The organism is Priestia sp. FSL H7-0729 (assembly GCF_038005685.1).
Taxonomy (GTDB): domain Bacteria; phylum Bacillota; class Bacilli; order Paenibacillales; family Paenibacillaceae; genus Paenibacillus.
Genome location: NZ_JBBOTQ010000010.1, coordinates 1 through 57,671, shown reverse-complemented (window position 1 = coordinate 57,671; position 57,671 = coordinate 1). Strand labels below are relative to the sequence as shown.

Here is a 57,671-nt window from a genome sequence, read left to right as displayed (position 1 = left end):
GACGGAGTCATGGTTCGAGGTAAACCCACAGCAAGCAGCACACGGGGAGATGCATATGATCCTAGGGAGCGGGAGTGGTATACACTTGCGATGGAGAAACCAGGTACCGCTGTCGTATCAGCTGTATCCGTAAATACGGATGGCGTTGCCGTTGTATTTATCTCCAAAACATTAAAAGACCAGTCCGGTGTTGTTGGTTTGTCTCTGGACCTGACAGATCTACAAGAGCAGGCATCCATTAAGGTGGGTAAAGAAGGCTACGTTATTATTATGGACGCGAACAAAAATTATGTCGTTTCTCCTGTAGTAGAGCCAGGGACACAGGAAACTAGCGGATCGCTGGATAAAATGTATGAGGGTCAAGAAGGTCAATTCGATTACGTATTTAACGATCAGCCGAAGATGATGATTTTCTCAACAAATGAAGCAACGGGTTGGAAAATTGCCGGTACGATGTTCAAGAGTGAAATAACCAGTGCGAGCAAGGACATTCGCATGATTACATTTATAGTGATTCTCGCGGCGACCTTCCTAACCCTTATCTTTATTATCTGGTTTACACGATCCATGCTGCGTCCGATCAAGCGACTGCAGGAATCGGCCAGAGCTGTAAGCAAAGGTGACCTGACCGTGAAAATGGAAACAGGCCGTAAAGATGAAGTCGGTGATCTGGCGAAGTATTTCGAGCGTATGGTGGATAACCTGCGGATGATGATTCTTGGTGTACAGGAAACAACAGAGCAGGTATCTGCTTCTTCTCAAGAATTGTCTGCCAGTGCGGAACAAACGACCAAAGCAATCGAACATTCAACACTGGCTATTCAGGAGCTGGCCGAAGGTGCTGAGCAGCAGGTGAACAGCGTGAAAGACGGATCTGGACAGATGAGCCGAATGGCCGAAGATGTTCGCATGATGTCGGAACGTGTGCAATCGATCACGGCAAATATGCGGAATACATCTGGTGCAGCTTCTTCTGGTAATGAGGCAGCTGGACAGGCTGTGGAGCAGATGAACAGCATTCAGGAAACGGTGGAGCAGCTAGGAACGGTGGTTCAGTCTCTGAATTCCCGTTCGGTAGAGATCGGCAGCATGGTTGATGTCATTGCCTCCATCTCAAAACAGACCAACTTGCTCGCATTGAATGCTTCCATTGAAGCGGCTAGAGCAGGTGATGCAGGGCGTGGGTTTGCTGTCGTAGCGGGAGAAGTACGTAAACTGGCAGAAGAATCCGGTAGCTCGGCAGCACAGATCGGTGAGGTGGTTCACAATATTCGTCAGGATATGGATGCCGCTCTAATCGCCATGAATGCCGCCCAGACTCGGGTGGGAGAAGGGATTCAGGCCGTGAATACGTCCGGACAATCGTTTGCCCAGATTCGGGAGGCGGTGGAAGATGCTGTTCATACACTGGATGACTTGTCTGAAACAACGAAGCAACTGGAGAACGGTGCATCCCACGTTGCGAAGGCGATGAGCGATATTTCGAATGTGACCCAGGAATCAGCTGCAAATACAGAATCTGTGTCTGCATCTTCGCAAGAACAACTGGCATCGGTAGAGGAAATTTCATCATCGTCTGCACATCTGAACAGTATGGCAGAACAATTGCAAGGATTGCTTGGCATGTTCAAGATGGTTGAGGATACGCCGAAGGATAAGGGTAGCGACAAATCCTAGGAAGTAGACCACCATTACTTACCATACTTTTTCGAATAGAAGAAAATAAAGATAGACATTACTTCTGCGGCCCTGTATAAATATATCGTCTGGTTCTTCCGCGCATCATGCGGTGTAATCTTACAATATAATGATTAAATGAACGATAGAATATATCGAGACAGGGTACAGCAGGAGGCACTATGGTATATGTAGCAATATTAATTTTTGTAGTAACGATCACCTTGGTGATCTGGCAACCTCGTGGGTTGGGCATCGGTTGGACTGCCTCGGGTGGTGCATTGCTCGCCCTATTGTGTGGAGTTGTGAGCTTGAATGATGCCTCAGATGTGGCATCCATTGTATGGAATGCAACGCTGGCCTTTGTTGGCATTATTATGATTTCTCTCATTCTCGACGAGACGGGTTTCTTCGAATGGGCTGCCCTTCACATGGCAAGGCTGGCCGGAGGAGACGGTCGCAGACTGTTTTTATACTCCATTTTGCTTGGGGCCGCGGTGTCTGCTTTGTTCGCCAATGATGGCGCAGCGCTCATTCTGACGCCAATTGTACTCGCAATGGTGCGTGCGTTGAAGTTCGATGAGCGTATGGTGTTGGCTTTTGTAATGGCGAGTGGATTTATCGCAGATACCACATCATTGCCGCTGGTCGTCAGCAATCTGGTCAACATTGTGTCTGCTGATTTCTTTGGTATTACCTTTGTGGAATATGCAGTGCGCATGGTTGTGCCGAATCTGTTCTCGATCGTGGCGAGTACAGGAATGTTGTTTTTGTTCTATCGCAAAAGCATACCCCGTCGCTACGATATCTCCGCAGCACGTGATCCGAAGGAAGCGATACGTGATCCACGAATGTTCCGGATTGCCTGGTTCATGCTTGGGCTGTTATTGGTAGCTTATGCATCCAGTGAGTTTTTGCCGATTCCCGTATCGGTTATCGTCGGCTCCGTGGCCTTGCTGTTCGCTGTACTGGCGCGTAAGAGTGAGGCTGTTGACCTCAAACGGGTCATTAAGGAAGCGCCGTGGTCGATTGTGGTGTTTTCGGTGGGCATGTATATCGTCGTCTACGGACTGCGTAATGCAGGATTAACAGATCATCTGAGTCGCTGGCTGGATGCCATAGCAGAGCATGGTCTGCTGGCTGCTTCGCTTGGGATGGGTATCATCGCGGCCGTATTATCATCAGTGATGAACAACCTGCCGACCGTGTTGATTAACCTGTTAGCCATCCAGGGTGCGCACACCGAAGGTATCATTCAAGAGGCATTGATCTATGCCAATGTCATTGGTTCTGATCTGGGTCCCAAAATGACTCCGATTGGGTCTCTTGCTACATTGCTGTGGCTGCATGTGTTATCCCGCAAAGGTGTGAAGATCACATGGGGGTATTATTTCAAAGCAGGCATCATCCTGACCATTCCCACCTTGTTAATTACCCTAGCTGGGTTGGCATTATGGTTATGGATTATAGGTTAGTAAATTAGATTTTACATTAAGTATGAATAAGATAATTCTGTTGTAATGTAAAAGCTGCTCTCGCAGCCGGTGCTACACACTGGCTGTGAGGCAGTTTTTTTATGTTCCTTTGTTTCTTCTATAGAAGAAACAGATTTTCTTTCTCTATCAAAGAATCAACAAAGAATTTAAAGAAGGCCAGCCTATTATAGGGCTGGCCTTCTTTGCATACTTCCCAGGCAGGAGATTGAAATGCCTGAGATCCAACGAGCGCTGACACAGCGGAGGGAACGGAACGATTGTGGAAAAGCGAAGCGTTCGCCTTTATCCGCGGATGTATTCCTTGAAAAAAGTAAATCATATAAATCCGGGGATAACAGCGATTGAAACAACGTCCGTTACCGAAGCGACCACTTCAGCGCAATTTCTCTCAGATAAATTTCAATATGCAGCTGATATTTTTAACATTGCGTTTACAAAACACTGATTTTAAGATGACATACCGAAACTACAATAAGTAAAGAGTTGATGGTGAACAAACAAATTCACAAAACGCCATCACTACATTGGGGGAGGAAAACAAAACATGTTTAAAAAGTTGCCGTTTATTTTGATGACCTTAACGTTCGTACTGGTACTCGCAGCATGCGGATCGAAAAATGACGCTGGTACAGAGGGTGCCGCAAGCAATGGATCAGGAGAAGCTGCTACTGAGCTTAGCGGTAACATTCTGGCAGTCGGATCGACAGCATTGCTACCTCTGGTAGAACAAGCTGGACAGAAATTTATGGCAGTTGATGAATATAAGAACGTAACGGTTCAAGTTCAAGGTGGCGGTAGTGGTACTGGTTTGACACAAGTATCTGACGGACAAGCTACAATCGGTAACTCTGATGTATTTGCAGAAGAGAAACTGGAGGACGAAGCCAAAGTAAAAGAACTGGTTGACCATCAGGTAGCAGTAGTAGCTATGGCTCCAGTTAGCAACAAAGATGCAGGTGTAGAAGATTTGACGAAGCAACAACTGATCGACATTTTCTCCGGTAAAGTAACGAACTGGAAAGATGTTGGTGGCGCGGATAAAGCAATCGTTATTGTAAACCGTCCAAGTAGCTCCGGTACTCGTGCAACGTTCGAGAAGTATGCATTGGGTGAAAAAATGGATGATATCCAAGGTTCGATTCAAGAAGATTCTTCTGGTAACGTAAAAAAATTGGTTTCTGAAACGCCAGGTGCTATTGGTTACCTTGCCCTGTCTTACTTGGATGACAGTTTGCAAGTATTGAAATACGAAGGTGTAGAAGCAACAGTGGAGAACGTAGAAGCAGGAACTTATCCAGTGTGGGCTTACGAGCACATGTATACCAAAGGTGAGCCGGATGCAGCAACAAAAGCGTTCCTGGACTACATCCTGAGTGATGAAATTCAACAAAATGACGTGACAGAACTTGGATACATTCCAATGTCAGGTATGAAAGTAAAACGCGATGCAGCAGGTAATGTGGTTGAGTAATCTTTGAACTTGCGCATACAGCGAAAGAGGCGGACTTAGGTCCCGCCTCTTTACGCGGTTTGCTCTGAAATAATCCCATATTTTGCATTAATTCTACTATAGAAGGATGGTTGTTATGGAACAGACCGAAGGGGGAACGGTAATGAATAACAAGTTGAAACCGCGCCGGCCCTTAAAAGAGAAACATTATTGGGAAGAGTGGACGGGACGGATCTATACGTCGATTTGTGTCGTTTTCCTGATCGTTGTCATGTTTTCCATTGTTTATTTTGTAGCGTCCAAGGGACTGTCCACATTTTTCCAAAATGGAATAAGCATAAGCGAATTCCTTGGTGGAAAGACGTGGAATCCAACTGGAGAACCTGCGTTCTACGGGGCATTGCCGTTCATTACAGGTTCTTTCATTACAACCTTGCTTGCAGCATTGATCGCTAGTCCACTTGGCTTGTGTGCAGCACTCTTCATGACAGAGATTGTACCGGGTAAAGGGAAAAAGATATTGCAACCCGCGATTGAGCTCTTGTCCGGAATTCCGTCCGTTGTGTACGGATTTATCGGTCTGAGTGTCATCGTACCGTTGCTGCGCAGTATCTTTGGTGGAACAGGCGTCGGGATTGCAGCCGGATGTCTTGTTCTCGCGGTAATGATTCTTCCTACGGTAACAAGTATTATGGCAGATGCGTTGTCTGCTTTGCCAAAAGGATTGCGTGAATCCTCGTACGCACTGGGTGCCACTCGCTGGCAAACCATCTACCGTGTCATCATTCCAACGACTTTGCCAGCATTGTTGACAGGTGTCGTTTTGGGTATGGCTCGTGCTTTTGGTGAGGCCCTTGCTGTGCAGATGGTTATCGGTAATGCACCGCATGTTCCAACATCCTTGCTCGAATCAGCTTCAACATTAACAAGTGTAATTACACTCAGCATGGGTAATACCACGATGGGTTCCGTTCATAACAATGCACTGTGGAGTATGGCGCTTGTCCTGTTGGTGATGACATTTGTCTTCGTCATTCTGGTTCGCCTGCTTGAAAGGAGAAACCGGGTATGAAAATGAAGGCAAAGACGGTAGATAAAATAGCAACTTCCGTTATCGTTGTATTGGCCCTGTTCATTGTTATATTATTGCTCGGTCTGCTTGGCTTCATCATGTATAGAGGTATTGGACATATTAGCTGGAACTTCCTGACGAGCGCACCACAGTTGCTCAAAGGCGGCGGCGGGATTGGTCCACAGCTCTTTAACTCGGTATTCTTGCTTATCCTGACATTGCTCGTTACCATTCCACTCGGATGGGGCGGCGGAATTTACATGGCGGAATACGCCAAACCAGGCAAGATTACCAGCTTCATTCGTCTGGTCGTTGAAGTGTTGTCCTCATTCCCATCCATCGTTATCGGTTTGTTTGGTCTCTTGTTGCTAGTCAATCAATTTGGTCTTGGTTTCTCTCTAATCTCGGGTGCCTTGGCTCTGGCGATCTTTAACTTGCCACTAATGGTGCGGACAACGGAGCAAGCCTTCCGGGCCGTTCCTAAGGAACAGAAGGAAGCCGGTCTGGCGCTTGGACTGTCCAAGTGGAAAATTATCACTTCCATTCTACTGCCTGTGGCATTGCCGAGCTTGATTACGGGTACGATCCTGGCATCGGGCCGGATCTTCGGTGAAGCAGCCGCACTGATGTTCACCGCAGGTATGAGTAGTCCACCATTGGACTTTACAGATTGGAATCCGACGAGTCCAAGATCACCGCTCAATCCTTTCCGTCCGGCAGAAACACTTGCTGTTCATATCTGGAAAGTAAATAGTGAAGGCATTGGGCCAGATTCCAAAGAAGTGGCAGCAGGAGCATCCGCTGTGCTTGTCATTCTCGTGCTGGCGTTTAATCTAAGTGCACGCTGGATCGGTCGGGTTGTATTCCGCCGTATGACAGCTTCGAAATAAGGAGGAACCAACATGGCCATACCTTTTGGTACGGAACAGTTAAGCATATATTATGGACATTTCCAGGCAGTGAAGCAGATCAGTCTGGCGTTTCCTGAAGCAAGTGTAACGGCGCTTATTGGCCCGTCTGGTTGCGGTAAATCCACGTTCCTTCGGTCGCTTAACCGGATGAACGACGAGATTGCCGGTTCCCGCACAGAGGGACATATCTGGATGGATGGTAACGATCTGAATGAGCCCGGAACCGATGTAATCAAGCTTCGCCAGAAGATTGGCATGGTGTGGCAGAAGCCGAATCCTTTTCATAAGTCCATCTACAACAATATCGCGTTTGGCCCCCGCTACCGCGGTACGAAGAGTAAGAAGGCACTGGATGAAATTGTGGAGAAAAGCTTGCGCCGTGCCGCGCTCTGGGACGAAGTGAAAGACAGGCTGAATGAGTCAGCTCTGTCCCTCTCAGGTGGACAACAGCAGCGTCTATGTATTGCCCGCGCCCTATCTGTTGATCCGCAGATTCTGCTGCTCGATGAGCCAGCATCTGCTCTTGACCCGGTATCTTCGGGTAAGGTTGAGGAATTGATTACCGAACTTAAAAAGGATCTAAGAATTGTTATCGTTACACATAACATGCAGCAGGCAGCGCGCATCTCGGATTATACAGCTTATTTCTATCTGGGGAACATGATTGAACACGGGGATACAGAGCATATTTTCACCAACCCCGACAATCGTCTGACGCAAGAATACATTATGGGTCGTTTCGGTTAATTGGATCAAGGAGTGTCACATAGAGCAACAGACAGAGAGAGTAAGAAGTAAATAGAGACAAAAGGAAGCACAATACCTGGACGGTTGTTCGGGGTTGTGCTTTTTAATTTGATTTTGGAAGAATTTGCTGTGCGTAGAGCAATCATGCTACGATATTTAGTATAAAGATAGCGTTTACATAACTCCGAAGGAGAGGATGATAATCACTACGGATCAGAGGTCTTACGACCATATGGCAGCTCAGATCATCAAGAACTATAGCATGGAGAAACCTGTCGTTTCCTATATTCGTCACAACGAGAACCTGACGTATCATGTCGTTGATGAAGCGAGCGGGCAGAAGTATCTGCTGCGTATCCATCAAGCCGCATATGCAAGTATGTCAGGCATTCAGCATACGCCTCCTGCACTGGAGGCTGAGATGAACCTGCTTCATGAGTTAAATGCAACGACAGCATTACGCGTACAGCATCCGGTACGTAATGTATCAGGAGATTGGGTCACGTTATGGACAAGTGAAGCAGGTAAAGAAATCTGCTGTACAGTACTGGAGTGGATTGAGGGCAGGGACATCCAACAGGGAGAACGCCTGACAACCGAGCAGATATATGATCTTGGTGCGCAACTGCAGATGCTTCATCAATATGGACGTGTGCAGAATCAGACAGATCGAACTAAGGTACGCCCGGCATATGGCAATGTCCATGAGAATCTGGTCATGTTAGGGCAGCTGGAGGAAGGTGTCCGACTGGGGATTTTTACAACGGAAGACTTCGATCTGCTTCTTGAGACGTTTGAGAACATTAATAAGCAGCTAGCAACGTACCCACAGCATGCGGAGACATGGGGGATCATTCATGGGGATATTACGCGCAACAATCTGCTGATCACGGATCAGGGGATATCCATGATTGATTTTTGTCTACACGGTTATGGTTATTATCTGTTCGATGCTGGAGGGGCAGCGCTTATGTTCAATCGGGAGGAACGTGACCTATTCTTATCCGGTTATACCAAACAGATCGCTCCACTGACGGATCGTGATATCCGATTAATGGAAGGATTCATGTTGATCTTTACACTTGGTTATTATGCTTTTCAGATGGCGAACGAGTCTAGGCACGAATGGATGAAAGACCGCATGCCAAAGTTATGCAGCAAGTATTGCAGACCCTATGTACAGAACGAGCGTATCTTCTACGAACTGTGAATGATAATCCAGGTGCGCAGATCCGGAAGGGCTATGAACAGTGTAGCTCAAAGATTATGGTTGCCTGAATACCCGAACAATTTCGTGATCAATATCATAAATAGTAGTAAGCGCTTTATCATTGAAGGGAAATGAAATAAGTTCATTAGAAGTTCTTTTCATCGCATTAATGTAATGAAAGCTGACAAAATATTCTGGGTTTTATCGATTCGATAGGGATTGAAGGAAATACATCCAAAGAAATCGTTAAGTTTGTTGACACTAATCTTCCGGTCGATTAATCTTAATGAAGAAGAATGAACGATTTCCATTACTGTTCTGACATGAGCTCAGAATAGTTCCATACAGCGGATGATAACGAGCGGGAGAGACCTGGGCAGACCGAGTAAAATCGCATGCTACCAGGCACCGAAGGAGCAAGCTGCTGCGCACCCGGCGCAGTGGTTAATCTCTCAGGTAAATGTACCATCGTTGGACGCAACTCTGGAGAGTGCGCAAACTGCGCCACCCAAGGGGTATATAATCAGTCAGTCCGGTGACTTGTCTGCAATCGCAGGCCGTGCACCCTGTCGTGAGACACTGCTGATTGTGAAACTCTCAGGTATCGAGGACAGAGAGAGGGCCTGGGGCCTTCTTCTGTCCTTTTTTGATGTCATCATTCAGTAATTAAGGAACATTATGGCATGGGATCTGGATGGAAATGACGAATACAATTGGAGGGTTACAAGGTGCGATTTAAAGATGTTTTTTCAATTATTGGTCCGTCGATGACGGGGCCTTCAAGTTCACATACAGCTGGAGCAGCAAGGCTGGGAAGAATCGCTCGTCAGTGGTTAGGTTGTACGCCTGAACGTGCGCGGCTGACGCTCTATGGTTCATTCGCTGACACATATCAGGGACACGGAACAGATCTGGCACTGATCGGCGGTCTGCTGGATTATGTCACAGACGATCCGCGTATTCCAGATGCAGAGCAATACGCAGAGGAAGCGGGAATGGAAGTCGAGTTTTATACAAGCGGCCTGCCTGCTCCTCATCCCAATACGGTCAAAATTGAGTTGTGGCATGGAGGACGTACATGTTCCTTAATCGGTGCTTCTATTGGTGGTGGAAGTGTATCGGTACATGCGATGAATGATTTTCGTGTTCAGATTAGTGGTGAGTTTCCGACACTCGTGCTGCGACATGCAGACAAGGCAGGGGTACTTGCGTCAGTAACGTCCACGATTAGTTCATCCGGGGTTAACATCGGGTATATGCAGGTGGATCGGAAAGCCCGAGATGGCGAAGCGCTTACTGCGATGGAAATGGATGGGGTGCCGAATCCTGAGATGCTCCAACGTCTAAAGGAGCTGGATCATGTACTGGACATTCGTGTCATCGATTTGAAGAGAGGAGTTGATTCGGATGCGATTTAAACATTTACACGAGCTGAATACGATCTGCACAGCGGAATCCAAAACGATTGCTCAGCTGATGATTGAGGAGCAGGTTCAGGAGACCAATACACCGGAAGCGGATGTTGTGAAGCAGATGTCTGAATATTATCAGGTGATGAAGGAAGCGGTCCGTAAAGGGTTAACGGAAGATACCACATCACGCAGTGGATTAACGGGTGGAGACGGTAAAAAAATGGCTGAGTACATTCGCAAGGGTGAGACTTGCTCAGGAGATGCTTCCGCACTTGCCATGGCGTATGCCTTGTGTGTATCTGAAGTGAATGCCTCCATGGGCCGCATTGTGGCAACACCAACAGCCGGTTCCTGCGGCATTATCCCCGGTGTCTTTATTAGCTCACAGGAGCGATTTGGCTGGACGGACGAACATTTGGTGAATGGGTTGTTCTGCGCGGGAGCGATTGGTTATGTTATTGCGAACAATTCATTTATCTCTGGTGCAGAGGGTGGTTGTCAGGCAGAAGTGGGTTCCGCGATTGGCATGGCTGCGGGTGCCATGGTTGAACTGCGTGGAGGTACACCGGAACAGGTCGTTCATGCCGTAGGCTTGGCGCTAAAAAATACACTCGGTCTCATCTGCGATCCGGTTGCAGGTCTCGTTGAAATTCCGTGCATCATCCGTAACGGACTGGGTGCCGTAACTGCACTGGCTGCAGCCGACATGGCCCTGGCCGGAGTGCGTAGTGCCATTCCGTCAGATGAAGTTATTGACGTGATGCTGGAAGTAGGCAGTGCGATGCCGAGCCGTCACCGGGAGACAGCCCAAGGCGGGTTGGCTCAGACACCAACCGGCCGTAAAATGATGCAGAAGCTGGCTAAACCGAAGGCCAAGCGTGCAGAGCCTGAGACGGAGTCGAAGCCAGCGGATGCTGACACAACTACAAGTGGGGCGGATAATGCTCAAGTGCACACGGACCCTCAGGCTTAATCTGAACGGGACCACTGCGATATAATCAGTGACATTATGATATAACCGTGATATAAAAACAAGCGTCCGCGAACCCGAATCCGGGTTCTGCAGGACGCTTGTTTAATACCGCCAGGTGATGTGAAGATGGACTCGCTTATATATGATCTCAGGTGTATGTGTATTATGAATCTAGTCCTGGCTTACAGCCGTGCTCAGTACGGCATATCCATACGCGGGCAATTCAATGGCAAGCACGTCATCTTCCTTGGCGGTACGATGGTTTCCGCCGAACAGCTCGGTCCATTCCTCGTCACCAGCCTCTAGCTCGACAATAGCTGTCTCTTCTGAGCGATTGAACAGAACTAGAATGCGTTCCTGCTCGTTTTGTCGCTCAAATACCAATTGGCTGCCATCCGGGCGAGCCTGAAGGAATCGAACGCTGCCTTCTGCACGCAGGGCCGGATGAGCATGACGCAGGGAGATCAGTTTCTGATAAAAGTTGAATAGCTCACGGTCCTGCTTCGCTTCATCCCATTCCATGCATTTACGGCAGCCCGGATCATGCTCGCCGTCCATGCCAATCTCGTCCCCGTAATAGATGCACGGCGCGCCCATGTAACTGAACTGGAATAACGCAGCCAGCTTCATTTTGCGCTGGTCGCCTTCACACAGCGTGAGCAGCCGTGGGGTATCGTGGCTATCCAGCAGGTTGAATGCGACTTCGCTGGCCTGAAGGGGATAACGGGACAACTGTCGTCCGATGGAGTTCGCGAACTGTTCGGCGTGCATTGTATTTTTCACAAAGAAAGCATTCACGGCATCGGTAAACGGATAGTTCATGGACGCATCGAACTGGTCGCCTTGAAGCCAGGAGGAGGACTCGTTCCATACTTCGCCCAGAATATAGGCATCCGGATTAGCGGCTTTGACTACACGGCGGAAATCACGCCAGAAGGCATCATCCACTTCGTCGGCAACATCTAGCCGCCATCCGTCCGCACCCACTTCCTTGATCCAGTACTCTGCAACCTCCAGCAGATATGCCTTAACCTCGGCATTCTCCGTATTCAACTTAGGCATGTGCGCTTCGAATCCAAAGGTCTCATACGTAGGAATGCCGTCCTTCACGTCGAGCGGGAATCCATGTACATGGAACCAGTCCTTGTATTTGGATTGTTCTCCATTCTTCTGCACATCTACAAACGGCGCAAATGTCTTCCCGGAATGGTTGAACACAGCATCCAGCAGTACACGAATTCCACGTGCGTGGCACAGCTCGACCAGTCGCTTCACGGTATCTGCGTCACCAAAGTGCCGGTCTACCTGAAGGTAGTCTTCGGTATCATATTTATGATTGGTGGTAGCTTCGAAGATGGGTGTAAAGTAGATCGCATTAATACCAAGATCACTGATGTAATCCAGATGGTCGATCACGCCCTGAAGGTCACCGCCGAAGAAATTGAAAGGTGTCGGCTCGCCACCCCACGGTTCCACTTTTTCCGGACTAATATCCGGGTTGCCGTTCGCGAATCGTTCAGGGAAAATCTGATAGAACACGGCATCCTTGACCCATGCAGGGGGAGTGAATACAGCTCCTGCATGAATATAAGGGAACTGGAACATACGCCCTGGATCATCGGGTTCTTCTTCCTGGAAGTCCGTCTCGGTCATCCAGATCTGTTCGTCTCCGTTCTTGAGCAGAAAGGAGTACTTCAGCCGGTGGTAGGGAGGTTTCACCTCGCCTTCGAAGTAATCGAACATGGAGTCAGAGGTGAACTTGGTTAAGGGAACAAGCGCTTTGGTTGCATCCCACGCATATTTGTCCCCAGTCAGGGCATGTACCTCTGTCAGATCATTCTTTTTGGCGCGCAGGCGCAGATGAATTGTATCCTGGTCATAGGCATAGGCCCAATTGCGTTTCGGTTGATGATAGATGGCTTCCAACAGCATAATGAAATTCCTCCCGTCAGGTGTAGGTATACTATGTACTCGGTCGATTTGATGGATATAACATTTCACACGTGAATGGATAAGCTATAATTAGAATGTGTGGTAACGTAAAGGAATTCAACATGGCCTCAACAAGATAACAAGATATGAATCCATGTGTTATAGACAGCTTTTATGATGATGATGCTCAGATATATCATTAACCCAATGGGGGCGGAAAGGAAACGAATATTCGGATGAAAACCAAACTGTTATACATTGAAGATGATACGGAAATTGCAACTTGGGTCAGAGCTGATCTGGAGGAGCGCGGTTATGAGGTGGTATGGCTCGGTAGTGGTGAAGGTGCAGCGGAGGCTGCTGTGGGTTGCTCACTCATTATTCTGGATGTCATGCTGCCCGGGCTGGATGGATTTACGGTGGGTCAGCGATTGAAAAAAGAACATCCCGCCGTGCCCATTGTCATGCTCTCGGCCAGAACGTCCATTGACGACAAGCTGCACGGTCTTGATTTTGCCGATGACTATGTGACCAAACCATTTCACCCTGATGAACTGGCTGCGCGGATTGAGGTCCAACTGCGTAAGGCGGGAACCGCGGTCTCATCGGATACAGCTCTGAAGCTGGATCACCTCTCCATCTATGAGAAGGATAACCGCATTGTTAATGAGGAGACGGGGGATGAAATTGTTTTATCGGGAAAACAGTTCCACATCTTCGCCTACCTGCTACGACATATGGGCATGATTCGAACCAAAGAGCAGATCTATGAAGCTGTCTGGAATGAGCCTTATCTGGATGGAGACAAGACTTTGATGGTACATATTCGACATCTGCGCGAGAAGCTGGAGCTTGACCCGGCTAATCCGGTCATTATTCAGACAGTCCGCGGTGTGGGATATCGCGTGAAGAAGCCATGATCCGGCGGTTCCAAGAACGGAAGACCATGAAGGCAGAACGGAAGGGAGAACGAAGCTTGGATTTTAAGCAGTCTGGGCGGCGAAAGCTACGCTTTGGGCGCTCCTTGATGTCCAGATATATCATCCTGATTCTGGCGGCCGTATTATTCGTGCCTGTCGTTCTTCCGATCATATCCATCATATATGTTGTCGTAGTGAATAATACGAATACGAATCAAGCAGCACCTTATGGTGACGTTACCCGAATCAGCAACCTCTGGTCGCGTGAAGCAAAGAACCTGGATGGTGCTTCAAATGAAGAGGTTAAGGCCCGATTGGAGCAATTACATGGCTCGTATCCCAAATCTTCCATGTATCGTGTGAATGCGAGCGGTGAGACCCTCTTCATTATCGGTGGTGAGGATGTAACCATTCAGAAATCCACATCGCCGGATGGCGGGACAGACACGACATTGAGATGGTCACTGGACACCGGGCAAACGGCAGAGACTCGAATTCCAGCCATATGGAATGTGAACAACACAATACAATTCATGAAAGAAGCTTCCTTTCGCGATCCGTTGACTGTAGTTGCATATATTGGCGGGGCTGAACAGGACAGAGGACAGGGCTTCATGATTATTGAAGTGCCGCGATCACTTCTGCAAATGACACAGAGTAACTGGCCGATGGAGCTCCTGTATCTCGGCATTGTCATGATGATCATCTTCATGATTTTCATCATCATGTCGATTCTCTTCTTCGCACGCATTCGCAAAAGGCTTATTCGTCTACAGACGGCTATGATGACCCCTGGCAAGGAAGGCATCCCGCTTCCGGTTGATATCCGCCGGTCAGACGAAATTGGTCAACTGGAGGAATCATTTAACCAGATGGTGCATCAACTGTCCGACAGCCGCGAGCGTGAACGTGAGGAAGAACAATTGCGCAAACGTCTGATTGCTGGGCTTTCCCACGATCTGCGTACCCCGCTAACAGTGATTCGTGGACATATGCATGCTTTGCACAAGGAAGCGCTGAGCGAGCAAGGTGAACGTTCATTACATCGCATGGAAGCGAAGATGGAGGACCTGAGCGGGCTCATTGACAACATGTTGTCCTACAATTTGCTCACGAGTGGTAAATATACGCTGAAGCTGGAAGAGAAAGATATGCTGCGAATCGTCAGGGAAACGGCGGCGGCCTGGTACCCAGTCTGGGAGAAAGAGCAATTCGACATTGATATCGACCTGCCAGAGGAACCGCTGATCTGGCATATGGATGAACAGGGCATGCGTCGTATCCTTGATAATTTGTTCCAGAACGTGATCCGTCATGCCGCCAGCGGGAAATATATTGGCATCTCAACCCAGGAGATTCAGGGCGAGACGGCCATCGTTATTCAGGATCGGGGTCCGGGAATGCAGCAGGATTCCGACACCAAAGGCACAGGTCTGGGTTTATCCATTGTAGACCTGTTGATTCGTGAAATGGGTCTGCGCAAGCGGGTAGACAGTTCCGATACAGGTGTCCGGACATACATCTACAGTGGTAAGGGAAGTAAGGAAACAAGCAACCGCTGAGATTTCTTTTTTTAAACTAAACTTAAACTGGAGACTACCTTGGCTTTAACCTTGAAAGGTTACGATAGTTCCGAGGTGATCATACAGTGAGTGAAAATATTATTCAAACGGCGAATTTATGGAAAACATACCGGGACCGTGCTGCGGTCCGTGAACTTGATCTGCATATTAAAAAGGGAGATATCTACGGCTTCCTCGGTCCCAACGGTGCCGGCAAAACCACAACGATTCGCATGCTTCTCGGCTTGATTAAACCAACCAAAGGCGTGATCCGTGTCTTTGACAAGGATATCCGCAAGGAACGCATGGATATTCTGCGGCGTGTAGGCTCCCTGGTGGAATACCCTTCTTATTATGGACATCTGAATGCGGTAGAGAATCTGGAAACCTTGCGCCGTATCATCAATGTACCCAAATCAAGAATTGCTGAGGTACTGTCCATTGTGGATCTGACCAAGGATGCCAAACGTTCAGTGAAAGGGTATTCCCTTGGCATGAAGCAACGTCTGGGTATTGCCAGCGCTTTGCTGGGTGAACCGGAGCTGCTGATTCTGGACGAACCAACGAATGGACTTGATCCTGCCGGTATTCAGGAGATTCGGGAATTGATCAAACGCATGCCCTTGGAACATGGCATCACCGTACTCGTCTCCAGCCACTTGCTGAGTGAAGTCGAACAGATGGCAAGTCGTGTCGGTATTATCCGTGAAGGCAAGATGGTGCTTCAGGATACCATCGCGAGTCTGCATAGTCAGACGGGTAGCTCAATCCGGTTAACGGTTTCCGAGCCGGAAGAGGCCATGAAGCTGGCGAGAGAGCAGGGGCAATTTGGTCAGCGACAAGGTTCTGCATTAACGTTCCCTTATATGGATAACCCTTCGGTTGCGCTGCTTGTGCGCCGATTGATTGAACAGGATCATGATGTATATCGTGTTGAGGAACAGCGTCAGTCGCTGGAAGATCTGTTCATGCGGGTCATTGGTGAGGGGGCTTCCATATGACTGGGCGTGCATTATCGTCGGACTGGCTCAAGATTCGGGGGAAGGGAATCTGGTTTCTCGTGTTTCTGGCCCCTATTGGGTTGACAGCGATGCAGGCGCTTAATTTTGGTTTACGGTTGGACTACTTGAAAGAGCAGTATGCGGATAACCTGTGGGGCGGATTGCTCGGCAATGTGGTTGTCTTTGTGCCGTTGTCTCTTATGCTGGGAGCGACCATTCTCAGTTCCATGATCGCTAATGTCGAGCACGAACAAGGGTCGTGGAAACAGTTGTTAGCGATGCCGATTCCAAGACCGGCCGTGTATCTGGCCAAGTTCTTGCTTGCTTGTCTGCTGCTGATGATCTCCTGCTTGCTGCTAACCGCAGGAATGGTAGGTCTGGGTCTGGTCCTCGGATTCCATGCCAGTGAGATTCCTTGGACGCATGCCATCAAACTGGGGCTGTTGCCTTTGGCTGGGGCGCTTCCCGTGTTGTCGTTGGAGCTATGGCTCACAATGGTCAATAAAAATCAGGCGCTTCCCGTCACTCTGGGAATTGTTCTCGCGATAACAGGCATGTTTGCGCTCAGTATCTCACCGTATTTTCCACTTGCTTGGGCACAGATGGCTTGGAATGGACCTAATCCATATCTGTATGCAGGCATGGGGGCGGGTCTGGGGCTCTTGATCCTGTTGTTGGGTATGGTGCACTTTAGCCGAAAGGATGTGGCCTGATATGAGCTTCGCGACAACATATTTTCGCATTATTTCGGCTGAGCGGCTAAAGATGGGCAAATCCCCCGTGTGGCTCCTGATTCTGTTGAGTCCGCTCATTGCGTTGCTCATCGGGCTATTGTCCACTCCATCGGGGAATTGGCAGGTATTGATGGGCACCATGGTCTTCTTGCACGGATTGCTCCTGTTGCCGATGCTGACTGGCGTGTTTACGTCCTTTGTCTGCCGTTTCGAACATGCGGGAGGAGGGTGGAAGCAGATGTTGGTTTTGCCTCTAACACGTTCAGGTGTATATGCTGGCAAACTGACGATTGTACTCATGCTTCTGGCGGGTACACAAGTGTTGTTGCTGATATCCATTCTGCTGGCAGGCATGATCCATGGCATTACAACGGAGATACCCTGGGGATTCCTGGTGGGCAAACTGCTGCTTGGGTTGTTGGCCTGTGTACCTCTTGCCGCCCTGCAGATGTTTGTTTCCCTGGTATGGAGCAGTTTTGCTGCACCGCTCGCACTGAATTTTGCACTGACCGTGCCGAATATTCTCATCGTAAATTCGGCGATATACGGGCCGTATTATCCCTGGGCACAACCGATGATTTTGATGACACCCGTAGACGGCGGAGGTTTCGGAGCCTACAATGTTCCACTGATGACGATGCTGGCGGTCATCGGAGGTAGTGCTGTTATTTTCATTGGAATCGGCATGATGTATTTTGCCAAAAAAGAAATCTGAATAATTAGATATAAGCCTGGTTATTGTAAGATCAAGATCCTCTTTAAGCAAAACATGCAACATTCTGTTGTATGTAAGCTTGAGGGGATTTTTTCTAATGTCTGACCCAACCGTCATGAATGGTCAGCTCGCGAATGATTTTGGCTGGCGCGCCGGCTACAAGTGTATTCTCGGGTACATCTTTGGTCACCGTGCTTCCTGCTGCCACGACGGCATTCCTGCCAATCGTCACGCCGGGCAGAATGAGCGCGCCTGTACCAATCCAGGCATTGTCCTGGATGACAATTCGCTTGGCAGTCTGGCTCCCATCATCCAGTGAATCAATCCGGTGATAAGCACTGTCGAATATGCTTGTTCGAGGACCGATCATGACGTTATTGCCGATGGTAACCTCTATGTTAGCGGCAATCCCCACACCGGCATTAATCATGACGTCATCGCCAATCGTTAATCGTGCCCCTTTAACCACAGTTAGTTGGGTTCCCCAAGGTTTACCTATGATGTTAAGCCGCTTTCCCACCTGCAAATCACCACGTTTATTTAGATATACTTTGCCCCTGATCCGTGGCAGTAGACCCATTGAGGGCTGTATTTTACCAAAAATGGTCAAGCCTCTTAGTTTACCATAAGCAATTTTAACTCTGTTGGGCAGCATGATTCATTCATCCTCTCCGTTGTTGAAAAACGTTTTTTAAAGATTATAGCCTTTTTGATACAAAATGTATCGTTAATTTTACACCGAGGCTTCGTAAGATCTAACGAATCTGAGACGTGTCTGATGTTCTTTAAAATTTTAATTTCCAACTATTACATCACACATCATGTGAATTGAATCATAGAATATAAGCAAAATGAGACAAGAATCTGGTAAAATAAAAAAAGCTGTTTCTAGACTGGCTTACATGGTTATTCGAGGGTAGGCCCATTTCAGCAAGGGATAATGAATCCCTGTTGTTAGATGAAGATATTGGCTGAGAAAAGAGGGGTAAGCCTTGGATATTAATAAAACGGAAACCCTGAAGCGCATTATTTCTGAGGGAAGTTCTTACCAATCACTGTTTTTTAACCACCCGGATGCCATTTATGTGATGGATATTCATGGCAATCATATGGACGCCAATCCGTCTTTTGAGCGGTTATCTGGATATAAAATTGAAGAACTTATGGGTATGAGCCGGGATCGGATCAGCCCGCCTGAAAGTGAAAATTTACGTAAACAGTTCATTACAGAGGTCCTGGCTGGACGTTCAGTCAGTGAATCCATGGCATTCTATCATAAGGATGGATCACTAAAGCAAGCTCAAGTTACCTATATACCAATTACAGCCGACAGTGAAGTCGTTGGAATATACGGCATAGCCAAGGATGTTACCGATATCGTGAAAGTGGAACGTGAGCTTCAAGAGGCGCAGGAGAAATATCAAGTGCTCGCTGAACATGCACAAGATCTGATTACGACTTGTGCTATAGATGGAGAGTTGTTATATGTTTCACCTTCTGTGTACACCTTGCTGGGTTATAAGCCGGAGGAAGTCACAGGAAAGTCCTTCAAGGAATATTGTTATCCGGGAGATTACCCGGACCCTATGGATCTTTCCAAGATCGGCAATGGCTGCAAGATGCGTGTGCTGCACAAGAAGGGACACTATATCTGGATGGAGACCTTGGCGAAGCCTGTGGCCGGAGAGCGTGGCAAGAGTGCCCAGATTGTAAGCATCAGCAGGGATATTACCCAGCATAAGGATGCGGACAGACGTCTTCGAGAAAGTCGTCAGCGATACAGATCGCTGTTCGAACATAATCCGGCAGCTGTGTATTCATTGAATCTGGATGGCAAGTATAGCGCGGTGAACAGCAAACTTGTACAAATGCTGGATATTCCGCGTAATAAGCTGATTGGCAAATCTTTTCTATCCAATCTGGATAAATGCGAAGTGCAATACGGCGAACACTATTTTAAAATGGTGAAGCAAGGCGAACCACAGTATTATGAGACCCGAATCGTCAATTCCAGAGGTCGGAAGATCGAAGTATCGGTTACGAATGTGCCCATTATTGTGGATAAGGAAATGGTAGGCGTCTATGGCATCGTGTCCGATATTACCGAACGTAAGGAATACACGGAACGAATTCAGGAGCTAAGCAAGCAACATGAGCTGATCCTTAACACGGTTACGGAAGGAATATATGGTTTGGATGCGGATGGAATCACCATGTTTATGAACCCGGCAGCAGCTTCGATGTTCGGTTATGAGGCGAAAGAGTTCATTGGCAAGAATTCCCATCCAATTATCCATCACACCCGTGCAGACGGAAGTCATTTTCCAAAAGAAGAGTGCCCGATTCAAATGACTGTGCTGGATGGACAGATACGTTCAATCAAAGAAGATGTGTTCTGGCGTAAAGATGGAAGCAGCTTCCTAGTACAATATCAAGTGACGCCCATTATTGAACAGGCACAGATTCAGGGCGCGGTGGTTGTGTTTAATGACGTGACTGGCGAGCGTGAAATTGTACGTGCCAAAGAGACGGCTGAGCTGGCAGCGCAGGCCAAGTCGGAATTTCTGTCGATGGTCAGCCATGAGATCAGAACACCGATGAACGGGATCGTGGGGATGACAGAATTGTTGATCGGTACCGATTTGTCGGAAGAACAACGTGAATATGCCGAGATTATTCAAGACAGCGGCGATGCACTGCTGAACATTCTTAATGATATTTTGGACTTTAGTAAGCTGGAATCCGGCAAAATGGCCTTGGCTTATGAGCCGTTTGCATTACGTAAGATGCTGGAACAGGTTGCAGAACTGTTTAAACCCCGTGCAGATGAGAAACAGTTGAAAATCAGATATCGTCTCAATCCAAGTATCCCTGAATTTATGGTTGGTGACGCCATACGTATCCGGCAGATTCTGGTGAACTTGGTTGGCAATGCGTTTAAGTTCACGGATCAGGGAAGCATTGATGTTAACGTGGATATCATCAAAGGCAGGAAGCCTGAAGATAGCGTGCTTGATTTCGCTGTGCAAGATACAGGAATTGGCATCCCGGCTGACAAGCTGGATCAGTTATTCCAGTCCTTCTCTCAACTACATCCGGTAATTAACCGCAAATATGGGGGTACAGGGCTGGGACTGGTCATCTCCAAGCGACTCGTGGAGATTATGGGAGGTAGTATCAGTGTCGAGAGTATAGAAGGGGAAGGTTCAACCTTCCGGTTTGCTGTTCCTGCGGCAAGTGTAGATGCTTCAGCCGAACAGACAGCAAGTCAGTTCCATCATGATCGTACACGTCAGAGTGATAAGGTCGCCATGCGTATTCTGGTGGCGGAGGATCATCCAGTGAATCGCAAGATTTTGCGAGAATATCTGGAGAAGCTGGGGTACCAGGCAGATGTGTGTACCAACGGCGTAGAAGCAATTGATGCCATCTCTCAGAATGCTTATGATATTGTCCTGATGGATATTCATATGCCGGTAATGGATGGACTTAAAGCGACAGACCTGTTACACCGCCTAATTCCACGGGATCGCATACCTCCAATCATTGCAGTTACAGGCAACGCCAAACGTGAAGACAAGGAAGCTTGTCTGGAGATTGGTATGCGTGACTTTATTACCAAACCGGTTATGCTTAGTGAGTTGAAGCGGGTGTTACAGCAATGGGGACCAAGGGACGAACCTCAGCTTGCACCGAATTGAATAACGACCTGTTAACGATAACGATGTAGCTGGGAAAAATAAACGCAAACACGCCAATAATCCTCCTCAGATGGAGTGTTATTGGCGTGTTTGCGTTGACAGGCTTTCGAAGATGAGCCGAAGTATACGAAATAGAGTATACGAATGAGTTATGCCAGAGTCAGACGATTGATATTACCGGATAGAATTTCACAGGAGTTATTGAACTTTTGGCGTTCCGTTTCATCCAGATTTAATTCGATAATCTCTTGAATACCATCTCCACCGATAATTGCAGGAACACCAACGCAGACGTTGTGTTGCGCGTACTCCCCGTCGAGAATAGCCGACACGGCGATGATCTTGTGTTCATCATTGAGGATAGAACGGGTAATGTGCGCGAGGGCGTTGCCGATTCCGAATTGAGTAGAGCCTTTACGGGTAAAGATTTCCCAACCGGCATCTTTCGTTTTGCGTGCAATATCGTCCAGATCCAGATGTTTGAAGCGCTCCTTATGCTGATCCAAAATGTGCATAATCGGTTTGCCGCCGATCGTCACATGTGACCAGGCCACGAATTGGGATTCTCCATGCTCCCCGAGAGCATAACCATGCACGCTGCGTGGATCGATGGAGAAGACTTCAGACAGCAGCGTTTTGAGTCGTGAAGAGTCAATGGACGTCCCTGTGCCGATAACATGCTCACGCGGAAGCCCTGATAACTTCCATACCATATAAGTTACTATGTCAACCGGATTGGCAGCGACGACAAAAATCCCGTTAAATCCACTGTTCATGATCGGAACCACGATGTCTTTGGCGATGGACTCTGCTTCCTCCAGAATATCCAGTCGTGTCTGTCCTGGCTTGGGATTCGCCCCTGCGGTTAAGATAATCACATCCATATTGCCACAATCCGCGTACGTGCCTGCATATACTTTGGTGCGGTTATGTGTGAAGTCCATACAATGGGAAAAATCCAGTGCCTGGGCTACTGCACGGTCATACGTCCGGTCAACCATCATAATTTCTCTGCATATGGATTGATTAATCATGGAATACGCACAACTTGAACCGACAAGACCTGCCCCGATCACCGCTACTTTACCTGATTTGCCTAACACTGCCGTTCAGCCCCCAATTAGATTGTATTTTCCGTTACTAACGCGTTCTATGTTAAGTATAGTCCTATATTTTATGCTGAAATGTACTTCTACGTTACATAAGATAACACATGAAAAAGCTGTCCAGCAATGATATCCGCTATCGCGGGAGCGTATTGGAGTAAATGAGTTAACAAAATTGACATGAATTATTCATAATCATAGGATTTGACGGCGTTTGCACCAGTGTCATTCGACATGACAGCATTCATGTCCGTTGTCGGATTGGGGGTTATTTGTGCGGATCATGGACCTGACAAAACTTCTCAGGAATCCGCAGAAACAGAACAAAACCGTCAAAGGGATCTGCCTAGAAGCCGACGAATACATACGGACAAGCAAAAGATAAGCATACTTGATCCATGAGACAGGTTGCCCCGATCCGATGACGGTTCCAAAAAGGAACGCTGAAGCCATAGTGTTTTATCCAAGAATCAATTCCATAACTCACTATAAGGAATTATGAGATTGATTCCCAAAAGACTTCATTCCGGGAGGGAATTAATGATGATTGAAGAAGCAGGAGCAACGACGGAAACGGCCAAGAGCCTGGGCATAGGTGCCAGTACTCTTCGTAAATATGCGGCGGCACTGGAAGAGCAGGGATACCGGTTCGAACGTTCCGCCAACAAATCCAGACTATTCAAGTCTGATGACATCGAGTGCATTGAACGCCTGATGACTGAACTCAGAGAGCATAATCTGCCCTTGGCTGATGCTGTGGTGACTGTATTGGCACCAGAGGCATCTGTAGCTGTAACAGAAATAGATGTAACGATGGTGGGGATCGCGGGTCTGTCAGAGTCCGAATGTGCAGCGACAGTCATGCCACCAACATATCCTGAAGGCGCGGAATCCATCGGAAATCTGAGATCCTATGAGGGTCTGGGACAACTGGTAAGTGAGGTGACATACGGTGCTGTAGAACAGCAGCAGGACGATCGGGTACAGCTGCTGCAACAGCGGGTTGATGAATTGGAGTTGACACTTCAGCACTTGGCAGAGACGCATATGGCTCTGCAGGAACAGATGGAGAAACAACGACTATGGATGAATGAGAAGCTGGAGGAAGAGCGAGATCGTGAACTCGTGACCAATCTGCGAAGCTTTCAGGGGAGAAAACGCAAACCCAAAGGAGTGTCGCTGCGCATGTTGTTTGGCTTGCTGCCCAAGAAGCATAAGGAAGCTTGATCGACAGACCATTGCCCGTCGTGATTTTGCATGATCGGCCTGATATAATAAGCTCCATACAACATGAAGACTGGCAATGAATCACTCGGTATAGAACCAGACCGGGATGAGATCGGAAAGCTGGCGTGGGAGGATCTGTGGAGCTGCGACGAAGTTGGCAAAGATTGCTCGGACTGTGGACGGACCGTGCTCAGCGGAAGGGGACGACCCTTGCCGAGCGATATACAATACAGGAATTGCTGGGCATGGGGAGCTACGGGCTGACATACCTGTGTACAGATGAGCAGACTGGCAGGGAAGTGGCGTTGAAGGAGTCCAAGCCCAGCAAGGGAAGACTCGCGGTGAACCTGCTGGAACGGGAGGCGGACGTGATGAAACGTCTGCATCATCCAGCAATCCCTGATCTATTGGATATGTTCACATCCGGGAGAAGAAGTTATATCGTTACCGAGTATATTCGTGGACAGACCCTGGAAGATTGCATATTTGAGCAAGGTCTTCGATATACGGAGCGGGAATGTCTGGAACTTGCAGGTCAACTGCTGGCTCCGGTGGCTTATGTGCATGAGCAGGGATATATTCATGGAGATGTACGGATTCCCAATGTTATTTTACGTGAAGGGACGGTGCATCTGATTGACTTTGGCCTGGCAAGACGCTTGGGGGAGCCGTTGTTGCCAGAGCTAAAGCGACGTATGCGTGAAGTGCCTGAGCCTGAAGATGAACCGGCTACACCGGATCATGATCTGCAGGATATCGGCCACTTTCTCCTTTTTATGCTGTATTCGGCTTATGAGCCAGAGAAGGGCCGTGAACCCGCCAGCTGGCAGGAGGAACTGAAGCTTACGCCGGAATTGCATCAGATGCTGGAACGACTCCTTGGACTGCGTCCGGGTTATGAAGGCGGAGCGATGGAGTTACGGGCAGAAATGGAACGAGTGTTGGTGAAGGTAAGATGAAACAAGTGAAATAAGCTTTATGGGTGGACCTATATTTGTTATTCGTGACCTCTTCGTATGATATAGGGGTCTTTTTCCTTTTTACTGATACATGCATAACGTACAAAACAGTGGGGTGAATGATATAATGAATAACAATTATACGTTGAAGGAGGCGATTCATCATATGCTTAAGAAACTGGAAGGCGATCATGCCGAATTATTCAAAACGTGGTTTCATAGCAAAAAAGATACCATAGTGGATATTGAAGGAAAGCATTATTTAATCAAGCCGCTGGAAAACGTCGTTCAGGAAGAAATAGAAAGTGATCACGAACTCAAAACTTTAATTATGCAAGCTAAAAAGGATATTTCTTCGGGTAGGGTCTACTCTACAGATGATATCATTGACGCAATTGAAAAAGGGGATTTATAGATGTTGATCCAGTGGACACCTTCCGCAAGATAGGCTCTCGCTCAAATTGGGAGTGTTCGTTTCACTCAGGAAGAAACAAAGCTCTATAAGATTGAACTAGTTCGGAGAATTGAGATGAAGGTAGCTGTCATGGCGGAATCCATGCCAGCTCAGGAACCATCCTGGCAAGGGACGTACCGGATATTAGTTGACAAATTTAAAGTGTATTACTCGTTCTCGATGGATAAGCGAATCTGCTACATTGAGGCACTGCGACATCAAAATCAGCAAAATTGATACATACTCATAAAGAAACAATAAGGGGTGTTCTGTTAGCCGTGTGTATGGCTAACGAACACCCCTTTGTTTTTGTTACATCATTGATATATGGTCGCGTACACTGAGCTGACCGATGATTACTCTTTAGTATTAGGAGTGGAAGCCGCTTAGCTGGAGCTGTATTTTCTGCTTTTGTAATAACCGGAACCACTGCGGTTATCCCGGTATTTCACATCCGAGGAAGAATAGCGCTTGTAGGAACGCTTGCCGGAGGAACTGCTGTGACGTTTATACGAGCGCCTGTCCGAGGAGCTGTAACGTTTACGGTGAGATGAAGATTTGGAATCGAGTAGTTTGCCGATAATTTTTTTGAACATGAGCTTTCACCCTTTCGACTTCAACTGTTTTAACCATATACGTGGCCAGATTAGAAGGGGTTTCGAGTTTTTTATGGATAATTGTATTCATTGGACAAGAGCTTGGCGTATAATAGGATGTTGCTGATTACACGGAATTTTTTATTTTGAGCGTTTAGCGTTACAATAGAGGACAGGATAAGATTTTAACGGACAAGGAGTAGTTGTTATGATTACGTTGAAGACCAAAGAACAGATTGAATATATGAAAAAAGCCGGAGAAATTCTCGCCGCGTGCCATAGAGAAATTGCAAAAATGATTCGTCCGGGCATCACGACACAGGAGATCGACCAGTTTGCAGAGGCGTTTATGAAGAAAAATGGCGCTACGCCGGAACAAAAGGGGTACAACGGATACCAATATGCGACATGTGCGTCGGTTAATGATGTAATCTGTCACGGTTTTCCGGGAAAATATGCATTGAAAGACGGCGATATCGTTACCATCGACATGGTGGTTAATCTGAATGGCTGGTTGGCCGACTCGGCCTGGTCTTATGCCGTAGGTGAAGTGACTCCAGAAGCGCAACATTTGCTGGATGTAACCAAAAACTCTCTGTACAAAGGCATTGAACTTGCCGTAGTGGGCAACCGAATTGGAGATATCTCTCATGCCATTCAAGTCTATGCAGAGGGTGAAGGTCTGTCGGTTGTACGTGAGTTTATTGGACATGGCATTGGTGAGAAGATGCATGAGGAACCACAAGTGCCTCACTATGGTCCGCCACATCGGGGCCCACGTCTGAAGGAAGGCATGGTTATTACGATCGAACCGATGCTGAACATCGGCACGTACCGCAGCAAGCTGGATTCGGATGGATGGACTGCGCGTACTATGGATGGAAGTCTGTCTGCCCAGTATGAACATACGATTGCGATCACAGCAGACGGTCCTGTGATTTTGACAGCACAATAATAGCTAAGGGCAGCTACCATGTGACGATATTTGCATATTTCAAGGCGGCCCACGTTTGTGATCCGCCTGTTTCGGTTTAAACTAATAAGAAGTGATAACATAGAGCCAGTGGTGAGTGATCTCAGCTGACAAGGGTTAACCTTGCGTCCACTTGGCAACAAGGAGGTAATTTTGGTGTCTATAAATAAACAGATCGTACTTGCGTCTCGTCCCGAAGGTGCCCCATCCAGAGAAAATTTCAAATTCATTGATGCACCTCTTCCTGAACCGGAAGCTGGGCAAGTCCTGGTACGTACATTATATTTGTCGGTCGATCCGTACATGCGGGGCCGCATGAAAGATACAAAATCCTATGCTGCACCCTACGCGTTGAATGAAGTGATTAAGGGTGGGGCCATTGGGCAGGTGGTGGAATCTTCGGAACCCAATCTGCGCAAAGGAGATCTCGTATCCGGCATGTGGGGCTGGCAGCAATATGCTGCAGTGAATACGACGGATCTTTCGCTGATTGATACTGAAGAGGCACCAATCACGGCATACCTGGGTGCGCTGGGCCTGACGGGTCTGACGGCTTATTTTGGTATGGAAGACATCGGCAAACCGAAGGACGGCGAAACGGTCGTTGTATCGGGAGCAGCCGGAGCGGTAGGCATGATCGCAGGTCAGATTGGTAAAATCGTAGGAGCGCGCGTGGTCGGCATTGCAGGCTCCGATGAGAAATGCGTTTATTTGAAAGAAAAACTGGGCTTCGACGTGGTGTTGAACTACAAGAAGGAGCAGGATATGTCAGCGGCCATTGAACGGGCTTGCCCGGATGGCGTGGACGTCTACTTCGACAATGTGGGCGGCGACATCTCGGATGCAGTCTTGCGTCACATCAATCGGAATGCACGTATTCCGTTATGCGGTCAGATATCGTCTTATAATCTGGAGAAACCGGATATCGGGATGCGGCCACAGACGTTGCTCTTAACCAATACAGCATTAATGAAAGGTTTCCTGTTGGGTGACTACACCAAATCCTTCAAGGAAGGCCGCGCCAAGTTGGCGAAATGGATCAAGGAAGGTCATCTCCAGTATGAAGAAAACATTGTGGACGGGTTTGAACAGACGCCGGAAGCATTCATGGGCCTATTCTCTGGAGATAATCTGGGCAAGCAGTTGGTTAAGGTTGCAGATCCTGAATAGATGATATCGCATGGTTTTACATTTAATAAGTAGATGTAAACGAAAAGACACGTTCTTCACATCGATGGTGTGGCAGAACGTGTCTTTTTATCTGTAAATCTGTGCAGGTGCTTAGGGTGACTAGTGTTCGGCAACCAGCACTTCTTTGTAGTGTTTGTACATATATACACGCCAGCGTACAATCATGCCGAAGGCCAATAGGAAGAATAGTCCGCCCGTTTGCGGAATGCTTACATATCGCTGGATGACTTCATGCAGAATTAAACGTACGGCTAGCAATCCGAGCAGAATGAAAGCAAAGCTGCGGGAGCGCGTGGCGAAAATCTCTTCGCCTACTCGTTCAAACCGTGTACTGCGAATGAGGGGATAGGAGAAAAGGAACCAGCCCACCAAAAACGCAATGAATGCCCAGAGTAAAGGAACATGTGTTGCCGGTACAACAAACATGAGAAATCCTGTACTCATGCCCAGCGGTGGAATAAGGATTTTGCGAATGGTCACCGGTCTGTGACTGGCTTTCATGCGGATGAAGATGGCAAGCAGTGCCATGACGAGCATGCCCACGGTTGCTCCAATTTGCAGGTAGTACGGACTGATTTGAGCCACGTAGAACTCCCTCTTTCTGGAATAATATATTATCCGTAGATCCGGAACTCAGTGTGAATTGCCGGAATTTTCAGTTCCTATTATATCACAATCGCATATAACCGATAGAAAGCTTAGTGTATCATATACCCGATATGTATTCACAGGGTGTATTTGAAAATTTTGTATTATTGTGCCCGTTGTAAGGCCGTTTATTCGATTAAGGGGAAAAGTGACGACAACACGGATACAGGAATTACATGCAGAAGGTTGAACTGGTGATGCGGTTACAGAAACGTATGAAGCTAATCGGGGAACGTGGCCGTATTATATATATTCACGATTCGATCTGCAGGGTGGAAGTACCCGGTTATGGCGTGAGTTGTTAAGATAGCTAATTTTATTTTGATCGAATTGTTGGTGCCTGTGTTGGAACTGGGAGCGATCGTGTGTTATCCGCGAGTGCAGTGATGTTCGAGATATGGTGTTCACGCTAAGCATACACTTCCAGAGAGGTGACGCATCTGCTATTGTATGCATGTACGGAGATGTTCTGGTTCAGACCACTGAACAATATATTCCGTATGTTTGGCCTTGTGCAGGCTATCGGATTGAAGAAGGAAGAAGAGAAGAACATTAGGATTGGATCAGGGTAATCTGCTGGGAAGACTGTGTATACCTTGGAACAGAGCAAGGAGGAAGACGCTTCATGAAAAAAAGTTACAGGCCAGTTACGATGTGGACGCTGGCTTGTTTTACAGTGGTATCGGTGGTGCTGGTTGTCCCCTGGATTATGTGGCAATCCCAGGCCCCTGTTCCGCTGAACATTATGATTATAGACAAGAGCAAACCGGACTTGTCCTATCAGGGGCACAAGGGACTGGTCTGGCTTCTGAATCAGCAGAAGATTGTACAGCACACCGGGGAACATTACTCGTATGAAGAGGATTATTACGGCTATGATATTCAGAACGGGCTTCCACGGTTGAAGCAACTGCTGCCGGATGAGGTGACAGACACGGATCTGATCTATCTGACGGCGAATCGGAGCAGTCTGTCTGCACAGGAGAATAAACGGAAACAAGACGGAATCTATGAAGGACTCACGATATATGATGTGCAGAAGATTCGCGAAGCTGCATATAAAGGGGTAACGGTTGTCGCCGAATACAGCGCAATGGCCAATACGGCTTCGAAGATGACTAGGGAGCAGCTGTATCCCATCCTGGGAGTGAACAGCAGTGGTTGGCAAGGGAAGTCGGTATCTAACCTGCAAAGCTTGGAAGAAGTCCCCCGGTGGGTTCGGGCAAATTATGAGCAGCGGGAGAAGAAGAAATGGCCTTATGCCGGAGCTGGTATTCTGCTAGTTCATATAGATGGGCAGGTCATCGTGCTGGAAAAAGGCCCGGATGTGAAGACAGAGGATGTACAGGTTGCATTCACACCAGAAGGCAGGGATTGGAGCGGCATAACCACGGATATTCATTACGGTGGATGGTTTGATATCATTCTGCCGCAACAGCGGGATTCCATATTGGCTTGGTACAAGACTGATATGACGAAGATAGGCGAGCAGAAGCTGGAGCATGCTGGAGTACCAACGGAATTTGCTGCACTTGTCCGCTACGACGATTATAATCGATCGTATTACATGGCAGGGTCATTCGGAGAGATGAAGCATTATTCCTTCTGGCGCCGAATCCGGGGATGGGAGGTCGTCCGGTCCAAGCTTACGCCAGATCAGAAAGATATTCCTGACATGTTCTACTGGAAGGTGTACGTGCCAGTGATGAAGCATATTTTGGAGGAAGTGCAGGATAGTCGGCAGCAATGGCCGTAGGGTGGTTGTAAAGAAAAACGTTCGGATGGGGAACAGACGGCGAGAGGCCGTTCTAGCCGGCTGAGGAACGGGAGATGTACATATTAGAGAAGTGCGTAGATGTGAGGGGTAAAAGTGTGGTTGGAGCGCGATGCATATCAGGCAGAATCTTGATTGATATGTACGATGCGATTTGGGTAGCTCGAAGGGAAGACCCTTACCACCATGAAGAATTGGGTTTGTCGCTGGATCGGTGAAAAGAATCATCCCACTGCGGGCGGCGTGGCGTGAACATGATCTGAAGTATCGTACGCAGCACGTTCTAACGAACCCAGCACATCTTATTCGGCCCAATGGAGTACGTTGGCAAATGTAACGAATCACAGACACGTTAATTGCGCAAATATGCTTATTTTGCCTGTCCAACTGTCAGTTTTCTGCGAAATAGGATGTGTGAGATTCGTTAGCTTTTGTTAGTCCCTCTATTCGCCGTTTTAGAGTGTCCTCGGTTCGTTAGACTTCAGTCAGAGGGCACCGATCATGTTAAGACGCAACCGTGGCACCCTTTTTTTCTTCTGTGTTAAAAGTAATGGGCGTAACTATACCATTATTACTGTTAAATCTAGGGGCTGTCCCGTACACAGCAATGCAAAAAGGACTGCAGCGGATCTGCAGTCCTTTTTCATGATGCAACTTGTGTTTACTAGTCCCGGTGAAGATGCCGTAGTCCGTGGAGAAAGGCGGATACGGTCAGACGCAGACTTTCGTCAGGGTCAAAGTCCATGCCGAAGCCGCCTTGTGCCTCAATGGAGGCAAATCCATGGCAGAGGCTGCGCAAACCACGAACGGCGTGTAATGCTTCCGCTTCGGTTAGCGGGTAGGGCTGCAAGCTGTGCAGCAGCAACTCCAGCGTGGCTGTGCTGGCCGCGGCGAGCTGTGGCTCCTCGCGGTCCGGAGCATGGAATGAGGCTTCGTAGAGCCCGGGGTGCTCGCGGACGAAGCCAATGTATGCCGCGGCGATGGCCTGAATGGCATCATCGCCAGTGCGGTCAGCGATAGCCGCGGTTAATGCGCGGCTGAGCTGTTGCACGGACATCAGCGCCATTTCCTGGCGAAGCCCGGGAAGTCCGCTGATGTGGTTGTAGAGCGACGGCGAGCGCACATCCAGACGCTGGGCGAGTGCGGCCAGTGTCAGCGCCTGAAAGCCGTCGCTGTCAGCAAGCTGGGCGGCGGCGCTGAGCAGAGCGCCGCGATCCAGCCCTTGCCGCGGGCTCATCGTTGCCCCCCGGCAAGATCGAACCGCTGCTGAGCATCAGCGGTTGCCGCGCGCATGGCGGCCGCGGGCTGGCGCAGCATCCGTCCGTGGCCTACAGCCAGCACGGACGGTTCCAGCTCCGCCAGGCGCTTCGCGCTGGCCAGAGCCGCTTCGCGGTTCCACGTCGCCAGCGCGGGGAACGGGAAGAGTGGGCGCACGCGGCCGGATACGGCAAGGCCGCCTTGCAGCTGGTACGCGTCGCCAGCGATGAGCGCGCGGCTGCGCGTATCCATGAAGGACATATGCCCCGGCGTATGGCCCGGTGTGGCAATGGCTACGAGCGATCCAATCGAGTCACCGTCATCCAGCAAGTGGTCTGGCTGGGTACGCACCGCTTTGGGCTTGGGCACGCCGCCGCGTACCGGGGTCTGTGGCTCATCTGGAAGCAGTGAGGTATCTCCCGCCAATAGCGGTGCATCTCGTCTGGAGATGAAGACCTCAGCTTGGGGCAGTGCTTCTGTGAGGTAATCCAATGCGCCAATATGGTCGCTATGCGCGTGTGTCAGAATGATCTTGGTAATCGGCTTCCCAAGGGGTTGGGCAGTTGCCAAAATCCCTTTAAGACTGAAGGGGATTCCGGCATCAATAAGGATTAATCCATCTTCCTCTTCAACGAGGTATACGTTCACAGGGAAGAGTCTTGGAAAAAATGTAACTTGAACGACATCAAATTCTCGAGTGATGCGCATCAATAAACCCTCCTTAAAACTAATGATATTAGTATAATAACTAATGACATTAGTTTTAGCAATACCCAGTTTTCACTTTGTTCCAATAAAAAAAATTTAAATAATGATGCACTTTACAAAAAAAGCGTTTTCAAAATGAAGATTACCGATTATAATAATCACGTAAGCCCTTTCATATGTCTATCTTATTGGAGCCCTTCGCGTAGCGAAAGGCTCACTTTTTTGTTCTTTTTGAATTAAATGCAGACAGGATGTTAATCTTCGATTGATCTTGTTGATGAGCTGTAAGTATTGGTATAACAGGAAAAAACACATGTGATCCCCATCCTGATTGAAAGTTGACAAACATAACTGTTATTCATATAATGACAGTTATACTTACCTTGGGTGAAGTTCATCGGTGTTGTAAGCCGGGAAGGGAGTAAGTAATGAACAGCGAATTTACCATAGCGGTACATTGTCTTGTTTTTCTGTCGATGAGAGATGAGTGTATGGCCAATAGTGAAGATTTGTCCCAGAGTGTGGGTACACACCCGGCCAGAGTTCGTAAGGTGCTTAGTGTTCTGCGCAAGCATGGTTACCTGACAACGAAGGAAGGTGCTCATGGTGGATACTTGCTTAGCCGTCCAAGTGAAGAGATTAAGCTTGGCGAATTGTACAGACTGGTAGCTGGCGGTTCACTCGGTCCAAGCTGGTGTTCAGGGGAGTCCGGTTCATCGTGCGTAGTATCTTCCAATATGCAGGATGTGATGGGGAACATTTATAACGGAGGCGAAGAGGCGCTCAGCGCTTATTTTGACTGTATTTCCATCCAGGATGTGAAAGAACGTATAGGTCGTGGAGATGCATGTGACTTAGCATTAGACGGATTGTCTGTAAAAGAGAAGTCCTGACAGATTCCATAATTAAAGGTCTTTTGAGATATGGCCTTGGTTTAGTCAGGCATGGTGGTAAGATTCATGTGGTCGACTGGTTATGGTGTGGGCTTATGCTCCGGTGAAAGATCCATCGATGGTTGTAAAGCGATTCCGGGCATAACGTGAACACAGATGAGGAGAGATCGTCTGCGCTGATGTTATTTTCGGAAGGCAAATACTCGGTAGAGTAGACTTCAAGATCCTTTGCGAAAGTAGAAGAAGAACACAAACAAAAATAGATTTTGGGGAGTGGAACACATGTCAGGCATTGAAAAAAATGAAACACTTCGCGTCATTAGTGAACGCCATGCTGTCAAAAAGTACGAAAAAGGGTTTGAATTGCCTGAAGCTGATCTCAATGCGATTTTGACAGCAGCTGCGGAAGCACCATCTTCATGGAACCTGCAACACTGGAGATTCCTCGTGATTGAATCCGAAGCAGACAAAGCGAAATTGCTGCCAGTTGCTTACGGTCAAACTCAGATCGTGGAAAGTTCAGTTACGATTGCTGTTCTCGGAGATTTGGAAGCGAACCGTAATACCGTAATCTACGATCAAGCTGTTGAAGCAGGCGCACTGACTGCTGAGGTTCGTGACGCATTGGTTGGACAGATCAACGGTGCTTACCAAAGTCCGCAAATCGCTCGTGATGAAGCGATCCGCAATGCATCCTTTGCTTCCCAAAATATTATGCTTGCTGCACGCTCCCTAGGTTATGATACCTGTCCAATCGGTGGATATAATCCACAAAAACTGATCGAGACCTTCAACATTCCTGCACGATTTGTGCCAACGTTGTTGATCACTGTAGGTAAAGCGGCACAGCCAGCTCGCCCGTCAGGACGTTTGCCATTGTCTGAGGTTGTTGTTAAAGGTTCTTTCTAAGTTAGAAAGTTAAACCTGATGATTACATCAGTGATATAGGTATAATACAAACAGCCGTACTTTCCTGCTGAGGGAAGGTGCGGCTGTTTGGTATATGGAGGTTCTGTGGTGAAGTCCACTCACGGGCGCTCCAATCGAGCAGATTCACCACTCAAGTGAGTTCGCAGCCTCCACGATGAGATAATTACTTCTCAGGGGTTTCCGGGATTTGTGGTGCATGGAACGATTCCATGTACTCGATTGCGTTATACATCATAACAGCTGATTCGGCACGGGTAATCGGTTGTTTGGGATTGAAGTTTCCTTCAGCATCCAGTTCATTGATCTTGAGAACGAGTGAACGTTGGATGGCACCTTGATACTCTGGCGTAAGTTCCTGTTCGTCGGTAATGTCCACGGGTTTGATATTAATCATCGGCAGACCGCCTCTGGACTCGATACCTTGCATCAGGAACAATGTGAATTGTTCACGAGTGAGCGGTTTGGACGGATCAATATCCTGTGACATCTGAATGCCATTATATTGAGCGCGGATAAATGCATCACTGTACCATACGCCATCTTTTACATTGGCGAAGTGGTCACTTGGCACTGGCATTTTGATAAAACGAATCGTGTCCAGATTAAGATTCAGTCCGTCCGCAATCAGTTGAATACCCTGAGCGGTATTTAACTCCAGTTCAGGTTTAAACAAGCTGTCGCTCACACCTTTGATGAATCCATCCTGATGGAGAGATTCGATTTTGTCTGCTCCTGCGATACCTTGAATATCTGTGAATTGGGCCTGCGCTGCGTTGATCGGGCCTGCACTTAGAGACAGCGTGAGCAGGGCTCCCGCAGTTAATGTCGCAAGTATATTTTTTTTCATGATGGTTCGCCTCACTTTTCCAGGGATGATCCCTTTATATAAAAGTTATTTGCCCCTATAGACGACCCTTCTGTTCAAAAGGTTGCTGCAATTTTCCAATCGAATTGAAGACGATAATTCTAAAACTTATTAGTGAAGCACTGTGAATGCATATCTTCTAACCTTTGGATTGATTTCGATAATCCGTGGGTGAACGTCCCATCATTTTGCTGAACAGACGTGAAAAGTAGTATGGGTCCTTGAATCCAAGCTCGGAACTGATCTGCTTCACGGTCCAATCGGTAAAATCCAGATAGCGGCAGGAATGCTGGATCTTGAGCCGCAGGAAATAATCGATGGGCGAATGCCCGGTAGCTTGCTTGAACAACTGAGAATAATGGGGGACAGACAGCCGCGCATGTGCCGCCAATTCCTTGAGGGTGATTCCGTTCTCCAAGTGCTCCAGCATATATTGAACGGATTGTTCAGCCGCACGTTTGCTGCTTACAATTCCACTATCCGTTCCGGTCGTCTCCGGTCCATAAGCGAGCATACCAAGCATATAACCGATAATCTGGGAGGCATATGTCATCGTCTGCATGGAGTAACCTGTCTCTAACGCGCCGTAACATTCATGGAACAGCTCAAGCCATTTTTGAGCCTTGGCCGGTGGCATGGTCGTAATATGATGGGTTAACAATGGTTCTATGTAGGATAAAGTGTGTTCCCCCCGCAGATGAATCCAGAAAATACTCCATGGTTCGGCTGTGTTGGCACCATATACATGAGGGATATGTGCAGGCAATATGACAAGGTTCCCAGGGCGGACATCATATGTTTTGCTGCCATCCATCGTATACCAGCCTGTACCTTGGGCACAGTACATCAGAATGTGTGATTCACAACCATCGGGACGGTCACGGTAATGATGCTCTGCTTCGTGAAAGTAACCGATATCGGTAACATATAACCCGGACGTGACTGGATAAGCTGCAGCTTCTTGCAACAGCGGGTCCGGAAGCACTATGAGTTTTTGCATACGAAATCCGTCAGATTTACGCTGTAGGGGTGGTCTGTTGTTAGGTCTCATACTTTGTATTATGGTGAGAGGGGTTAAGGGAGTCAATAACGGATATGAGAGCGCTCACCAGGGATGTAATCGATTTAGAGAGCCAAGTTACAGGAAGTGAAGCAGTTGCCCGTGAATTGGGTAAGTACATATCAGTGGGTAGAATCAGAATAGTGAATATATAGGATAAGGGAGAGATTTAGTCATGGAACCAGTCACAACGCAGGAAACGCTTTTCTATACAGGTACGTATGCGTCAGCGGAAGAACCAGGAATATTCTTGTGTGCGTTGAATGCGGATACAGGAGAGCTGCGGATCGTGAATCACATGGAGGGCGTGAATAATCCGTCTTATCTGGCGTTATGCCCGGATGGCAACTGTCTATATGTGGCGAGTGAGACGGATGAGGGAGAGGTGTTGGTGTATCGGAGAGATGCGGCAACGAGTGAACTGCACCTGATGGATCGAAAGCAGACCAGAGGTGCTTCTCCATGTTATGTGTCTGTCTCCAAGGATGGTCAGTGGGTGTTCTCATCCAACTATAGCAGTGGCAGTGTCAATGTATTTCCGGTAGGCGATCAGGGGACGCTTGGTGAGATGAGTGCGTGGGTAGAGCACACGGGTAGTGGAATCAACGAAGAACGCCAAGAAGGGCCGCATGCTCACTCCATTCAGCCAGATCCGTCTGGACAATATGCTGTCGTGTGTGACCTCGGTCTGGATCAGATCATTGTGTACCGGTTGGAAGAGGGACGTCTGGTTACCCATCGTGAGATGGATCAGCCACCAGGCGCAGGGCCAAGGCATCTTGTGTTCCACCCCAACTCGAAGTGGGCATATGTAATCAACGAATTGAACAACACGGTTACGGCATTCCTATACGATGAGCGCAGAGGGGAGTTTACTACGGTGCAGCATATTTCCACACTGCCAGAAGGACATAAAGGTGAGGGAACCGCTGCAGACATTCGTTTATCACCATGTGGACGTTTCCTGTATGCATCCAATCGTGGAGATGACAGCATTGTACTCTACCATATTGACCAGGAGAGTGGGGAGTTGGAAGCCGTAGAGTGGACGTCCACGATTGGGCAGACACCACGTAACTTTAATATTTTGCCAGGTGGAATTCTAGTCGTGGCGAATCAGGACAGCAATAATCTCGTAGGTTTCCAGATCAGCGAAGAAGACGGACGTCTGACGCATAACGGGTTCAAGCTGGAACTGCCTCGTCCGGTATGTATTGCGCCTGTAGTATAAGTTGTAATCCGGTGAAGTGAGAAGTGCAGATGCAATAGTACATCTTAATAATTGGTCTACAAGCTGTGAAATCATGGGGAAACACATGGTTTTACAGCTTATTTTAATTTTTTTATGCAATTAACTTGAAAATAGTGGCAATTATCACATTTTTTTATTGACCATCGTTCGAACGTTCATTATGATCAGAATATATAGTGAATAAACCTAAAATCTGGATGTTGCACGAAGGGTGGTGCTTTCCTTGGAACCTGCAAATTCAATTCGGGAGCAATTAACCCAATTTATCGAAAAAAACAGCATGACGCTCTCCCGATTCTCGGAAGTATCTGGCATCAATACAGGCACAATCAGTCGTATCTTACATGGGAATCGTCCCATATCGGTGAGTCAGTTGATTGCGATCTCATCAGGAATGGGCGTGGTAGCGGATCATTTTTTTGCCGACTATGTGGAAGAATGTTTCGCTTATTCCGTCTCGATGCGGCGGATCAGACCGTTTATTCTCCGAAGTGCGGAGTTGAATCGGCTGGACTGCATTGAACAGATTCTTTATCGGCTACTGGACGACCTGGATTATGCGACAGAATTATATGAGATGGCGGAACAATTGTTTGAACGAGATCAACGGTCTGCGGCGGCATTGTTATATAAGAGTGTGAGTGAAGTTGAGAAATATCAGCATTCCGAACGGCTTGCGATGTGTCAATATCGGTTGTTTTTAATTGGACAAGGAGAGAACCTGGAAGAAAATCTAAAGGCGGCTATCTTGTTCGAGCCCTATGTTGACCGGTTGGATGAGGGATATCAACTGGAAGCCTTCAAAGATCTGATTCATGTTTTTGGTTCGGTAAATAAATGGAGCGAAGTTAAAGATATCGCTGACAAGATGTTACAGTTAGCCAAAATTCAATATGATTCAATTAACATTGTGGATCGACGAAATCAGGAGTGTAAACAAACAGTGCGACCACTTTACTTTTATATACTATATGCTTGGTTAATTCAGTCGACGGTATTTGAGGAGCAGGGAGACTATACCAAAGCATTAGAACTTGTGGGGTTGTATGCAAGTGGAAAGAGTTGGGTTCGGGAGGACGATGAAGAATCTCGACGTGTGCTGAATCAATTCGAAGAATGGGCATTGGCTAATAAGTATCTCTATCAGATGTTATCTGGGGATCAGAAGGTTGTTAAAGAATACGCAAATTACATCACGCAATACCCTGAGGAGATATTTTTGGCAATACGTTATATCATTCAGGCAGCGAATAAGTTTAACTGGAATATTGATGATATTATAGAGCGTTTCTCGGATTACATTGTCTTACGTACATACATGACAGAATTTGGACAATACAACTCTTCAATGATGGATCAAAATTATGCAAAACTTTTAGGGGAATTGGCGCTATACTATTTAAATCACAATCGCGATATTGCAATAAATCGAATTTTAGAAGGATTAAACTTCTCTATCCAAAAGAATAATGATCTCAATTTCATTAAATATGTCATAGTTTTTCTTGAAAAATGCTTTAGTAGTGAAAAATCTGTAGACAAAGAAAAGCTTCAATTGCTAATTAATGAGCTACAGCGAATTAATACTTGATATCAATATTCTAGTTCTGAATTTATCTAATATCGATTCTCTTATATCGTGAAGAAGCCTTCTAGTTAAATAACTAGGAGGTTTTTTTATTGTTACCTCGTATTAAATTTTCATTTTGTGCCTCATTAAACAAAATGAAAAATTTGTCATAGGATACTAAAATAGTATTAAAGGAGGTGATTGTACAATGAATTCAGACGGTTTGGAAATGCATGGGTTCATACCCATAAGTCTAAAGATGTAATATGTTAATTTTACTTATCAGTTTGGCTAGGAAGATATCGCTCCACTTGAATTCATTTTTAGTAACTCAGAAAAATCATAAATGGAGGTATAGAACCCTGATGTGGAAAAAAACAAAAAAAGTGATTGTAAGTCTACTAACCGTATCAACTCTTTTCTCAATTAGCGCACCATTTGCAGCTTACGCATCATCATCAGAAATTATAGAGAAAAAAGCGCAGGCCACTGCCCCTAATTCAAACGTAATAACAGTTGTAGAACCGGTGACTGAAATCCAAGGGGTAAAAGTTAAAGCGGTTCAGTTAGCGATAAAGGCACTTGAGAGTGTAATTGATAATCCAGTAACAAGATGGGCTTTAGAAGCTATTTTTGATGAGGATACTGTAAAAACTGTAATAAAAAATAAAAACAAAATTTTCTCAGTACTTGATGAATATTTATATGCAGTAGACTTGACTACTCGGGAGATTGCAGCAGGTGCGAGAAGTGCAATACAACAACAAATTAAGGGTGCTCCCGGTCAAATCGTTGGACAAGTTGTTGAGTGGTTAATATACTATGGTAGTCAGTTATTATTATAGTTTCATTTAAGTTGATTCTATGGATGTGAGGTATCAGGATGACTAAACAAAAAGTTGAACAACTTGAGAAGAGAATTGAAATATTGTTAGACTGGAAAGACCGATTAACAGAATTGGTAGGAGATTCTCTTTCGCCATATGAGAAATGGTGCATCGAAAAAGAATTAAGTAGAGAAGATCAACATTTTATAACCAATCTGTGTCTCCTATTCAGTATCCAACTTCACCCGGACCAAGAGCATCCTGATGTTCAGAAAGTTAAACATAACGTAATGACTTTATTCGATATCAAAGAGATCGAAATGAATTTCCTTTGCTTCGAACAATTTATAAGTGATTATCAATTAAAAGAAAATCCAATTTTTTCTTGGGACGCAAGAGAGTTACTTGAAAAATTAAACGAGAGTGGCAGAAGTGTTCAACTAAAAGAGGTGCTACTGAATTAAGATATGTTCCTTGCTTATAGATAGAAAAGATACAATATATATATTATCTGATTGCAGGGATATAAGTACACTGTAATATATTTCACAAAGTCGAAGGAGAAATCCTTCGGCTTTTTTATGTACATATCATTTAATTACTAAATTAGACCTATAGATGGAATTATATGTTTAATTTAAAATGAATATATTAAAGCGCTTACACTAAAGATGGCGCTACAAGGGCAGCGGGCTTACCACTACAATTGGGGAGGCAATTGTTTATGGGGAATCGATCATCATTGTGGAAGCGCATATTACGTACAGCGGGAGTATCACTACTGAGTTCCGCATTATTGGTCACTTCGCTTGGCTTGAGCAACACACAAGTAACACATGCAGCGGGAGCAAGGCAGATGGAATATCTGGATCGCGGTGTGGTGGCTGTGAAGACCGGGACAGGAGTGTTTGTCAGTTGGCGGCTTCTGGGAACAGAAGGATCGAATGTATCGTTTAACGTCTATCGGGATGGAACCAAGGTGAACGCTACACCCATAACAAACAGCACGAACCTTCAGGATGCAAGCGGGACAAGCAGTTCCAAATATACGGTTCGCGCTGTAGTCAGTGGAACGGAGCAGGCTGCTTCAACAGCAGTGAGCGTATGGGGCAACAACTATCTATCTGTACCGCTCAGTGTACCCGCTGGTGGGACAACGCCCGATGGAGTAGCCTACACTTACAGTGCCAACGATGCCAGTGCAGGTGACCTGGATGGTGATGGTGAGTATGAATTGATCGTGAAGTGGGACCCTTCCAACTCCAAGGATAACTCCCAGAGCGGTTATACCGGGGAAGTGTTTATCGACGCCTATAAATTAAACGGAACACGCCTGTGGCGAATTGGTCTGGGCAAAAATATCCGTGCCGGCGCTCACTACACCCAGTTCATGGTGTACGATCTCGACGGTGACGGCAAAGCCGAGGTTGCGATGAAAACAGCCGATGGCTCCAAGGACGGCACTGGCGTGGTCATCGGGGATGCAAGCAAGGATTACCGCAATTCCAGCGGTTATGTATTATCTGGCCCCGAATTTCTGACGGTTTTCAATGGGCAGACTGGCAAAGCGCTCTCCACGGTGAACTACGAACCAGCTCGTGGCAATGTGTCCGACTGGGGAGACAACTACGGCAACCGGGTGGACCGATTCCTTGCTGCCATTGCTTACCTGGATGGGGAGCGGCCAAGTCTGGTTATGGCTCGCGGGTATTATACGCGCAGTGTACTCGTGGCGTATAACTGGCGGAATGGACAGCTGACCAAACAGTGGACATTTGATTCCAACACATCGGGTAACTCAGGTTATGCCGGGCAGGGCAATCACAATCTGAGTGTGGCGGATGTAGACGGGGATGGGAAAGATGAGATTGTCTATGGCGCCATGGCGGTGGATGATAACGGCAAAGACTTATATACGACAGGGCTTCATCATGGCGATGCCATGCATCTGAGTGACCTCGACCCGGACCGCCCTGGACTTGAGGTGTTTCAGGTTCATGAGACACCGTCCAATGCCGGAGTGGAGTTCCGGGATGCAGGTACAGGCCAATTAATCTGGGGTGTCAAAACAACGAAGGACATTGGACGCGGCATGGCGGCAGATATTGATCCTAGATATAAAGGCGCCGAAGTATGGGCAGATGGCAGCCTGTACACAGCCAAAGGGCAGAAAATCGGGACAACCTTGCCTTCCTCCACAAATTTTGGAATCTGGTGGGATGGCGACCTGCTCCGCGAACTGCTGGACAGCAACCGAATCGACAAGTGGAATTATACCAATAGCACAACGATGAACCTGCTCACCGCATCCGGCGTTTCTTCCAACAACGGAACCAAGTCTACGCCGAATCTCCAGGCCGATCTGTTCGGGGACTGGAGAGAGGAAGTCGTGTGGCGGACGAATGACAGTTCGGCGCTGCGGATCTATACCACAACAGCAGTTACCGACAAACGCATCTACACGCTGATGCATGATCCGGTATACCGTCTTGGCGTCGCTTGGCAAAATGTAGCCTACAATCAGCCGCCACACACCGGATTTTATCTGGGCGAAGGCATGAACACACCGCCGGTACCGAATATCCGGTATGCGGGCAGATGAGGAATGGACCAGGCATGGCAGTGCAATTCCGTACATGTTTACAATAGCCAGCGAAGCATGGGATTCGCTGAAGGGAACAACGGACGGTGGTTCGTTGTTCCTCTTTTTTTGCCAATGGTGCAGAAATCCGGTAAAAATCGGAAAAAACGTTTGACAGGTATATAGACTGCCTTTATTATACGTATATAACTTACTAAACAGGTAGGAATAATAAACCATGCAACCTGAACAGAATAACGTTCTCACCGTATAGACGGAGGAACACCGCAGCGCATCCTTTCCGGGTGGAGCATGCACGGCCCAGGGCCGGCATGACTTTATGGGGAGAAGTGCGCGGGGGTTCCTCCGTCTTCTTGTTTTTTACGGGGCGTTCGATCCTGTTCAGCCGGCCTGAGGTAGTCATGCAGATTGATATCGGGGGAGTGTTTTTGATGAAAAAGAGAATTCACAAGGGTATTCTGGTTGGTCTGGCACTGGTGTTAACAGGGGTACTGGCAGCATGCGGGTCGGATAGCGGCGGGTCCAGTGCAGCAGGAACATCAGGGGGAGCGGAAGGTGGCAAGGAAGGGACTAAGGCTATCGAACTGCTGAATGTTTCCTACGATCCAACACGGGAGCTCTATGAACAATATAACAAAGCGTTTGCGGCGCATTGGTTGAAAGAGAAAGGTCAGGAAGTGACGATCAAGCAATCTCACGGGGGATCGGGCAAACAGAGCCGTTCTGTGATTGACGGACTGGATGCAGACGTGGTGACGCTGGCATTGGGATACGATATTGATGCGATTGAAGATAAAGGCTTGATTAACGAAGGTTGGCAGGACAAATACGAGCATAACAGCTCTCCGTATACCTCTACGATTGTATTCCTTGTACGTAAGGGTAATCCAAAAGGCATTAAGGACTGGGATGATCTGATCAAAGGGGATACGCAAGTCATCACCCCGAATCCCAAAACGTCCGGCGGGGCGCGTTGGAATTACTTGGCGGCATGGGGATATGCCCTTAAACATAATAACAATGATGAGGAGAAAGCGAAGGAATTCGTTGGCGAATTGTTCAAGCATGCGCCTGTGCTGGATTCGGGTGCTCGTGGATCTACGACGACATTTGTTGAACGTGGCATTGGGGATGTGCTACTTGCCTGGGAGAATGAAGCTTTCTTATCGGTAAAAGAGCTGGGTCCGGACAAATTCGACATTGTCGTACCTTCGGTTAGTATCTTGGCTGAACCGCCCGTTGCAATTGTGGACAAAAATGCAGACAAAAAAGGAAGCCGCGACGTAGCGGATGCCTATCTGAAATATTTGTATAGTGAAGAAGGACAGACGATTGCCGCTGAAAATTATTACCGCCCAACGCTGGACAGCGTGGAGGAAAAATTCAAAGATCAGTTCCCTTCACTTGAACTGTTCACGTTAAAAGATGTATTCGGCACATGGCGGGATACTCAGGCCAAACATTTCAATGATGGTGGTATCTTCGACCAGATCTATGTTCCGGGCAGCTAAGGTTGCTCTATTCAATGAACACCCGATCAATCGCGCTGTGAGCGGCCAACCAGCCTCACCGGCTGAAGGCAGAGAGGATGAACGTGCATGAGCAAGGTGATGGTGACGCAAAGACGCACATTGCCGGGATTCGGATTAACGATGGGTTACAGTGTGCTTTACCTGAGCCTGGTTGTACTTATTCCACTGGCTGCGCTGTTGTTTAACTCAACAGGGCTGACGTGGGCAACCATGATTGAGGTTGCGACCAATCCCAGGGTGCTGGCATCCTTCCAGGTCAGCTTTCTGACCGCAGGTGCAGCGGCACTGATTGATCTCGTGCTGGGATTACTCCTGGCATGGGTACTTGTTCGGTATGAGTTTCCTGGCAAAAGGCTGTTTGATGCGGTCATTGATTTGCCTTTTGCCTTGCCGACGGCGGTAGCAGGGGTTGCTCTTACGGCGATCTATGCCGGCAATGGCTGGATTGGACAGTTTGTAGAGCCTTTGGGTATTAAGCTCGCTTACTCCCAGGCTGGAATTACGCTGGCGCTGATGTTTATCGGTATTCCATTCGTGGTTCGTACAGTGCAGCCAGTGTTGGAGGAGCTGGAGGCTGAGGTGGAAGAAGCGGCTGCCACACTGGGAGCAGGAAGATGGCGGATATTCCGTACCATTCTGCTGCCGGATCTGATTCCGCCGCTGCTGACCGGGTTCGCTCTGGCCTTTGCCCGGGGCATTGGCGAATATGGCTCCGTTGTATTTATCTCAGGTAATATGCCGATGAAAACGGAGATTGCCCCCTTGCTCATCATGGCCAAGCTGGAGCAGTTCGATTATGCAGGTGCTACAGCTGTAGCTTTGCTGCTACTTTTAGTCTCTTTCATCCTGCTGCTGATCATTAATTCCTTGCAGCGTTGGAGCCGGAAGGCGGGCAGAGCATGACGATGAAGCATGATGAGATATGGATACAACCAGATGTCACTCACCCAAACCAAAGGAGGTGCAGCATATGTCGGGTTCCATCCCACTGAGCCCTGTTCCACCCGTGAAGACCGGCCGCGGAACAAACCGTGCAACAACGGAAGCTCCATGGGTCAAATGGTTGTTAATCGGATTGGCAAGCCTTGTGCTCATATGGCTGCTCATTTTGCCACTGGTCATTGTGCTCATGGAGGCGTTGAAGCAGGGCTGGGGTGTGTACATCGCGGCTCTTACCGAGCCGGATGCCATGTCTGCACTGAAACTCACATTATTGGTTGCGGCGATTACCGTGCCACTGAATACGATATTTGGTGTGGCCGCTGCCTGGGTCATTACCAAATTCCAGTTCAAGGGCAAGGGACTCATGATCACCCTGATTGATCTTCCCTTTTCGATCTCGCCTGTGGTGGGCGGATTGATCTTTGTATTGGTCTTTGGTTCGAATGGGTGGTTTGGGCCGTGGCTGTCCGAGCATGACATCAAAATCATCTTTGCGCTGCCAGGCATCGTTATTGCGACGCTGTTTATTACGTTCCCCTTTGTAGCCAGGGAGTTGATTCCACTCATGGAGGACCAGGGAACCCGGGAAGAGGAAGCGGCGGTTACGCTGGGTGCTTCCGGGTGGCGAATCTTCTGGAGTGTAACCTTGCCCAACATCAAATGGGGGCTGCTGTACGGTGTTATTCTATGTAATGCCCGTGCTATGGGCGAGTTCGGAGCGGTATCTGTGGTGTCGGGACATATCCGTGGGGAGACGAATACGCTGCCGCTACATGTGGAGATTTTGTACAACGAATATCAATTCTCGGCTTCATTTGCTGTAGCTTCCTTGCTCCTGATTCTGGCTCTCGCCACGTTGCTTCTCAAGAGCTGGCTTGGACACAAAGCCGTTTCGGAAAAGTGATACAAAGCGGATTAATTTCATAATATGAGAAGTAGAAAATACAGATTGACAGCTACTGGAAGCCCTGCTAATGTATAAACCAAGTATATAGGTTGGATAAGAATGATTTATAAATCAGATGGATAACAGTGGATTTAGGAATATGGCGGGCAGTAGCCCGAGAAGAGGAGGCGGCTCTATGGCTAAGCCGTTAAAAGTGGATGAGGTATGGTTGGACCGAATTGCCGGACAGCTGAATGACATGGAGTTCGGTTCATTGCATATCGTGGTGCACGAAGGTCAGATTGTGCAGATGGAGCGAACCGAACGCAAGCGTTTTGAGAACACACCCTCAGGCAACGCCTCCAAATCTGGAAGCACGGCACGAAGCAATTCAGCCCGTTCACTCCGCGGATCGAATGCGAGTGCGAAGGGATAGAGAGTGACGTGGCGTCAGGGAAGCAAGGAGGAGTGTAGAGGAATACACATGTATAATCCGGCAACGGCTAGCAAGTGTATGATTTCAAACGGTCCCACCTATTGCGTGCGACTTGTTCCCTTATGCTCCTTATACCAATCATTCGCTTCAAGCAGCACCTGTTGTCCACCTGCATTCATGAATTCTTCCACAAAGGTATCGAAATGTCCTACAGGCTGATCGCCAGTGATAATAGAGATGTACGCTCTGTCTCTCATGCGAATCAACTCCGATGAATATTGAATCAGGGCAGGGGTTGCAACCTCCAGGCGATTATAGATACCATTCTCCGTCAACCCTGCAGATGCAGCCCACTGTTCACGTTTATCCGAGGCTGCACCTGGAACCATCATGCCAATACTTGAGCCGATCATATTCATATAATTCTCCATTCGGTTATATGGAGGAAGTAAGTGGAATGAATTTGAAGCATCAGCGTTCCAATCCCAGTGCTTTCCTGGAAAGCCATACTCCATTTTGATCTGCTCAGCAGGATCGGGGTTGGCACTTACATAATCGAGTATCTGCAAAATTTTCTCCAATTTTCCCGGCTCTTTCGCAGCTCCAGCACCTATAGCAATAAAATTCATCAGCAGATTGTTCCCTTTTGAACCGCTACGTCCATCCGGACCAATAACAGGAGAACCAAATACGACCTCTGCGTTTGTGTTCTTCTGTAGTAGCTCATTGACATTGAACGAAGGTTCCACCGGAGTTTCTTGACCATTTTCATCGAGGACACTGTAATCTCCCGCTTGATTCCAATGATAATAGTTGCCCATCGAAGTCATCCCAATTTTTCCATTGATAAAAGTATGGGATAGATGTTTATAGCCGCCTTTGTTTTCACCGGTTATGAACTCAGGGTCGATGATCCCGTCCCGATACCATTTTTGCATATAAGTCAGGGCCTTTTTCATCTCAGGCTCCAAAGCGCCGATCACGAGTTGGTTGTTTTTTTCATTAAAATACAGCTGCTCGGTGAAAACGGACTGTCCAAAAGCGCCAAAAACCACATTTAAACCCTCTCTGGACAGGCCATACGTATCCGGTTTACCATTACCGTCCGGGTCATCTTTGGCAAAAGCATACATAACCGTTTCAAATTCATCCAATGTCTTCGGAACGTCCAGACCAAGCTTCTTAAGCCAGTCCTCTCGGTATACGACAGGAGTTCGATAGATGTTGGTCTGGTTGATGGCCGGTATTCCATATAAGGAACCGTTTATTTTTCCATACGCTAAGTAACGTGAATCATAATTGCGAATTCGCTGTACGATATTTGGCGCATATTGTTCAAGTATTTCCGGGGAGATCTCCGCCAAGACTCCTTGCATCTGGTACTTAAGCAGATCATGCGGTTGTCTGATTCGGAACAGATCGGGTATATTCCCTTGAGCAAGCTCCAGATCCAGCAGTTCCTCGTACCGCTTGTTCTCAAGGTTCCACACCTCCAGATCGACATCAAACCGATCCTCAATATAGGCAATCATCTCTGCATCCTCAGGAACAGGGATATTTTGATGCATGGTCCAGGATATCGTATACTCTGGAGCCGTATCCTTCTCAGGGCTTGCCAGATGGTCCTGCTGTTGCACTTTTGCCCCGTCCCCGTTTAGAAAGGTACAACCGCTCATCAATCCTATAAGAATAGATGTAACAATCAATAGACATAACTTTCTTGAAAGGTTGATGTTCATAGCAACTCCTTTACTGACCCTATATAGATCCCTGTTCCATTAGACTGCGCATAAAGTTTTTTGGTGTACAGCCGTGAATTTCCTTGAACTTCTTGATGAAATAGGCAGGGGTACGGTAACCGACTGTATTTGCGACCTGCTCAACCGTAATTTCGCGTTGCGTCATCAGTTCTCTTGCGCGTTCCATCCTCTGGTTCGTAACATACTCCGAATAGACAATCCCGGTTTCTTCCTTGAAGAGTTTACTGAGATATTTAGGGCTGATGAACACTTGCTCTGAGACGTGATCCAGCGTGAGATCGCCCGATAAGTTCTCTTGGATATAGATTTTGACAGCCGAGATGGTATCCACGCTCCGTACCTCGCTTCGCTTCTCCATATGCATCACAAATTCGGTCACGAGATGAATCATCCATTCCGAATAGCGGTTGATATTGTAGAACAATGAGAATTGCTTGTACAGACTCAATGTGTGGGCCTCGGTGGGCTGCCAACGTACCTGATGAATACATTCAGAGTATATGGAGACCGTTTTAAGTAATATGATCCGACTGTATTCGGATGAATACATGCCTTCTTTTATCTGGGAGACCAGCTCTTGAATAGCCTGGACTGTGCCGTGCACATCCCGAGTCTGCAGTTTCTTCTCAAAATTTACGAGGTATGAGTCCGGAATTTCCAAGCTGCTGGTTTCCCTGTTCAGCAGATCCAGATCCTGAATGGCAGACTGATCGGGAAAGAAATAGCTGTATCGAATCAAGGTATTCGCCTGATGATAGCTTGTGTATACCTCCGTGAAGTGCTCTACCCATCCGCCCAGTGATAGCACGAAATCCAGATCGAATCTGGTTTTTGCTTCCGTATGAATGAAATCTACAATGAGATCAGAGAGAGGTTCTTCGGATTGATTGGTACAGATGATTACTGCTATTTTGTGATCCTGCAATTCCTCTGCCAGCAGCTGAGTTCCTTCCATCTCTGCCATCTCCAGTTGTTGGATCATCGTGTACAACGTATGCTGCAACTGTCTTGGCTGCAGATCCTTCCACTTCTCATTGACTGGGTCAATGACGATGCAGCGGAAGCGAGTATACGCCATTGAAATATGAACAGATTGCAGTTGTTCGGTAAGCTCCTCTGGGGTAAACCGGTTATTTAACATGTTCAGCATGATACTATGCTTAATCATCTTATGATTGGCCTGGAGTGTCTCTTCAAGGCTATCGACTTTATTGGACAGACTGTTAATGGTTGTATCGATGAAACGATATTCGTCCTGTTTTAAGCTGGTAGGGCTATCCATCCGGCTCTTGATGTTATTCAGGATTCGTTTGAGAGGACTATAATTGGCCCTGGTGAAGAGGGACGACATCGCTATACCAACCGCAACAGCCAATAAGCCGAGAAGAACCGAAATCTCCTTCAAGCTATCCAACTTATAATAGAAGCTTTCATTGGGCGTGGTTGTGTAGATTCTCCATGCATTTCCTTTAAATTGATCTTGGGTTACGACATGAGAGTCATAGTTAAATACAGGCGTGAAGCCCTCCTCTGAAGAAGGATAGGAGAGGAGTGACTGCGTCAGATTTTCCTCCGTGAAAGTGCCTATCAACGTTTTGTCCGCGGCAGAGATGACGGTTCCATCCTGATCGATAATTAATGTATTCGCATAGTCGGCAGGGAGCATGTTTTTAATAATCTGACTAATCGCTGACTCTTTGATGTCAATCGCAATCAGGGCTTTACTGTCTTGTCCAGACGATTGAAAAGGATAACTGTGGACATAGGAAATTAGAGGACTCCTGTTGCTCTGTTCCCGTGATTCGATATACGCATCCTGAGGCACCATGCGAGTTTTCATCCATAAGGAACTTTCTGGAGTCTCTTTCATCGCAGCAATCCAATCCGTCGTGTGATCCACACTCGAAGGCGTGTCCTCATAGAGCAATAGTCCATATACAGATGAGACGATGAAGTTATTCTTCGTATCGTACACATGAATCGCTTCAATGAGATCGGAATAATTCTGCACCATATTTTTGAGGGACTGTTCGATGTCCAGAATTTTGCTATGGTTTCCTTGTAAGCTATCTAAATTGATATTTGCAGCGTTACCGAGTGCCAGGGACAGGTAGACCTGATTCACCTTCTGGATAACGGAGCTCTCAATAGTATTGACCGTGCTTTTCAGCGACAATTGATTATTGATTCGGATCTCTTTGCTGTATTGATGGGAGAAGAAGAGATAGAAAATAGAGCCGAAAAGAAGCGCAATGACAAGAACAACAGCGAGGTAGGAAAGAACCATCTTGGATCTCACAGACTGAAATGGCTTACGCATTCTTTATCTCCCTTCATTCCTTATTTCTAAACAACTTCATCATTATATAGCAGGCCAAGGACGAGAAATCATGTTGACCGAAATTTAACAAACTCCCCCTTCACATTTTACATTCATTTAATAAAGCGTTTACATAAAAGGATATCATAATTAACGAAAGTAGTATCTCCTCTATTTTTTTAGGGCAGAAATCATCGGAACGTACGATTTTGATATAAAACGGAATATGTTCTATAGATGCGAAACGCTCTCTAATGCTACAGTAACGGCAGATCAGACATCTGTATAGAGACTTTCTTACTCATTTGCAGATGCAGGAGCAAAAAAATAATTTACCATAATGGGAGCGTGTATTTGCAAGCCATGAGAAAACCACTTAAAAAGTCACTGGCATTACTTCTAATGTTGTCTATGGTAGGTCCGACATTTGCAGAGAAGAGTTTTGCAGCCGATCAGAAGATTCAGTTCTCTGATATTAAGGGACACTGGGCGGAAGCGAATATTCAAGCATGGGGTGATGAAGGATTAATTCGAGGTTACCTGGATCATTCATTTAAACCAAATACGTATATTACCAGAGCAGAATTTATGAATTTGGTAAACGGTGCTTTTGGATATTCGGGACAAGCTCAAATTACCTTCAGCGATGTGTCTGAGAGTGCATGGTATTACGAAGCCATTTCTATTGCAAATGCGAATGGATATATAGATGGGTACACCGATGGCACCATGAAGCCGCAAGATCCGATTACCCGTCAAGAAGCAGCTAAAGTGATCGCTGGCATTTTGAATTTGGAGTCAAATGAAACAGCAGCGAATGTATTTAACGATTCATCGTCTATTGCGGCATGGAGCAAGGGAGCAGTAGGTGGAGCGGCAGCAGCGAAAATTATCGCTGGTTATGCAGACGGAAGCTTCAAACCACTTAATTCCATTACTCGTGCCGAAGCAGTGTCTGCGCTCGTTAAGGCGGTGGAAACAGATGCGACTACAGCTGCCAAACCAGCTAAGCCAAAAGGAACGGCAGCTGTACTGAATGTTAATCCTCCAGCAGATGAAGCTCGGTTGTCCGCCGTGAAGGACGGAGCCAATGCTGGAGACGACACTTTGAAAAATATTGCGGAAACCAATCCATTTATTGATATCTTGGACGGTTTTGATCAAGTATGGTCCATGAACCAAGCGGATTGGAGAGATGGCACAGCGGCAACTAAAATTGGAGCTGACGGAAAGAATGCAAAGTATGGAGATGGACCGTCCCCATATTATGATGGCTTTAAGAATGATCCAACCGTAGCTGTTGCTGATCAGAAAACATATGCAAATGAAGAGATCCGAAACAAAGCGACTTGGGAAGCCAATATCAAATATGTAGAAAAGGTCACGCAAAACCGCACGGGTGAAGAGGCTTTGGCAGCCTACTATGATGACCAAAGGGATAAGATCTATAGCGTGATGGAGGGCTTTGGTCCGTTGGCTAACACGTATGTAGATATCATCAAGCCAAAGACAAACGTTGAACGAACGGTGGACGATATGAATAAGGTGTTGACCGAAGAAACTGTGGAAGATGAAAGCCAAGGTATTGGCGATTGGGAGGAAAAGACGGAACTTGCAGACTTGGTCCATTTAGTTGATCTGGTTCGATTCAAAATTCCTGCTTCATCTAATCCCTCTAAATATTTCTACTCTTCCCCAAGACCATGGAGAATGAATTCCAATGGAGAAGTGAAAGAAGTTGTTGACAGCAAAGGACTGCCTGTATGGGAAACCTTGGGCGAAGGTGAGAAAAAAGAAGTACCCCTGGCTTCAGGCGGCACCAAATCAACAGGAGAAAAACATTACCAGCAATACGAAACCAACGTTAAGCTTATTCCTGCGTTAACTTATGTCAAACGAATCGCTGAGGATGGAAGAGGAAAAGATGGCGGATTTCCGAGCGGACATACCAGCGCAGCTTACTTATCCGTATTTCCTTTGGCATACGCTACGCCAGAACGATTCGCTGAATTGTTAACGAGAGCAGCTCAGTTGGGCGAGAATCGGGTCGTAACGGGGATGCACTCACCGCTGGATGTTATAGGAGGAAGAATACAATCCACAGCCATGGCTGCATATGCACTTAATAAGGCTGAGAACAAAGATGTGTTAGAGAAAGGCTATGAGAATGCAGGAGAAGTATTTGGAGCTGCAGCCAAGGAAAAAAATATGAGTCTGTATGAATATGCACACACGGTAACAGAGGAGTATAATTTTAAAAGTGCATACGATGAGAATAAATGGGAAGATCACGACGCCAATAAAGCCTTCTATAGAGAGAAGATGACTTACGGTCTGCCACAAACAGGAACCAAAGGTTTGGCTCCCGTTGTACCACAAGGAGCAGAAGCCTTGCTAGAAACACGTCAACCGTATTTAACAGATGAGCAACGCAGACAAGTATTGTATACAACATCCATTGACTCTGGATATCCTGTACTGGATGAATCCAAGGGCTGGGGTAGAATTGATCTGGTCACGGCTGCGGATGGATACGGTGCTTTCTTGAACAATGTAACTGTGGATATGGACGCTTCCAAAGGACGGTTTAATGCAGAAGACTGGTGGAGAAATGATATCACCGGTAGTGGAATGCTCACGAAAAAGGGAACAGGAACCCTTACATTGACAGGGAAAAATAGCTACACTGGCGGAACCTTGCTGCAAGCAGGAACGCTGGTAGCTGAATCTTCAACTGCTTTTGGTACAGGTGATCTGTATGTAGAAAATGGAACAGTGGTTGTGAATGTCGATGGAGCATTAACCATGAATAGAAACTTCACCATGGATAACGGTACGCTGGAATTGGTTGTAGATGGTGAGAACAGTCAACTGAATGTCGGCAGAAAGCTCTACATTGATGGAGGAAGTCTCAAACTAGACTTATCCAATCATAAAATTGAAGGTTCCAAAGATATTACGTTAATCACCGCTAATGGAATTACAGGTGAATTCGACAGTGTAACCGCAGATGGTTATGATGTTACGGTCACGTACGTAAAAGGTCGTATCATTGCACATGTTGTAGCCAAATAAATGGAGTAATTAAAGTAATTATCCATTATATAAAGTGAACTAAAGCATGTTACACATGCGACTTCGATGACATAACCTTCTGATCGTTCTTCGCAAACAAGATTAGTATATAGAAAAGGGCTGAAACTACATTGTAGTTTCAGCCCTTTTTGCGTATAGTCTTGCATGATTTAGAGTGTGTCTCCAACCTACTGACAGCCGAGGTGTGCATGAAACGAGCCCAGAGTAAGGAACTTGCTGCATACGGCATGTATGAGCAAGCGACCAGAACGTCGCAAAGGCGAGCATTCTGTTTTCCTCTACTACTAATAAAAATTTTCGTCTCGTACGGGAGGGAACCAATGTTGTTCGCTCATTCGCGCTTGGAACTGAGCATGGAGTGAGTGCTAACGAATCTTAGGCATCTTATTCAAGGATTTGAAGCGCCTGTAGAAATCTAAGGAATCTGAGACACGTTATATCGCGATGTACGGCGTTTTACAGCATTTTTGTAGAGCGATTTTGGAAAATAACGTGTCTGATGTTCTTTACAATGTTGAAAGAGGACGTAGAGGCCAAATAAGTCGTCCTGAGTTCCTTAGAGAATGGTCCGGTTGTTCAATAGGGTCAGCCAGACGGATCTCAAGACTTTATGCATGCTGACAATTGTCATCGTATAACTGCTTTCGTTTGAAGACACGCCTTGTACTCCCTGATCGGTGAAAATCCAGTCGAGGGAGGACGAGTCTCGTATCATCGTGGTGGACTTCTAAGATCGATGCTATGAAAGAAGCCAATGCGTCAGTTATTCGTCGGTATGGGTACCAGATGCACGACGGGTATTCCCTTCTAGCTCCGTAGAAACCAGCTTCGTTGGTTCCAACTCCGTATGTCCTGCGTAGGGGCGATCACTGCGAGAGCGTGTCCCATTCAACGCGAAACCTGATATGAATATTATTAACTGTAATCCCAGGGCATAGGGGGCGGCAACAAGTCCAATCAGATGGAGCAAGGAGCATAGTGCGATCAGTAAAGAGAGCATTTTGGTTACTGTACGTGGTCTATCCCGGCGTGGGCTGGCCCAGAGCAAATAACCATATATGATAGTGATCATAAGGGAAACCGCACGAATCCAAGGCAGGATATTGTCCCATGAGTCAACAGGCACGTCCAGCATCCGCTGACGAAATACCAGATCTGTAATCAGAAATCCTGTGGCTGCCAATGCGGCTGGTTCGGCTACAGGTCGGAGGATGGTCCAGACCGCTATGCCCCAATGATCTGCATGCGTATCCCGACTGAGTTCATCCGATAATACGGTGCATTCCCGTTCCAGTGCTCTATGCATCAGACCGATTCTGGCAGGATCATGTTCCTTAATACAGTCACGGATCTGGTCCTGTAGCTGAGGAGAAAGGTAAGATGCGGCTTTACAGGCTAACATTGCCGTGATCAGATCGTTGTGTTCATGTTCCGAGCTTTCATAATTCCGTTTTTCCTGGATGGTAAGTTGTCCCAAGAGGGTTGTACTTATGTATAATGTATCTCGTATCCTTCGCATTCGCCTTTCGTGGCTTCGGCGAACTTCAGTGGCAGACCATATGTATATCCCTAGAAGCAGACCCACGACGCCCAGCACCACAGCCATAGCACCTGGGCGCGATGTTAGATCTTCAATCCAACGTTGAAACACACTTGTTCCTCCTTTGCTCTAACTTCACGTATCATGAACACGCTTCACGTAAGCTTTCTCTCACTATTACACAGGAAGTAGATGAATTCAAGCAGAAAGGGGCACAATTCATGGATCAAGTGCATATTGAACACACACCACCCGCAGCATTGGAGTATCTTGCCCTGCGGCAGATCGCGGGTCTTAGTCCAATGAGCAGGGAAGGGGCGGAGATTGGACTACCGAATAGTCTGTTTGTCGTATGTCTGCGTGAAGAGGATATGTTGGTAGGTATGGGGCGAGTGATTGGAGATGGCGGTTGCTTCTTTCAGGTCGTTGACATTGCCGTACACCCGGATGTTCAGGGAATGGGTTATGGAAAGCTGATCATGAGCGAGATTATGAATTATCTGCGTGACGTTGTGCCTGCTCGCGGTTTGGTCAGTCTGCTGGCGGATGTTCCGGCTGATCGTCTGTATGCTCAATTTGGATTTGAATATACCAGCCCAAAATCGGAGGGCATGTGGTGGAGGCAGGGAGAAGAAGGGCCGACTGCCTAGCGGAATGAAAACTGAATTTTGATGCGAGACTACACTTCATATGATTATGAAATCATGTCCGTATAGCCGCATTAGCGGCTTTTTTTCATGAACCGTATTGCTTGATGGGGAGGAGAGGGGCTGCTTCTGAATGGCGGTGTTTCCTTCGATCATGCAGTGAAGAATGTTTTTCTACATATAAGCTGTAAGAGATAGGTTTACAAGTGCTCACATCCGGTTTAAGATGGCGTGAGCCGTTTAAGGTATATAACAATAGGATTAAGTATTAAAATAACGGTAAGTTAATGAAATAATATCTACAGAAAAGAGGGAATTCATATGAAAGTAGCCATTTTTGGAGCAACCGGAGCGATTGGCAAAACGATACTGTGGGAGCTGATGGATCGTGGGCATGAAGTGACTGCGGTGGTGCGCGATCCGTCGAAGATTGAGATGGTGCATGAGCGTTTGCGTGTAGAACAGGGGGATCTGCTTAACCCGGATCAGGTGGCTGATTTTGCAGCAGGTCAGGAAGTGGTTGTGAGTGCATATGGGCCGAAGTTCGGCGGAGAAGAAGAGATGCTGGAAGTGACGCGTTCGTTGATCGAGGGTGTGCGCCGGGCAAAAGCTGGACGTCTGGTAGTGGTTGGTGGAGCGGGAAGTTTGCTCACTGATTCTGGTGAGATGCTGATGGATACGCCGGGATTCCCGGAAGAAGTTAAACCACTGGCGAAAGCCCATGCAGAAGCTTATGACCTGATTGAAGCATCGGGTATTCATTGGACGTACATGAGCCCTGCTGCGACAATCACAACTGGTCGTCGGACAGGACAGTTTCGGGTTGGCATGAACCGGGTGATCACGGACGATATTGGGGAAAGCTCGATTTCGGTTGGTGATTTTGCAGCGGCTTTGGTAGATGAACTGGACGATCCGCAGTTTATTCAAGCGCGGTTTACGGTAGGTTACTAAGCGTAAATAGGTTGGGGATGGATGAATTTGAAGGCCTTGTACAAGAGATCGATAGAGTTTTCAATGATGCATGGCTTTGGCTCGGATTGTGATCACTGGATGAGGTAAGGGGAAATATAGCGGTACACATATAGGATGTAGCGTTTAGGTGCGAAGTTGCTACTTTTAAGTATGAGATGAGCTTGTCACGGGGAGGGATGAACGTTGTTTATCGTAACCGCTGAACAGATGAGGGCTGTGGACGAGTATACCATTCATAAGTTGGGTATTCCTGTTGCCAGTCTGATGGAGAATGCAGGTCGCGCCATAGCCGAGGAAGTTATCAAGTTGTGCTGGGAAGAGCAGGCAGAAAGCTCGCTTGCAGTTCAGTGGAAGCTTGGCTATAGCAGCAAGGGCTGTAGCAGCGAAGACGATGCGCGGCGGGCACACACCGGGCCCGGCGATCGGCAAGGTTATGGTGGCGACATCATCGCCGATCCGGCGCTGGTGATGGAGCGCCCGGGAGATCAGCAGTGGTACATGCTGATCGGCAAGGGCAACAATGGCGGCGATGGCTTGGTGGCCGCACGCCATTTGGTTGAAGCGGGGCTTGGCGTGACACTGGTCTACGCCGATGCCCCTGATGCACTGCGGGGCGAAGCCGCAGTGCAACGGGATGCCGCTGCGCAGCTCGGCATCCCTGCCCTTGTCCACGGGCGCGAAGCCGTGGACTTCAGCCGGTGCACAGGCATCGTGGATGCGCTGCTGGGCACCGGCTCGCGGGGTGCGCCGCGGGGGGCTTACGCGGCGCTGATTGAGGCGGCGAACGACAGCGGTAAGCCGGTCGTGTCCGCCGATGTGCCGAGCGGGCTGGACGCCGACACCGGAGAGGTGTACGAGCCCAGCATTCAGGCCCGGGTGACCGTATGCCTCGCGCTGCTCAAGCGCGGGCTGGTGCAGTACCCGGGCGCATCTGCCGCGGGGCGCATTGTGGTGCGCGCCATCGGCATTCCTGCGCGGCTTGCGCCAGAGCATGGCCCTGCGGTCCGTCTGCTGACGGACGAGGTGCTGCGCGGTGCGCTGCGCGTGGACACAGGCCGCCTCCGGGCACCGGACGGCCACAAGGGCACCTACGGCCACGTGTTGCTGGCCGCAGGAAGTCTGCCGATGAGCG

At 47.5% G+C, this 57,671-nt stretch carries 49 protein-coding genes and 2 riboswitches (1 of these 51 running past the window's edge); of the genes, 37 read left to right on the top strand and 12 right to left on the bottom strand.

Annotation, left to right across the window (positions count from 1 at the left end; all coding sequences use genetic code 11):
• The 9 genes from MHH93_RS20595 to sdaAA all read left to right on the top strand — a co-directional run.
• A protein-coding gene (locus MHH93_RS20595) for a methyl-accepting chemotaxis protein (protein ID WP_500055549.1) crosses the window boundary here: on the top strand, window positions 1–1,677 show its 3' portion. 420 nt of this gene lie to the left of the window's left edge; 1,677 of the gene's 2,097 nt are visible here — the last part of the coding sequence; its start codon lies off the left edge, out of view; the stop codon is at window positions 1,675–1,677.
• A gap of 182 nt (window positions 1,678–1,859) precedes the next feature.
• A complete protein-coding gene (locus tag MHH93_RS20590) occupies window positions 1,860–3,152 on the top strand; it encodes an arsenic transporter (RefSeq protein ID WP_500055548.1) in 1,293 nt (430 codons plus the stop codon).
• Between the two features lie 565 nt (window positions 3,153–3,717).
• Window positions 3,718–4,644 carry a phosphate ABC transporter substrate-binding protein gene (locus tag MHH93_RS20585; RefSeq protein WP_500055547.1) on the top strand — a complete coding sequence of 309 codons (927 nt, stop codon included), beginning with the start codon at window positions 3,718–3,720 and terminating at the stop codon, window positions 4,642–4,644.
• A 115-nt stretch (window positions 4,645–4,759) separates the two neighbouring features.
• The gene (gene pstC / locus MHH93_RS20580; protein WP_017690972.1) at window positions 4,760–5,695 is read left to right on the top strand and encodes a phosphate ABC transporter permease subunit PstC; all 936 of its coding nucleotides are present in this window, start codon (window positions 4,760–4,762) and stop codon (window positions 5,693–5,695) included.
• A gap of 2 nt (window positions 5,696–5,697) precedes the next feature.
• On the top strand, window positions 5,698–6,585 hold the full coding sequence (pstA, locus tag MHH93_RS20575) for a phosphate ABC transporter permease PstA (RefSeq protein ID WP_500055640.1): 888 nt from the start codon (window positions 5,698–5,700) through the stop codon (window positions 6,583–6,585).
• 12 nt (window positions 6,586–6,597) lie between these two features.
• Entirely contained in the window at window positions 6,598–7,353 is a 756-nt protein-coding gene (gene pstB / locus MHH93_RS20570) for a phosphate ABC transporter ATP-binding protein PstB (protein ID WP_500055546.1), read from the top strand.
• A gap of 196 nt (window positions 7,354–7,549) precedes the next feature.
• Window positions 7,550–8,563, top strand: a complete 1,014-nt coding sequence (locus MHH93_RS20565; protein WP_500055545.1) for a phosphotransferase enzyme family protein — start codon at window positions 7,550–7,552, stop codon at window positions 8,561–8,563.
• Between the two features lie 352 nt (window positions 8,564–8,915).
• Window positions 8,916–9,040: riboswitch (glycine riboswitch) on the top strand.
• A gap of 4 nt (window positions 9,041–9,044) precedes the next feature.
• Window positions 9,045–9,179, top strand: a riboswitch (glycine riboswitch).
• Between the two features lie 112 nt (window positions 9,180–9,291).
• Complete coding sequence (gene sdaAB / locus MHH93_RS20560; RefSeq protein ID WP_500055544.1) at window positions 9,292–9,981, top strand: L-serine ammonia-lyase, iron-sulfur-dependent subunit beta; 690 nt, start codon at window positions 9,292–9,294, stop codon at window positions 9,979–9,981.
• Window positions 9,971–10,948 carry an L-serine ammonia-lyase, iron-sulfur-dependent, subunit alpha gene (sdaAA, locus tag MHH93_RS20555; protein WP_500055543.1) on the top strand — a complete coding sequence of 326 codons (978 nt, stop codon included), beginning with the start codon at window positions 9,971–9,973 and terminating at the stop codon, window positions 10,946–10,948. The genes sdaAB and sdaAA overlap by 11 nt, the downstream gene beginning before the upstream one ends.
• Before the next feature lie 171 nt (window positions 10,949–11,119).
• On the opposite strand, the gene MHH93_RS20550 is transcribed toward sdaAA, so the two are convergent.
• The gene (locus tag MHH93_RS20550; RefSeq protein ID WP_500055542.1) at window positions 11,120–12,880 is read right to left on the bottom strand and encodes an alpha-glycosidase; all 1,761 of its coding nucleotides are present in this window, start codon (window positions 12,878–12,880) and stop codon (window positions 11,120–11,122) included.
• 236 nt (window positions 12,881–13,116) lie between these two features.
• On the opposite strand from MHH93_RS20550, the gene MHH93_RS20545 reads away from it, so the two are divergent.
• The 5 genes from MHH93_RS20545 to MHH93_RS20525 all read left to right on the top strand — a co-directional run bounded on the left by MHH93_RS20545 (window position 13,117) and on the right by MHH93_RS20525 (window position 17,812).
• Window positions 13,117–13,800, top strand: a complete 684-nt coding sequence (locus MHH93_RS20545; protein ID WP_105601503.1) for a response regulator transcription factor — start codon at window positions 13,117–13,119, stop codon at window positions 13,798–13,800.
• A 56-nt stretch (window positions 13,801–13,856) separates the two neighbouring features.
• On the top strand, window positions 13,857–15,362 hold the full coding sequence (locus tag MHH93_RS20540) for a histidine kinase dimerization/phospho-acceptor domain-containing protein (RefSeq protein ID WP_500055541.1): 1,506 nt from the start codon (window positions 13,857–13,859) through the stop codon (window positions 15,360–15,362).
• 86 nt (window positions 15,363–15,448) lie between these two features.
• Window positions 15,449–16,363, top strand: a complete 915-nt coding sequence (locus tag MHH93_RS20535; protein ID WP_440391762.1) for an ABC transporter ATP-binding protein — start codon at window positions 15,449–15,451, stop codon at window positions 16,361–16,363.
• Window positions 16,360–17,076 (top strand): ABC transporter permease, encoded by a 717-nt coding sequence (locus MHH93_RS20530; RefSeq protein ID WP_500055540.1) that lies wholly within the window; start codon window positions 16,360–16,362, stop codon window positions 17,074–17,076. Before MHH93_RS20535 ends, MHH93_RS20530 begins: the two co-directional genes overlap by 4 nt.
• 1 nt (window position 17,077) lies before the next feature.
• Complete coding sequence (locus tag MHH93_RS20525) at window positions 17,078–17,812, top strand: ABC transporter permease (protein WP_500055539.1); 735 nt, start codon at window positions 17,078–17,080, stop codon at window positions 17,810–17,812.
• Between the two features lie 94 nt (window positions 17,813–17,906).
• Here MHH93_RS20525 and MHH93_RS20520 read toward each other — a convergent pair whose 3' ends face one another.
• Window positions 17,907–18,467, bottom strand: coding sequence for an acyltransferase (locus tag MHH93_RS20520; protein WP_500055538.1), 561 nt, complete (start codon window positions 18,465–18,467; stop codon window positions 17,907–17,909).
• Between the two features lie 337 nt (window positions 18,468–18,804).
• On the opposite strand from MHH93_RS20520, the gene MHH93_RS20515 reads away from it, so the two are divergent.
• Window positions 18,805–21,513 (top strand): PAS domain-containing hybrid sensor histidine kinase/response regulator, encoded by a 2,709-nt coding sequence (locus MHH93_RS20515; protein WP_500055537.1) that lies wholly within the window; start codon window positions 18,805–18,807, stop codon window positions 21,511–21,513.
• 149 nt (window positions 21,514–21,662) lie between these two features.
• Here MHH93_RS20515 and MHH93_RS20510 read toward each other — a convergent pair whose 3' ends face one another.
• Window positions 21,663–22,616, bottom strand: a complete 954-nt coding sequence (locus MHH93_RS20510) for an L-lactate dehydrogenase (protein WP_500055536.1) — start codon at window positions 22,614–22,616, stop codon at window positions 21,663–21,665.
• Between the two features lie 543 nt (window positions 22,617–23,159).
• On the opposite strand from MHH93_RS20510, the gene MHH93_RS20505 reads away from it, so the two are divergent.
• The 4 genes from MHH93_RS20505 to MHH93_RS20490 all read left to right on the top strand — a co-directional run bounded on the left by MHH93_RS20505 (window position 23,160) and on the right by MHH93_RS20490 (window position 25,496).
• Entirely contained in the window at window positions 23,160–23,846 is a 687-nt protein-coding gene (locus MHH93_RS20505) for a hypothetical protein (RefSeq protein WP_500055535.1), read from the top strand.
• A gap of 137 nt (window positions 23,847–23,983) precedes the next feature.
• Window positions 23,984–24,805 carry a serine/threonine protein kinase gene (locus tag MHH93_RS20500; RefSeq protein WP_500055534.1) on the top strand — a complete coding sequence of 274 codons (822 nt, stop codon included), beginning with the start codon at window positions 23,984–23,986 and terminating at the stop codon, window positions 24,803–24,805.
• Window positions 24,806–24,971: 166 nt separating this feature from the next.
• On the top strand, window positions 24,972–25,220 hold the full coding sequence (locus tag MHH93_RS20495; RefSeq protein WP_500055533.1) for a hypothetical protein: 249 nt from the start codon (window positions 24,972–24,974) through the stop codon (window positions 25,218–25,220).
• Window positions 25,221–25,334: 114 nt separating this feature from the next.
• Window positions 25,335–25,496, top strand: coding sequence for a hypothetical protein (locus MHH93_RS20490; protein ID WP_500055532.1), 162 nt, complete (start codon window positions 25,335–25,337; stop codon window positions 25,494–25,496).
• Between the two features lie 149 nt (window positions 25,497–25,645).
• Here MHH93_RS20490 and MHH93_RS20485 read toward each other — a convergent pair whose 3' ends face one another.
• A complete protein-coding gene (locus tag MHH93_RS20485) occupies window positions 25,646–25,855 on the bottom strand; it encodes a hypothetical protein (RefSeq protein WP_500055531.1) in 210 nt (69 codons plus the stop codon).
• 208 nt (window positions 25,856–26,063) lie between these two features.
• On the opposite strand from MHH93_RS20485, the gene map reads away from it, so the two are divergent.
• A complete protein-coding gene (gene map, locus MHH93_RS20480; RefSeq protein WP_339304469.1) occupies window positions 26,064–26,810 on the top strand; it encodes a type I methionyl aminopeptidase in 747 nt (248 codons plus the stop codon).
• Between the two features lie 174 nt (window positions 26,811–26,984).
• Entirely contained in the window at window positions 26,985–27,998 is a 1,014-nt protein-coding gene (locus MHH93_RS20475) for an NADP-dependent oxidoreductase (protein ID WP_500055530.1), read from the top strand.
• A gap of 120 nt (window positions 27,999–28,118) precedes the next feature.
• Here MHH93_RS20475 and MHH93_RS20470 read toward each other — a convergent pair whose 3' ends face one another.
• The gene (locus tag MHH93_RS20470; RefSeq protein ID WP_179088578.1) at window positions 28,119–28,604 is read right to left on the bottom strand and encodes a CcdC family protein; all 486 of its coding nucleotides are present in this window, start codon (window positions 28,602–28,604) and stop codon (window positions 28,119–28,121) included.
• 688 nt (window positions 28,605–29,292) lie between these two features.
• On the opposite strand from MHH93_RS20470, the gene MHH93_RS20465 reads away from it, so the two are divergent.
• Window positions 29,293–30,423 (top strand): hypothetical protein, encoded by a 1,131-nt coding sequence (locus MHH93_RS20465; RefSeq protein ID WP_500055529.1) that lies wholly within the window; start codon window positions 29,293–29,295, stop codon window positions 30,421–30,423.
• Window positions 30,424–31,105: 682 nt separating this feature from the next.
• On the opposite strand, the gene MHH93_RS20460 is transcribed toward MHH93_RS20465, so the two are convergent.
• Both MHH93_RS20460 and MHH93_RS20455 read right to left on the bottom strand, forming a co-directional pair.
• Window positions 31,106–31,678 (bottom strand): TetR/AcrR family transcriptional regulator, encoded by a 573-nt coding sequence (locus tag MHH93_RS20460; RefSeq protein WP_500055528.1) that lies wholly within the window; start codon window positions 31,676–31,678, stop codon window positions 31,106–31,108.
• Window positions 31,675–32,406 (bottom strand): MBL fold metallo-hydrolase, encoded by a 732-nt coding sequence (locus MHH93_RS20455; protein ID WP_500055527.1) that lies wholly within the window; start codon window positions 32,404–32,406, stop codon window positions 31,675–31,677. The genes MHH93_RS20460 and MHH93_RS20455 overlap by 4 nt, the downstream gene beginning before the upstream one ends.
• A 428-nt stretch (window positions 32,407–32,834) precedes the next feature.
• On the opposite strand from MHH93_RS20455, the gene MHH93_RS20450 reads away from it, so the two are divergent.
• Window positions 32,835–33,299 (top strand): Rrf2 family transcriptional regulator, encoded by a 465-nt coding sequence (locus MHH93_RS20450; RefSeq protein WP_500055526.1) that lies wholly within the window; start codon window positions 32,835–32,837, stop codon window positions 33,297–33,299.
• A gap of 282 nt (window positions 33,300–33,581) precedes the next feature.
• Window positions 33,582–34,208 (top strand): nitroreductase family protein, encoded by a 627-nt coding sequence (locus MHH93_RS20445; protein ID WP_500055525.1) that lies wholly within the window; start codon window positions 33,582–33,584, stop codon window positions 34,206–34,208.
• Window positions 34,209–34,392: 184 nt separating this feature from the next.
• On the opposite strand, the gene MHH93_RS20440 is transcribed toward MHH93_RS20445, so the two are convergent.
• Both MHH93_RS20440 and MHH93_RS20435 read right to left on the bottom strand, forming a co-directional pair.
• Window positions 34,393–35,076 carry an S-layer homology domain-containing protein gene (locus MHH93_RS20440; RefSeq protein ID WP_500055524.1) on the bottom strand — a complete coding sequence of 228 codons (684 nt, stop codon included), beginning with the start codon at window positions 35,074–35,076 and terminating at the stop codon, window positions 34,393–34,395.
• A gap of 157 nt (window positions 35,077–35,233) precedes the next feature.
• Entirely contained in the window at window positions 35,234–36,094 is an 861-nt protein-coding gene (locus MHH93_RS20435; protein ID WP_500055523.1) for an AraC family transcriptional regulator, read from the bottom strand.
• Window positions 36,095–36,329: 235 nt separating this feature from the next.
• Here MHH93_RS20435 and MHH93_RS20430 point away from each other — a divergent pair, with 235 nt between their 5' ends.
• The 9 genes from MHH93_RS20430 (at window position 36,330) to MHH93_RS20390 (ending at window position 46,201) form a co-directional block, all read left to right on the top strand.
• The gene (locus MHH93_RS20430) at window positions 36,330–37,385 is read left to right on the top strand and encodes a lactonase family protein (protein ID WP_500055522.1); all 1,056 of its coding nucleotides are present in this window, start codon (window positions 36,330–36,332) and stop codon (window positions 37,383–37,385) included.
• A 244-nt stretch (window positions 37,386–37,629) separates the two neighbouring features.
• A complete protein-coding gene (locus tag MHH93_RS20425; RefSeq protein WP_500055521.1) occupies window positions 37,630–38,997 on the top strand; it encodes a helix-turn-helix domain-containing protein in 1,368 nt (455 codons plus the stop codon).
• Between the two features lie 344 nt (window positions 38,998–39,341).
• A complete protein-coding gene (locus tag MHH93_RS20420) occupies window positions 39,342–39,821 on the top strand; it encodes a YqxI family protein (protein ID WP_440391741.1) in 480 nt (159 codons plus the stop codon).
• A gap of 38 nt (window positions 39,822–39,859) precedes the next feature.
• A complete protein-coding gene (locus MHH93_RS20415; RefSeq protein ID WP_440391740.1) occupies window positions 39,860–40,267 on the top strand; it encodes a hypothetical protein in 408 nt (135 codons plus the stop codon).
• Between the two features lie 260 nt (window positions 40,268–40,527).
• The gene (locus MHH93_RS20410; RefSeq protein ID WP_500055519.1) at window positions 40,528–42,405 is read left to right on the top strand and encodes a rhamnogalacturonan lyase; all 1,878 of its coding nucleotides are present in this window, start codon (window positions 40,528–40,530) and stop codon (window positions 42,403–42,405) included.
• Window positions 42,406–42,836: 431 nt separating this feature from the next.
• Window positions 42,837–43,916, top strand: coding sequence for a sulfate ABC transporter substrate-binding protein (locus MHH93_RS20405; protein ID WP_500055518.1), 1,080 nt, complete (start codon window positions 42,837–42,839; stop codon window positions 43,914–43,916).
• 87 nt (window positions 43,917–44,003) lie between these two features.
• Window positions 44,004–44,840 carry a sulfate ABC transporter permease subunit CysT gene (gene cysT / locus MHH93_RS20400; RefSeq protein ID WP_091018517.1) on the top strand — a complete coding sequence of 279 codons (837 nt, stop codon included), beginning with the start codon at window positions 44,004–44,006 and terminating at the stop codon, window positions 44,838–44,840.
• A 67-nt stretch (window positions 44,841–44,907) separates the two neighbouring features.
• Window positions 44,908–45,783, top strand: coding sequence for a sulfate ABC transporter permease subunit CysW (cysW, locus tag MHH93_RS20395; RefSeq protein ID WP_500055515.1), 876 nt, complete (start codon window positions 44,908–44,910; stop codon window positions 45,781–45,783).
• Between the two features lie 178 nt (window positions 45,784–45,961).
• The gene (locus tag MHH93_RS20390; RefSeq protein ID WP_500055513.1) at window positions 45,962–46,201 is read left to right on the top strand and encodes a YezD family protein; all 240 of its coding nucleotides are present in this window, start codon (window positions 45,962–45,964) and stop codon (window positions 46,199–46,201) included.
• Window positions 46,202–46,299: 98 nt separating this feature from the next.
• Here MHH93_RS20390 and MHH93_RS20385 read toward each other — a convergent pair whose 3' ends face one another.
• Both MHH93_RS20385 and MHH93_RS20380 read right to left on the bottom strand, forming a co-directional pair.
• Window positions 46,300–47,838, bottom strand: coding sequence for an extracellular solute-binding protein (locus MHH93_RS20385; protein WP_500055512.1), 1,539 nt, complete (start codon window positions 47,836–47,838; stop codon window positions 46,300–46,302).
• A gap of 121 nt (window positions 47,839–47,959) precedes the next feature.
• Window positions 47,960–50,281 carry an AraC family transcriptional regulator gene (locus MHH93_RS20380; protein ID WP_500055510.1) on the bottom strand — a complete coding sequence of 774 codons (2,322 nt, stop codon included), beginning with the start codon at window positions 50,279–50,281 and terminating at the stop codon, window positions 47,960–47,962.
• Between the two features lie 363 nt (window positions 50,282–50,644).
• Here MHH93_RS20380 and MHH93_RS20375 point away from each other — a divergent pair, with 363 nt between their 5' ends.
• Window positions 50,645–53,356: an S-layer homology domain-containing protein gene (locus tag MHH93_RS20375; RefSeq protein ID WP_500055639.1), complete on the top strand. Its 2,712-nt coding sequence runs from the start codon at window positions 50,645–50,647 to the stop codon at window positions 53,354–53,356.
• Between the two features lie 784 nt (window positions 53,357–54,140).
• Here the strand turns inward: MHH93_RS20375 and MHH93_RS20370 are convergent.
• Window positions 54,141–55,028: a hypothetical protein gene (locus MHH93_RS20370; protein ID WP_500055509.1), complete on the bottom strand. Its 888-nt coding sequence runs from the start codon at window positions 55,026–55,028 to the stop codon at window positions 54,141–54,143.
• A gap of 110 nt (window positions 55,029–55,138) precedes the next feature.
• Here MHH93_RS20370 and MHH93_RS20365 point away from each other — a divergent pair, with 110 nt between their 5' ends.
• The 3 genes from MHH93_RS20365 to MHH93_RS20355 form a co-directional block, all read left to right on the top strand.
• The gene (locus MHH93_RS20365; RefSeq protein WP_500055508.1) at window positions 55,139–55,567 is read left to right on the top strand and encodes a GNAT family N-acetyltransferase; all 429 of its coding nucleotides are present in this window, start codon (window positions 55,139–55,141) and stop codon (window positions 55,565–55,567) included.
• Between the two features lie 318 nt (window positions 55,568–55,885).
• A complete protein-coding gene (locus MHH93_RS20360) occupies window positions 55,886–56,518 on the top strand; it encodes an NAD(P)-dependent oxidoreductase (RefSeq protein WP_500055507.1) in 633 nt (210 codons plus the stop codon).
• A 204-nt stretch (window positions 56,519–56,722) separates the two neighbouring features.
• The coding region (locus MHH93_RS20355; protein WP_500055506.1) for an NAD(P)H-hydrate epimerase at window positions 56,723–57,671 on the top strand (949 nt) is incomplete at its 3' end.

Coding starts and splice junctions, on each gene's coding strand:
- MHH93_RS20590 (WP_500055548.1), top strand. CDS start 1,860: ATGGTATATGTAGCAATATTAATTTTTGTAGTAACGATCACCTTGGTG.
- MHH93_RS20585 (WP_500055547.1), top strand. CDS start 3,718: ATGTTTAAAAAGTTGCCGTTTATTTTGATGACCTTAACGTTCGTACTG.
- pstC (WP_017690972.1), top strand. CDS start 4,760: ATGGAACAGACCGAAGGGGGAACGGTAATGAATAACAAGTTGAAACCG.
- pstA (WP_500055640.1), top strand. CDS start 5,698: ATGAAGGCAAAGACGGTAGATAAAATAGCAACTTCCGTTATCGTTGTA.
- pstB (WP_500055546.1), top strand. CDS start 6,598: ATGGCCATACCTTTTGGTACGGAACAGTTAAGCATATATTATGGACAT.
- MHH93_RS20565 (WP_500055545.1), top strand. CDS start 7,550: ATGATAATCACTACGGATCAGAGGTCTTACGACCATATGGCAGCTCAG.
- sdaAA (WP_500055543.1), top strand. CDS start 9,971: ATGCGATTTAAACATTTACACGAGCTGAATACGATCTGCACAGCGGAA.
- MHH93_RS20550 (WP_500055542.1), bottom strand. CDS start 12,880: ATGCTGTTGGAAGCCATCTATCATCAACCGAAACGCAATTGGGCCTAT.
- MHH93_RS20545 (WP_105601503.1), top strand. CDS start 13,117: ATGAAAACCAAACTGTTATACATTGAAGATGATACGGAAATTGCAACT.
- MHH93_RS20530 (WP_500055540.1), top strand. CDS start 16,360: ATGACTGGGCGTGCATTATCGTCGGACTGGCTCAAGATTCGGGGGAAG.
- MHH93_RS20525 (WP_500055539.1), top strand. CDS start 17,078: ATGAGCTTCGCGACAACATATTTTCGCATTATTTCGGCTGAGCGGCTA.
- MHH93_RS20520 (WP_500055538.1), bottom strand. CDS start 18,467: ATGCTGCCCAACAGAGTTAAAATTGCTTATGGTAAACTAAGAGGCTTG.
- MHH93_RS20505 (WP_500055535.1), top strand. CDS start 23,160: ATGATGATTGAAGAAGCAGGAGCAACGACGGAAACGGCCAAGAGCCTG.
- MHH93_RS20495 (WP_500055533.1), top strand. CDS start 24,972: ATGCTTAAGAAACTGGAAGGCGATCATGCCGAATTATTCAAAACGTGG.
- MHH93_RS20490 (WP_500055532.1), top strand. CDS start 25,335: ATGAAGGTAGCTGTCATGGCGGAATCCATGCCAGCTCAGGAACCATCC.
- MHH93_RS20485 (WP_500055531.1), bottom strand. CDS start 25,855: ATGTTCAAAAAAATTATCGGCAAACTACTCGATTCCAAATCTTCATCT.
- map (WP_339304469.1), top strand. CDS start 26,064: ATGATTACGTTGAAGACCAAAGAACAGATTGAATATATGAAAAAAGCC.
- MHH93_RS20465 (WP_500055529.1), top strand. CDS start 29,293: ATGAAAAAAAGTTACAGGCCAGTTACGATGTGGACGCTGGCTTGTTTT.
- MHH93_RS20460 (WP_500055528.1), bottom strand. CDS start 31,678: ATGAGCCCGCGGCAAGGGCTGGATCGCGGCGCTCTGCTCAGCGCCGCC.
- MHH93_RS20455 (WP_500055527.1), bottom strand. CDS start 32,406: ATGCGCATCACTCGAGAATTTGATGTCGTTCAAGTTACATTTTTTCCA.
- MHH93_RS20450 (WP_500055526.1), top strand. CDS start 32,835: ATGAACAGCGAATTTACCATAGCGGTACATTGTCTTGTTTTTCTGTCG.
- MHH93_RS20445 (WP_500055525.1), top strand. CDS start 33,582: ATGTCAGGCATTGAAAAAAATGAAACACTTCGCGTCATTAGTGAACGC.
- MHH93_RS20440 (WP_500055524.1), bottom strand. CDS start 35,076: ATGAAAAAAAATATACTTGCGACATTAACTGCGGGAGCCCTGCTCACG.
- MHH93_RS20435 (WP_500055523.1), bottom strand. CDS start 36,094: ATGCAAAAACTCATAGTGCTTCCGGACCCGCTGTTGCAAGAAGCTGCA.
- MHH93_RS20430 (WP_500055522.1), top strand. CDS start 36,330: ATGGAACCAGTCACAACGCAGGAAACGCTTTTCTATACAGGTACGTAT.
- MHH93_RS20420 (WP_440391741.1), top strand. CDS start 39,342: ATGTGGAAAAAAACAAAAAAAGTGATTGTAAGTCTACTAACCGTATCA.
- MHH93_RS20415 (WP_440391740.1), top strand. CDS start 39,860: ATGACTAAACAAAAAGTTGAACAACTTGAGAAGAGAATTGAAATATTG.
- MHH93_RS20410 (WP_500055519.1), top strand. CDS start 40,528: ATGGGGAATCGATCATCATTGTGGAAGCGCATATTACGTACAGCGGGA.
- MHH93_RS20405 (WP_500055518.1), top strand. CDS start 42,837: ATGAAAAAGAGAATTCACAAGGGTATTCTGGTTGGTCTGGCACTGGTG.
- cysT (WP_091018517.1), top strand. CDS start 44,004: ATGAGCAAGGTGATGGTGACGCAAAGACGCACATTGCCGGGATTCGGA.
- cysW (WP_500055515.1), top strand. CDS start 44,908: ATGTCGGGTTCCATCCCACTGAGCCCTGTTCCACCCGTGAAGACCGGC.
- MHH93_RS20390 (WP_500055513.1), top strand. CDS start 45,962: ATGGCTAAGCCGTTAAAAGTGGATGAGGTATGGTTGGACCGAATTGCC.
- MHH93_RS20380 (WP_500055510.1), bottom strand. CDS start 50,281: ATGCGTAAGCCATTTCAGTCTGTGAGATCCAAGATGGTTCTTTCCTAC.
- MHH93_RS20375 (WP_500055639.1), top strand. CDS start 50,645: ATGAGAAAACCACTTAAAAAGTCACTGGCATTACTTCTAATGTTGTCT.
- MHH93_RS20365 (WP_500055508.1), top strand. CDS start 55,139: ATGGATCAAGTGCATATTGAACACACACCACCCGCAGCATTGGAGTAT.
- MHH93_RS20360 (WP_500055507.1), top strand. CDS start 55,886: ATGAAAGTAGCCATTTTTGGAGCAACCGGAGCGATTGGCAAAACGATA.